At 68.4% G+C, this 53,937-nt stretch carries 54 protein-coding genes (1 of these 54 only partly in view); 19 read left to right on the top strand and 35 right to left on the bottom strand.

The window, feature by feature from the left end; all coding sequences use genetic code 11:
- Positions 1 to 46: 46 nt before the first annotated feature.
- Positions 47 to 805 carry a polyphenol oxidase family protein gene (locus DSX2_RS10920; protein ID WP_020881096.1) on the bottom strand — a complete coding sequence of 253 codons (759 nt, stop codon included), beginning with the start codon at positions 803 to 805 and terminating at the stop codon, positions 47 to 49.
- Complete coding sequence (locus DSX2_RS10925; protein ID WP_035041923.1) at positions 802 to 1,410, bottom strand: 5-formyltetrahydrofolate cyclo-ligase; 609 nt, start codon at positions 1,408 to 1,410, stop codon at positions 802 to 804. The genes DSX2_RS10920 and DSX2_RS10925 overlap by 4 nt, the downstream gene beginning before the upstream one ends.
- Positions 1,411 to 1,501: 91 nt before the next feature.
- On the opposite strand from DSX2_RS10925, the gene DSX2_RS10930 reads away from it, so the two are divergent.
- From DSX2_RS10930 to DSX2_RS10940, 3 genes are all read left to right on the top strand, one after another.
- Complete coding sequence (locus tag DSX2_RS10930; RefSeq protein ID WP_020881098.1) at positions 1,502 to 2,179, top strand: metallophosphoesterase; 678 nt, start codon at positions 1,502 to 1,504, stop codon at positions 2,177 to 2,179.
- On the top strand, positions 2,176 to 2,940 hold the full coding sequence (locus DSX2_RS10935; RefSeq protein ID WP_020881099.1) for an exodeoxyribonuclease III: 765 nt from the start codon (positions 2,176 to 2,178) through the stop codon (positions 2,938 to 2,940). The genes DSX2_RS10930 and DSX2_RS10935 overlap by 4 nt, the downstream gene beginning before the upstream one ends.
- A gap of 224 nt (positions 2,941 to 3,164) precedes the next feature.
- Positions 3,165 to 4,094 carry a zinc-binding dehydrogenase gene (locus DSX2_RS10940; RefSeq protein WP_020881100.1) on the top strand — a complete coding sequence of 310 codons (930 nt, stop codon included), beginning with the start codon at positions 3,165 to 3,167 and terminating at the stop codon, positions 4,092 to 4,094.
- A 100-nt stretch (positions 4,095 to 4,194) separates the two neighbouring features.
- On the opposite strand, the gene DSX2_RS17615 is transcribed toward DSX2_RS10940, so the two are convergent.
- Both DSX2_RS17615 and DSX2_RS10950 read right to left on the bottom strand, forming a co-directional pair.
- Positions 4,195 to 6,342, bottom strand: a complete 2,148-nt coding sequence (locus DSX2_RS17615) for a small ribosomal subunit Rsm22 family protein (RefSeq protein WP_020881101.1) — start codon at positions 6,340 to 6,342, stop codon at positions 4,195 to 4,197.
- The gene (locus DSX2_RS10950; RefSeq protein ID WP_236615109.1) at positions 6,332 to 7,831 is read right to left on the bottom strand and encodes an ASKHA domain-containing protein; all 1,500 of its coding nucleotides are present in this window, start codon (positions 7,829 to 7,831) and stop codon (positions 6,332 to 6,334) included. Before DSX2_RS10950 ends, DSX2_RS17615 begins: the two co-directional genes overlap by 11 nt.
- A 205-nt stretch (positions 7,832 to 8,036) precedes the next feature.
- Here DSX2_RS10950 and DSX2_RS10955 point away from each other — a divergent pair, with 205 nt between their 5' ends.
- Both DSX2_RS10955 and DSX2_RS10960 read left to right on the top strand, forming a co-directional pair.
- The gene (locus DSX2_RS10955) at positions 8,037 to 8,282 is read left to right on the top strand and encodes a hypothetical protein (RefSeq protein WP_035041962.1); all 246 of its coding nucleotides are present in this window, start codon (positions 8,037 to 8,039) and stop codon (positions 8,280 to 8,282) included.
- A 178-nt stretch (positions 8,283 to 8,460) separates the two neighbouring features.
- Positions 8,461 to 9,849, top strand: coding sequence for a WG repeat-containing protein (locus DSX2_RS10960; protein ID WP_020881104.1), 1,389 nt, complete (start codon positions 8,461 to 8,463; stop codon positions 9,847 to 9,849).
- A 128-nt stretch (positions 9,850 to 9,977) separates the two neighbouring features.
- On the opposite strand, the gene DSX2_RS10965 is transcribed toward DSX2_RS10960, so the two are convergent.
- Positions 9,978 to 11,309 carry a peptidoglycan DD-metalloendopeptidase family protein gene (locus DSX2_RS10965; RefSeq protein WP_020881105.1) on the bottom strand — a complete coding sequence of 444 codons (1,332 nt, stop codon included), beginning with the start codon at positions 11,307 to 11,309 and terminating at the stop codon, positions 9,978 to 9,980.
- A gap of 304 nt (positions 11,310 to 11,613) precedes the next feature.
- On the opposite strand from DSX2_RS10965, the gene DSX2_RS10970 reads away from it, so the two are divergent.
- Positions 11,614 to 12,504: a flagellin gene (locus DSX2_RS10970; protein WP_020881106.1), complete on the top strand. Its 891-nt coding sequence runs from the start codon at positions 11,614 to 11,616 to the stop codon at positions 12,502 to 12,504.
- 89 nt (positions 12,505 to 12,593) lie between these two features.
- Here the strand turns inward: DSX2_RS10970 and DSX2_RS10975 are convergent, their stop codons facing one another.
- Both DSX2_RS10975 and DSX2_RS10980 read right to left on the bottom strand, forming a co-directional pair.
- Entirely contained in the window at positions 12,594 to 13,508 is a 915-nt protein-coding gene (locus DSX2_RS10975; RefSeq protein WP_020881107.1) for a DMT family transporter, read from the bottom strand.
- Positions 13,509 to 13,713: 205 nt separating this feature from the next.
- Positions 13,714 to 15,018: an NAD(P)/FAD-dependent oxidoreductase gene (locus tag DSX2_RS10980; RefSeq protein WP_020881108.1), complete on the bottom strand. Its 1,305-nt coding sequence runs from the start codon at positions 15,016 to 15,018 to the stop codon at positions 13,714 to 13,716.
- Between the two features lie 216 nt (positions 15,019 to 15,234).
- Between DSX2_RS10980 and DSX2_RS10985 the strand changes: the two genes are divergently transcribed.
- Complete coding sequence (locus tag DSX2_RS10985) at positions 15,235 to 16,929, top strand: glutamine--tRNA ligase/YqeY domain fusion protein (protein WP_020881109.1); 1,695 nt, start codon at positions 15,235 to 15,237, stop codon at positions 16,927 to 16,929.
- An 80-nt stretch (positions 16,930 to 17,009) separates the two neighbouring features.
- On the opposite strand, the gene DSX2_RS10990 is transcribed toward DSX2_RS10985, so the two are convergent.
- The 4 genes from DSX2_RS10990 to DSX2_RS11005 all read right to left on the bottom strand — a co-directional run bounded on the left by DSX2_RS10990 (position 17,010) and on the right by DSX2_RS11005 (position 19,668).
- Positions 17,010 to 17,591 carry a YbhB/YbcL family Raf kinase inhibitor-like protein gene (locus DSX2_RS10990; RefSeq protein ID WP_020881110.1) on the bottom strand — a complete coding sequence of 194 codons (582 nt, stop codon included), beginning with the start codon at positions 17,589 to 17,591 and terminating at the stop codon, positions 17,010 to 17,012.
- Positions 17,592 to 17,663: 72 nt separating this feature from the next.
- Positions 17,664 to 18,539: a helix-turn-helix transcriptional regulator gene (locus DSX2_RS17620; protein ID WP_172640024.1), complete on the bottom strand. Its 876-nt coding sequence runs from the start codon at positions 18,537 to 18,539 to the stop codon at positions 17,664 to 17,666.
- Positions 18,540 to 18,730: 191 nt separating this feature from the next.
- Positions 18,731 to 19,165 carry a hypothetical protein gene (locus DSX2_RS11000; protein ID WP_020881112.1) on the bottom strand — a complete coding sequence of 145 codons (435 nt, stop codon included), beginning with the start codon at positions 19,163 to 19,165 and terminating at the stop codon, positions 18,731 to 18,733.
- Positions 19,166 to 19,167: 2 nt separating this feature from the next.
- Positions 19,168 to 19,668 carry a peroxiredoxin gene (locus DSX2_RS11005; RefSeq protein ID WP_020881113.1) on the bottom strand — a complete coding sequence of 167 codons (501 nt, stop codon included), beginning with the start codon at positions 19,666 to 19,668 and terminating at the stop codon, positions 19,168 to 19,170.
- Between the two features lie 311 nt (positions 19,669 to 19,979).
- On the opposite strand from DSX2_RS11005, the gene DSX2_RS11010 reads away from it, so the two are divergent.
- The gene (locus tag DSX2_RS11010; RefSeq protein ID WP_020881114.1) at positions 19,980 to 21,560 is read left to right on the top strand and encodes a DUF438 domain-containing protein; all 1,581 of its coding nucleotides are present in this window, start codon (positions 19,980 to 19,982) and stop codon (positions 21,558 to 21,560) included.
- Positions 21,561 to 21,642: 82 nt separating this feature from the next.
- Here the strand turns inward: DSX2_RS11010 and DSX2_RS11015 are convergent, their stop codons facing one another.
- Genes DSX2_RS11015 through DSX2_RS11035 form a run of 5 tightly spaced genes read right to left on the bottom strand, consistent with a single transcriptional unit; the run spans position 21,643 to position 26,317 of the window.
- A complete protein-coding gene (locus DSX2_RS11015; RefSeq protein WP_020881115.1) occupies positions 21,643 to 22,200 on the bottom strand; it encodes a Fe-S-containing hydro-lyase in 558 nt (185 codons plus the stop codon).
- A complete protein-coding gene (locus tag DSX2_RS11020; RefSeq protein ID WP_020881116.1) occupies positions 22,200 to 23,039 on the bottom strand; it encodes a fumarate hydratase in 840 nt (279 codons plus the stop codon). The genes DSX2_RS11015 and DSX2_RS11020 overlap by 1 nt, the downstream gene beginning before the upstream one ends.
- 19 nt (positions 23,040 to 23,058) lie before the next feature.
- Entirely contained in the window at positions 23,059 to 23,799 is a 741-nt protein-coding gene (locus DSX2_RS11025) for a fumarate reductase iron-sulfur subunit (protein WP_020881117.1), read from the bottom strand.
- Positions 23,800 to 23,811: 12 nt separating this feature from the next.
- Complete coding sequence (locus tag DSX2_RS11030; RefSeq protein WP_020881118.1) at positions 23,812 to 25,653, bottom strand: fumarate reductase flavoprotein subunit; 1,842 nt, start codon at positions 25,651 to 25,653, stop codon at positions 23,812 to 23,814.
- Positions 25,654 to 25,666: 13 nt separating this feature from the next.
- Positions 25,667 to 26,317, bottom strand: coding sequence for a hypothetical protein (locus DSX2_RS11035; protein WP_020881119.1), 651 nt, complete (start codon positions 26,315 to 26,317; stop codon positions 25,667 to 25,669).
- A gap of 196 nt (positions 26,318 to 26,513) precedes the next feature.
- Here DSX2_RS11035 and lipB point away from each other — a divergent pair, with 196 nt between their 5' ends.
- The 8 genes from lipB (at position 26,514) to DSX2_RS11080 (ending at position 31,267) form a co-directional block, all read left to right on the top strand.
- Positions 26,514 to 27,152, top strand: coding sequence for a lipoyl(octanoyl) transferase LipB (gene lipB / locus DSX2_RS11040; RefSeq protein WP_020881120.1), 639 nt, complete (start codon positions 26,514 to 26,516; stop codon positions 27,150 to 27,152).
- A complete protein-coding gene (lipA, locus tag DSX2_RS11045; RefSeq protein WP_020881121.1) occupies positions 27,112 to 27,999 on the top strand; it encodes a lipoyl synthase in 888 nt (295 codons plus the stop codon). The genes lipB and lipA overlap by 41 nt, the downstream gene beginning before the upstream one ends.
- A gap of 222 nt (positions 28,000 to 28,221) precedes the next feature.
- On the top strand, positions 28,222 to 28,512 hold the full coding sequence (locus DSX2_RS11050; RefSeq protein ID WP_020881122.1) for a YqjD family protein: 291 nt from the start codon (positions 28,222 to 28,224) through the stop codon (positions 28,510 to 28,512).
- Position 28,513: 1 nt separating this feature from the next.
- Positions 28,514 to 28,903, top strand: coding sequence for a phage holin family protein (locus DSX2_RS11055; protein WP_020881123.1), 390 nt, complete (start codon positions 28,514 to 28,516; stop codon positions 28,901 to 28,903).
- On the top strand, positions 28,882 to 29,094 hold the full coding sequence (locus DSX2_RS11060) for a hypothetical protein (RefSeq protein WP_020881124.1): 213 nt from the start codon (positions 28,882 to 28,884) through the stop codon (positions 29,092 to 29,094). The genes DSX2_RS11055 and DSX2_RS11060 overlap by 22 nt, the downstream gene beginning before the upstream one ends.
- A 48-nt stretch (positions 29,095 to 29,142) precedes the next feature.
- Positions 29,143 to 29,529: a hypothetical protein gene (locus DSX2_RS11065; protein WP_236615110.1), complete on the top strand. Its 387-nt coding sequence runs from the start codon at positions 29,143 to 29,145 to the stop codon at positions 29,527 to 29,529.
- Positions 29,530 to 29,681: 152 nt separating this feature from the next.
- Positions 29,682 to 30,242: a hypothetical protein gene (locus DSX2_RS17625; RefSeq protein ID WP_020881126.1), complete on the top strand. Its 561-nt coding sequence runs from the start codon at positions 29,682 to 29,684 to the stop codon at positions 30,240 to 30,242.
- Positions 30,243 to 30,316: 74 nt separating this feature from the next.
- Positions 30,317 to 31,267 (top strand): DNA-3-methyladenine glycosylase, encoded by a 951-nt coding sequence (locus tag DSX2_RS11080; RefSeq protein ID WP_052014757.1) that lies wholly within the window; start codon positions 30,317 to 30,319, stop codon positions 31,265 to 31,267.
- Between the two features lie 42 nt (positions 31,268 to 31,309).
- Here the strand turns inward: DSX2_RS11080 and DSX2_RS11085 are convergent, their stop codons facing one another.
- From DSX2_RS11085 to DSX2_RS11125, 9 genes are all read right to left on the bottom strand, one after another.
- A complete protein-coding gene (locus DSX2_RS11085; protein ID WP_152512925.1) occupies positions 31,310 to 32,578 on the bottom strand; it encodes an AI-2E family transporter in 1,269 nt (422 codons plus the stop codon).
- Between the two features lie 70 nt (positions 32,579 to 32,648).
- On the bottom strand, positions 32,649 to 34,358 hold the full coding sequence (recJ, locus tag DSX2_RS11090) for a single-stranded-DNA-specific exonuclease RecJ (RefSeq protein WP_020881129.1): 1,710 nt from the start codon (positions 34,356 to 34,358) through the stop codon (positions 32,649 to 32,651).
- A 1-nt stretch (position 34,359) separates the two neighbouring features.
- A complete protein-coding gene (locus DSX2_RS11095; protein WP_020881130.1) occupies positions 34,360 to 35,223 on the bottom strand; it encodes an HDOD domain-containing protein in 864 nt (287 codons plus the stop codon).
- 19 nt (positions 35,224 to 35,242) lie between these two features.
- Positions 35,243 to 36,241 (bottom strand): lipopolysaccharide assembly protein LapB, encoded by a 999-nt coding sequence (locus DSX2_RS11100; protein WP_020881131.1) that lies wholly within the window; start codon positions 36,239 to 36,241, stop codon positions 35,243 to 35,245.
- A gap of 30 nt (positions 36,242 to 36,271) precedes the next feature.
- The gene (gene pyrF, locus DSX2_RS11105) at positions 36,272 to 36,991 is read right to left on the bottom strand and encodes an orotidine-5'-phosphate decarboxylase (protein ID WP_020881132.1); all 720 of its coding nucleotides are present in this window, start codon (positions 36,989 to 36,991) and stop codon (positions 36,272 to 36,274) included.
- Positions 36,988 to 37,611 (bottom strand): guanylate kinase, encoded by a 624-nt coding sequence (gene gmk / locus DSX2_RS11110; protein WP_020881133.1) that lies wholly within the window; start codon positions 37,609 to 37,611, stop codon positions 36,988 to 36,990. The genes pyrF and gmk overlap by 4 nt, the downstream gene beginning before the upstream one ends.
- Positions 37,608 to 37,868, bottom strand: coding sequence for a DUF370 domain-containing protein (locus DSX2_RS11115; RefSeq protein WP_020881134.1), 261 nt, complete (start codon positions 37,866 to 37,868; stop codon positions 37,608 to 37,610). The genes gmk and DSX2_RS11115 overlap by 4 nt, the downstream gene beginning before the upstream one ends.
- Before the next feature lie 29 nt (positions 37,869 to 37,897).
- Entirely contained in the window at positions 37,898 to 38,779 is an 882-nt protein-coding gene (locus tag DSX2_RS11120) for a YicC/YloC family endoribonuclease (RefSeq protein WP_020881135.1), read from the bottom strand.
- Between the two features lie 98 nt (positions 38,780 to 38,877).
- Positions 38,878 to 40,239, bottom strand: a complete 1,362-nt coding sequence (locus DSX2_RS11125; protein WP_020881136.1) for a MiaB/RimO family radical SAM methylthiotransferase — start codon at positions 40,237 to 40,239, stop codon at positions 38,878 to 38,880.
- Positions 40,240 to 40,360: 121 nt separating this feature from the next.
- Here DSX2_RS11125 and DSX2_RS18710 point away from each other — a divergent pair, with 121 nt between their 5' ends.
- Positions 40,361 to 40,852 carry a tetratricopeptide repeat protein gene (locus tag DSX2_RS18710; RefSeq protein ID WP_201764410.1) on the top strand — a complete coding sequence of 164 codons (492 nt, stop codon included), beginning with the start codon at positions 40,361 to 40,363 and terminating at the stop codon, positions 40,850 to 40,852.
- Between the two features lie 182 nt (positions 40,853 to 41,034).
- Entirely contained in the window at positions 41,035 to 41,559 is a 525-nt protein-coding gene (locus tag DSX2_RS11135; RefSeq protein WP_020881138.1) for a M48 family metallopeptidase, read from the top strand.
- 2 nt (positions 41,560 to 41,561) lie between these two features.
- On the opposite strand, the gene DSX2_RS11140 is transcribed toward DSX2_RS11135, so the two are convergent.
- From DSX2_RS11140 to hrcA, 8 genes are all read right to left on the bottom strand, one after another.
- Positions 41,562 to 41,942, bottom strand: coding sequence for a hypothetical protein (locus DSX2_RS11140; RefSeq protein ID WP_020881139.1), 381 nt, complete (start codon positions 41,940 to 41,942; stop codon positions 41,562 to 41,564).
- A gap of 22 nt (positions 41,943 to 41,964) precedes the next feature.
- The gene (gene mnmA / locus DSX2_RS11145) at positions 41,965 to 43,044 is read right to left on the bottom strand and encodes a tRNA 2-thiouridine(34) synthase MnmA (protein ID WP_020881140.1); all 1,080 of its coding nucleotides are present in this window, start codon (positions 43,042 to 43,044) and stop codon (positions 41,965 to 41,967) included.
- Positions 43,045 to 43,165: 121 nt separating this feature from the next.
- Entirely contained in the window at positions 43,166 to 44,635 is a 1,470-nt protein-coding gene (gatA, locus tag DSX2_RS11150; RefSeq protein WP_020881141.1) for an Asp-tRNA(Asn)/Glu-tRNA(Gln) amidotransferase subunit GatA, read from the bottom strand.
- A 55-nt stretch (positions 44,636 to 44,690) separates the two neighbouring features.
- On the bottom strand, positions 44,691 to 44,975 hold the full coding sequence (gene gatC / locus DSX2_RS11155) for an Asp-tRNA(Asn)/Glu-tRNA(Gln) amidotransferase subunit GatC (protein ID WP_020881142.1): 285 nt from the start codon (positions 44,973 to 44,975) through the stop codon (positions 44,691 to 44,693).
- A gap of 47 nt (positions 44,976 to 45,022) precedes the next feature.
- Positions 45,023 to 47,023, bottom strand: coding sequence for a penicillin-binding protein activator (locus DSX2_RS11160; RefSeq protein WP_236615111.1), 2,001 nt, complete (start codon positions 47,021 to 47,023; stop codon positions 45,023 to 45,025).
- 171 nt (positions 47,024 to 47,194) lie between these two features.
- The gene (gene dnaK / locus DSX2_RS11165; RefSeq protein ID WP_020881144.1) at positions 47,195 to 49,108 is read right to left on the bottom strand and encodes a molecular chaperone DnaK; all 1,914 of its coding nucleotides are present in this window, start codon (positions 49,106 to 49,108) and stop codon (positions 47,195 to 47,197) included.
- A 107-nt stretch (positions 49,109 to 49,215) separates the two neighbouring features.
- On the bottom strand, positions 49,216 to 49,803 hold the full coding sequence (grpE, locus tag DSX2_RS11170; protein ID WP_328285329.1) for a nucleotide exchange factor GrpE: 588 nt from the start codon (positions 49,801 to 49,803) through the stop codon (positions 49,216 to 49,218).
- Between the two features lie 10 nt (positions 49,804 to 49,813).
- On the bottom strand, positions 49,814 to 50,902 hold the full coding sequence (gene hrcA / locus DSX2_RS11175) for a heat-inducible transcriptional repressor HrcA (RefSeq protein ID WP_020881146.1): 1,089 nt from the start codon (positions 50,900 to 50,902) through the stop codon (positions 49,814 to 49,816).
- Between the two features lie 154 nt (positions 50,903 to 51,056).
- On the opposite strand from hrcA, the gene DSX2_RS11180 reads away from it, so the two are divergent.
- Positions 51,057 to 52,844: a sodium:proton antiporter gene (locus tag DSX2_RS11180; RefSeq protein ID WP_035041952.1), complete on the top strand. Its 1,788-nt coding sequence runs from the start codon at positions 51,057 to 51,059 to the stop codon at positions 52,842 to 52,844.
- Here DSX2_RS11180 and rfbD read toward each other — a convergent pair.
- Together rfbD and rfbB are read right to left on the bottom strand one after the other, a co-directional pair.
- Complete coding sequence (gene rfbD / locus DSX2_RS11185) at positions 52,841 to 53,722, bottom strand: dTDP-4-dehydrorhamnose reductase (protein ID WP_035041955.1); 882 nt, start codon at positions 53,720 to 53,722, stop codon at positions 52,841 to 52,843. The two genes, DSX2_RS11180 and rfbD, sit on opposite strands and share 4 nt — an antisense overlap.
- Positions 53,719 to 53,937 carry the final stretch of a dTDP-glucose 4,6-dehydratase gene (gene rfbB / locus DSX2_RS11190; protein ID WP_020881149.1) on the bottom strand. Its footprint extends 804 nt past the window's final position, so the window shows 219 of its 1,023 coding nt (coding positions 805–1,023); the start codon falls outside the window, past its right edge; it ends in the stop codon at positions 53,719 to 53,721. Before rfbB ends, rfbD begins: the two co-directional genes overlap by 4 nt.

A 53,937-nucleotide genomic window follows, 5' to 3' on the forward strand; every position in this document is an offset into this window, starting at 1 on the left:
CCCGCCGGGCCGTTTCGTTTGTGGGACTTGGGCCTACGTCAGCCCGCTAGCCCCTGATCCAGACGATGCTCGCCTGCCTGCCGGTCTTTTCCCGGCGGCGGTAGGAGAAGAAGGCGTCGGCCAGGGAGTGGGTGCACAGATCCAGGCCGAAGATGTTGCCGGGCCTGAGCCCCGCCTCGCGCAGCTGCAGGCGCGTGAGCCGCCAGAGGTCCACGGTCTTCTTCGCCTCGTCGTGAAACGCCTTGAAGTCGTCGCCGAACTCGTCCGCGAAGTTCACGAACTCGCTCGCCGCCGGGCCGAGGGAGGGGCCGCGCACGGCCAGTACGTCGGCCGGATCGAGGCCGTAGTGCGCGCAGAAGGCGGCCACTCCGCGGCCGGGGAAGTTCTGCACGTTGCCCCGCCAGCCCACGTGCAGCGCGGCCACGTACTTGCCCGAGGCGTGTGCCAGGAGGATCGGCTGGCAGTCCGCGGTCTTTATGACCAGGGCCTGACCGGGGAGGGAGGTGGCCAGGCCGTCGCCCTCGCCCGTGGGGCCGTCGCCGATGTCGCGCGGCTCGGGATCGAAGACCATGTCCGTGCCGTGCACCTGGCGCAGCTCCTGCCAGAAGGTGAAGCCCTGCTCCTGCTTGATGGCCTGGCGGTTGGAGCGGACCTTGGCCGGGTCGTCGCCCACGTCCAGGGAGACGTTGGCCTTGTCGAAGGGGCTGCCGGAGTAGCCCCCGATGCGCGTGCCGAAGACGCAACGCACGCCGGGCACGCCGGGGAACGCGAAGGGGATGCAGAACGGAGTGGGGATGTTCTTCATAAAGCCACCTCGATGGTTTCGTTTTCGCTGATGACGATGTGCATGGGGCAATCCCACGGCTCGCGAGGCAGTTTCGTGACGATCTGAAAATCGTAGGCCAGCCCGAGGCGCAGGCAGTGCTCCATGCCGGGCGCGGCCAGGAGGCGGTCGTAGTAGCCCGCGCCCATGCCCAGGCGCATGCCCGAGCGGTCGAAGGCCACGCCGGGGATGATGGCGAGGTCCGGCCGCACGCCGCCTTGCAGGTCTTCGAGCGGCGGGCAGCGCGCGGGATCGGGCTCGAGGATGCCGAAGCTCCCGGGCCGCAGGTCCGCGGCGCACGAGACGCAGGCCAGGTCCATGCAGCCCGGCTCCTCCGGGCGGCAGCGCGGCAGCAGCACCGTGGCCCCGCGCGCCCACAAGGCGTCTATCAGGGCCTCGGTGGCCGTCTCGCCGCGCACGGGGGAGTAGAGCAGGACCACGGCGGCCTCGGCGAAGGCGGGCAGGGCCATGATCCTCGCCTGGGCGCGGGCCGAGAGGGAGGCGCGCAGCGTGGGGGAGAGTTCCCTGCGCCTCGCCGTCATGCGGCTTCGTATCGCGCCCTTGTCGTCGTACGGAATGGTTTTCATACGTATTATCATAGTATATCCAAGACCGAGGCGAAAACCAAGCGAGGCGCGCATCGCGCCCGCATGCGACCAGCATGGTGACGGAGGAGAGATGGACGAGAAGATATACGTGGGCTTCGGGGACGTGCACGGCCAGACGGCCAACGCGGCGCGCATCCCCGGGATTGCGGAGGCGGCCGGGGTCATCGTCTCGGGCGACCTCTCGAACCTCGGCGGCAAAGCCGAGGCAGAGGCCGTGCTGGCCGCCGTCAGGGCTGCGAATCCCACGGTCTACGCCCAGATCGGCAACATGGACCGCGCGGCCGCGGACGAGGCGCTATCGGCCGCGGGAGCGAACATCCACAGGAAGGCCGTGGAGCTTCCCGGCGGCGCGTGGCTCATGGGCGCGGGCTGGTCCACGACCACGCCTTTCGGCACGCCGTCCGAGATCGACGACGCCACGCTGGGCGCCTGGCTCGAGGAGACCTGGGCCAAGGTGGGCGATCCCTCGCGCCTCATCCTCGTCTGCCATACGCCACCGCTCGATACCGCGGTGGACGTGGTGGGCTCGGGCGCGCACGTGGGAAGCGCGGCCGTGCGCGACTTCATCCTGCGCCGCGAGCCCGCGGTCTGTCTCACCGGCCACATCCACGAATCCGCGGCCGAGGACAGCCTCGGCAGGACGCGGGTGGTCAACCCCGGCATGCTCGCCGACGGCGGCTACGCGCTCATCCGCGTGCGTCCGGAGTCCATCGTCATCGAACACAGACGCATCGGGCAGGGCGCATGATCCTCTACTCCTGGAACGTGAACGGATTTCGCGCCGCGGCCAAGAAGGGCTTCTGGGACTGGTTTTCCGAGCGCAGGGCCGACGTGGTCTGCCTGCAGGAGACCAAGGCCTCGCCCGAGCAGCTGGCGCCCACGGACCTCGATCCCGAGGGCTACGTGGGCTTCTGGAACTCGGCCACGATGAAGAAGGGCTATTCCGGCACGGCCTGCCTGTGCCGCGTCCCGCCCCTGAACCACCGCCTGGACATGCCTTGGGACGAGTGGCGGGGCGAAGGGCGGCTCGTGCACGTCGAATACCCGGCCTTCCACCTGCTCAACTGCTACTTCCCCAATTCCGGCCAGGGCCCGGTGCGCCTGGCCTACAAGCTCGGCTTCTACCAGGCCTTCCTGGACTACTGCGAGGAGCTGCGGACCAAGAAGCCCGTGGTCTTCTGCGGTGACGTGAACACGGCGCACAGGCCCATCGACCTGCACGACCCGGTGGGCAACGCCAAGTCCTCCGGCTTCCTGCCCGAGGAGCGGGAATGGGTCGACCGCTTCGTGGCCGCAGGATACGTGGACACCTTCCGTCTCTTCACCGAGGACGGGGGCCACTACACCTGGTGGGACTACCGCACCCGCGCCCGGCCGAAGAACATCGGCTGGCGCATCGACTACTTCTTCGTCAGCGAGGAGCTGAGGGACAAGGTCGCGCGGGCCTGGATAGAGCCCGAGGTCATGGGCTCGGACCACTGCCCCGTGGGCCTCGAGCTGTCCGTGTAGCCGCGAACGCTTCTGCGTTTCTGGAAAAGCCCCCGGTCCACGCGGATCGAGGGCTTTTCTGCGTTCGGGAGCAGGGATTTTCCTCCCCGCCCATGACAGGACGCCGCGTCTGGAGTACATGGAGAAGTGCCGGAAATCCTCTGGCCGGTCCGCGCGGTACGGGCGGTGCGGCAGGCCTGGTCCGGCTCCTCGGCCGACGGCGCCCGTTCGCAAGGGAGGACACCATGCGCTACGTTCATGCGGATTCCGAGACCCCCGGGACATTCTCGCTGCGCGAGGCGAGCGAGCCGCTGGCCGGACCGTCCGCCGCCCTGGTGGCGGTCAAGGTCTTTTCCCTCAACCCCGGGGAGATACGCCATGCCCAGGCAGGCGCCTTGCCCAGGCCAGGCTGGGATCTGGCAGGCGAGGTCATCATGCCCGCCGGGGACGGATCGAGCCCCGAGATCGGCACCAGAGTTGTCGGCTTCCTGCCTTCCGGCTCCTGGGCCGAGCGAGTCAGCGTGCCCGGCCGCTCCCTGGCCGCCATCCCGGACGGCGTGTCCCTGGAAGAGGCCGCCTGCCTGCCAGTGGCCGGACTGACCGCCCTCAACATGCTGCACAGGGCCGGTCAGATCGTCGGGGCCAGGGTGCTGGTCAACGGGGCCTCGGGCAGCGTGGGCTACTTCTCCTGCGCCCTGGCCAGGCTCTCGGGCGCGCATGTGGTCGGCGCCCTGCGCAACGCGGACCGCGTCGACTTCGCCCGCCAAGCCGGGGCGCACGAGGTCGTGGTCAGCGAGGACCTGTCCGAGACCGCGGCCCGCGGGCCGTACGACGTGATCGTGGACACCGTGGGGGGCAAGGGCATGGAGCGGGCCGTGCAGCAGCTTGCCGCGGAAGGGCTCTACATCAGCTGCATGACACGCGGGGCGGTGACGCTCGACGATCCCGGCTACCTGCTCGCGCACAATGCCCGCATCGAGATCTACGGCGGGCTGCGCGAGACGCGGCGGACCCCTCCGGGCGACGGCCTGGCCCGGCTACTGGCCTGCGTGGCCGACAAGCGGCTCGAGGTGCCGATCGAGGAGCGCTACGGGTGGGAGTCGGTGGTCATGGCCTGCGAGCGGCTCATGGCGCGCAAGGTGCGCGGCAAGATCGTGCTGACCATAGGCTCCTGAGGCCGCCGTCGCGGCCGGAGCCCCAGGGCCGCCCGCGCGAACGACATGCGAAGGCCCCCGTTTCCGGGGGCCTTCGTCGTTGCCGCGTCTTGCGGAGATCCTATTCGTCGTCCTTGGGGCCCGCTGCCTCCGGCGAGCCCTGAGAACGCTTGCGCCGGAACTTGCCGACGAGCTTGCCGCCCGCCTTGGCCCCCTGCGCTCCTCGCGGAGCATTGCGCTCGGCCTCGGGCGTGTGCTGGGGCTTCTGCGGTGCGTGCGCGGCGCGCTCCGGGGCGTCCTGCCGGGGCTTATGAGCCTTCTCGGGCGCGGGCTTTGCAGAAGAGGGCTTGCCGGTCATGGGCCTGCCGGTTCGGGGCTTGTCGCCCCGCGTCTTGTCCGCGCGCGGCTTGCCCTCGTGCTTCCTGTCCTGGCCGGTCCGCTGGGCGTCGTCCCTGGAGAACGGTTTCGCGCCCGGGTTCTTGTCCTGCCTCCAGCCCTGCCTGTTCTCCTGCGCGGCACCGGCCGCCTGTCCGCCCTTGCCTTTGCAAGGCTTGCCGTGGGCGGGCTTGCCCGCGCGGTCGCGCTGCGTGTCGGCGTTGTTGCGGGCAGGCTTGTCCTTGAACGTCTTCCCGGACTTGCCTTCCCACTTCGCACCGCCCTGTCCCCGGTCCTGTCCGCTCTCCTGGCGGGGCTTGAATCCGCCAGGTTTCTTGCCGCGGGACGCGTCGTTCATCTCGCGGTCCCAGGGTTTGCCGGAGGTCTTCTTGCGGTCGGAAGAGCGGTCCTGAAAACGGTCCGTTCCCCGCTCGAAAGACCGGGGCTGCTCGTCGCGGCGTTTTTCACGGCGATCCCCGAACCGTTCGTCCCGGCGCTCGCGCTTCGGCTCTCCGGAGCGTTCGCCGAAAGGCTTCCCGCCCTCGGGGCGCGACTGGGAGCGCTTGTCGGAGTGTTGTCCGGGGCGCTTCTCCTGGCGGCCCATGCGTTCGTGCCCGCCCTGTTTGGGCGCGCCTCGTCCGGACTGCTCCCGTATCGGCCCCCGCTCCTGACTGCGTTCCTGTCTGCGCTCCTGGCCGCCGCGTTCGTCCCTGCCGCCGCGTTCCGCGCGCGGTGCGCTCGATCCGCGGGCCGGGCCCTTGCGCGTGGCAGGCACGTATTCCGCCATCAGCGCGCCGGACTTGGGGTCGCGCTGCTCGGGCTCCATCCAGGCGGGCTTTATCAGCGCGCCGGAGGGCAGGGGGAAGCCCTCCAGCACGACCAGGGCCAGGCCGCGCGCCGTGCAGCAGTACTGGCCCCTGCGGTCGCCGGGCAGGGCGAAGGCGTCGGAGATGACTCGCGCCCTCGTCTCGTCGGGCTTTTGCAGGCTGCGCCCGGCGTGCACGAAAGAGAGGCTCAGGCGGTTCTTGATCAGGCTCGCGGCCTGGGCCAGATGGGTCAGCCAGAGGGGAGCGCCGTGCGTGCTGAAGGTGAAATGGCACCACGGCAAGCGACCGGTGCCGGGCATGGGACAGGACGTCTGGTGAGGGCAGGGGGAGGCCACGGTCAGCCCCCTCTCCTCGATCAGCACGTGTCTGAGCGCGATGAGGCGGCGGGCGGCCAGGCGCGTGCCCGGCTCCACCAGGAGCAGGGAGCCCGTGTCCGCGAGATGGGAGCAGAGCCGTCCGGCCAGCTCTTCCAGATCCGGTTCCCGCTGGGCGGCATTCCCCTCGGCCAGCTCGTTCAGCACGTTGGCCGCGGTGATCAGGTCGTAGCGGCCGTGCGGCATCTTGAAGAGGTGCTCGTCAAGGAGCTGGATGCGCCAGGGCGAATCAGGGGCCAGGCGGCGGAAAAGGTCCATGCCGTAGCGCAGGGACTTGCCTGCCCGGTCGATGCAGGTGAACTCGATGCGCCGCGTGCGCAGGTCCGGCCGCGCCATCCACAGCGCCTGGACCACTGTCAGCGGCCCTGCGCCCAGGTCCACCACGCGCGCGCCTTCGGGCAGGTCGAGGGGCAGCGTGGCCAACAGCCGCGTCAGGCGGTAGAGGTTCCAGGGATGGAAATAGTGCAGATAGGCCGAGAGCGTGCCGGGCCGGGTCATGTAGTCCGGGGCGAAGGCCTCGGCGCGCTCGTCCGTGAGGCTCGCGGACAGTTCGCGGACCTCGAACGGCAGGTTGCGGGCGTACTTGGGCTTGAGCGGCATGGCTTCCTTGAGGAAGGCGCCGTATTCGCCGAGGAGCCGGATCGCGTCGTCCGGCATGGGAAAGAAGAGCGCGGAGGGAGTCTCAGGGGACATAGTCGAAGTGCATCCTTTCAATGTAGCGACGGCCGAAGTCCGCTTCGGCGGCCATGTCCAGCACGTGCGAGCGGCCGGGCAGCAGGGCCGCGCTCGCCAGGGCCTCGTCGTTCACGGCCAGGAGGCGGGCTCCGGCCAGCGAGGTGTTGCCCGCGGCCACTGCCTTGGCGGCCAGGGAAGCGGGGATGAAGCCGAGCTCCGCCAGGTCTTCCGGCCGCACGTGGCTGCCGAGGGCTCCGGCCAGATAGAGGGTGGAAACATCTCCGGGGGCCAGTCCGGCCTCGGCAAGCAGGGCCGAGACGGCGGCGTTGCAGGCCGCCTTGACCTTCAGCACCTCCTCGACGTCCGAGGCGCGCATGGCGAGGTGGCCCGGCAATCCCAGCACGGCCTCGCCGTGCTCCTCGCGCAGTCCGGCGAGCAGACGCGCGGCCAGGGGCGAGGTCCCTGACACGAAGTGCCCCCTCGCGTCAAGCGCCCCGGCGCGCCGAAGCTGCGCCAGCAGCGAGAGGGCGCCCGTGCCGGTCATGCCGCGAAGCCTTGCACCTTCCCACGGTCCCTCGGCGGTGGGCAGGACCTCGGGCGTGAGCCCCCTCGGGCCGAGGCCGAAGCCCGCGGCCGCTCCGGGGCCCGCAAGGCAGCCGCCGGACAGGCCCACGCCCTCGAGCGCCGGGCCCATGGGCACGCTCGCCAGGAGGAGCCGTCCGCCGGGCAGGGCCAGGGCGAACTCGCCGTTGGTTCCGAAGTCCGCCAGCAGCCAGGGCGCGGGCGGGGCGACCTCGGCCTCCAGGTGGAGGATGCCCGCGGACACGTCGCCGCCCACGAAGGGACCGAGCTGGGGCGGGATGACGCACTCGGGCAGGTCCTCGGCAAGGAGCTCCTTTTGTCCGCCCGCGTATTCCAGGCGATACGGCGCGCAGGAGAGCCCTTCCACCGACCGGCCGAGGAAGAGGCAGGTCATGGAGGGGTTGGCGGCCACGACGAGTCTGTCGGGCGAGCCCGCGGCGCGGTGCAGGGTGCGCAGCCTCTCGACCACCAGCCTGCGCAGGTGGTCGGCGTGGCCGGACATGGCGAAGGCCAGGCGGGACATGATCTCGCTGCCCGCGCCGAGCTGGGGGTTGGGCTCCGAGGCCTCGGCCAGGACGCGGCCTTGTTCGTCCAGGGCCGCCCAATGGATGCTCGTTGTGCCGAGGTCCACGGCCAGGGCCGCGGCCTTGGTCTCGGGGAGGAGGGCCGCGGCGCCTCCGGCCCTGGGCCAGGATTCGACCGCCATGCCCGGCACGGCCTGGTGGCGGCAGGCCAGGCGGATGCCGTCCGCCAGTTCCTCGGCCGACAGGAGCCGCTCCTCGGTGGCGTCGGCCGCCGGGAGTCCGGCCAGAAAGCGCGTCCTGCAGCGGCCGCAGCGCCCCACCCCCCCGCACAGCGGCTTGACAGGACCGCCGTCGTAAAGGAACATGAGCTGCGCCACGGTGAGCCCGTGTCCTGGGTCCACGGCACGCTCGCCGGCCTGTGCATCCACGAAAAGGAAAGAGTCGCCCGTTTTGTCCATCACCTCGATGATGGAGCGGGCGGCGGTTTTTTGCAATCTTTGGGAGCGGAAAATACGCACTTTTCCCCGCCCGAGGGTTGACGCCGCCTGCCCAGGACTTAGGTCAGTGCAGACGAACAACGCTTACGAAAGCCACAAGGAGAAGGCCATGTCCACATATCCCGACAGGTATTGCCCGCACTGCGGCGAGAAACTCTGCGAGTGGGAAGCTCCCCCGGAAACGTGGTGGGGCATCATCCTGGTCTGCAACAACAACGAGTGCAGCTACTTCAAGGGATCGCCCGAACAGATCCAGGGCAAGCGCGACGATTCGAACCTCGGCACCCGCTACGCCGAGGACCCGGCGCTCAACTTCGCGCCCTTCAACCTCCTTTCCTGGTGCCCGCCGGTCTAGCAGCTTCCGGCCGGCCCGCCCGCGCGACTCCACGCGATTTCGAGAGGCCCCCGCACGGGGCCTCTCTTTTTACCCTCGCTCCGGGCATGGCCCCGGATACATTGACAAGTCGGCCACCCGGCTCGATACTGTGGGTCATGCCCCGCCTGAACGCGTCCGCAACGCCCGGGATCGTCTGATGTCCGGCCATGCCATCGGCGTCGTCGCCGTCGTCTTCATCGTCGGCGTGGTCGGGCTGGTGGCCATCTTCTTTCTGCTGAACACCGCGGAAACCCTCTCCAAGCTCCTCGCCCACGTGCTCCATCGTCTGGCCCGCAACCCCGTGCAGCGGGCCTCGACGACCACGCACGTGGACCGCTCGCAGACCGTCATCCAGCATTTCCACGGCTCCGGACCGGCCCCGCAGGCGGCAGTGCCGGGAGCGGAGCGGACGTATCGCGTCTCTCTGGCAGCTCCGGACGGCCCGCCCGCGCTCGAGCCCGAGGACGAGCCCCTGACCCTGCCGCCCGGCCAGGAGGCCTTCCTCGTGCCCGTTGAGATGGAGCCGGACGCCTACGGCTACATCACCCGCACCGGCAGGCAGGTCATCGAGCCGCGCTTCGAGTACGCCGAGCCCTTCAGCGAGGGGCTGGCCGTCATCGGCCGGGACGGGCATTACGGCTACATCGACGCCGCGGGCAGCGAGGTCATCTCCGCCGTGTTCGACGACGCGGGCGAGTTCGCCGAGGGGCTGGCCCCGGTCATGCGCGGCGGCAGATACGGCTTCATCGACGCCTCGGGCACCTTCGTCATAGCGCCCGCCTACGACGGCGCGGCCTCGTTCGGCCAGGGACTGGCCGCCGTGCTGGTCGCCGGAAGGTACGGCTATGTGGACACGCGCGGCGAAATGGCCATCCCGCCGCGCTTCGACTACGCCGGGCGTTTCCGCGCAGGCAAGGCGGCGGTCATGCTCGACGGCGAGTGCGGCTTCCTTTCTCTTGCGGGCGAGTGCGGCATGCTGCCGCCGCATACCTGTCCGGGCGGCTTTTCCGAGGCGCTGGTGCCCGTGCTGCGAAACGGCGCCTGGGGCTATGCGCTGCAGAACGGCAAGATGCACATCCAGCCGCGCTTCGAGGCTGCGGAGCCGTTCAGCGAGGGGCTGGCCGCCGTCTGCGAGAACGGTCGATGGGGCTACATCGACATGTACGGCCGCTCTGTGGTTTCGCCTCGGCTGGAGCGCGCGGGCGCCTTCAGCGAGGGGCTGGCCCCGGCCTGCGAGAAGGGGCTGTGGGGATTTCTTCTGCCTGACGGCGAATGGGCCGTGGAGCCCGTGTGGCAGATGGCCCATCCCTTTTCCGACGGCCTGTCCCGCGTACGCGTGGACGGCCGCTGGGGCTACGTCAGGCCGGATGGATCGTTCGCCCTGGAGGCGGTCTTCGAGGAAGCCGGGGATTTCCGCCACGACCTCGCCCTGGTGCGCAGGGACGGCCGCGACATGTATCTCGATTCGAGCGGCAGCGTGATCTGCCTGCTGCCCGCGGCGGACGGGGCCGGGCGGGGACGCGGCCGCTTTGCGCCGAAAGGATAGGACTGGAACGGACGGAGGAATGTTCCTCCGGGCGAACTGCCCTGATTTTTGGGAGAGGTCCGGAGCCGGAAACGACAGCGGCCCCGTGAGGGGCCGCCGATGGTTTCGGAAGGGTCGGGTCGGGCAGGCTAGAGCTTGCGCACCTCGGGGGGAGTCTTGTCCTCGACCTTGGCCTGCAGCGGCTCCTTCTCGTCGAGCACTGCCGTGTATTCCTTCACCTCTTTGCTGAAATCCGCCATGTTCTTCCGGGAGACGTTGTTCGCCGGAGGCGTCTTCACGGCCAACGGATTGATGTACTTGCCGCCGAGCCGCATGCGGAAGTCGAGGTGCGGGCCCGTGGCCAGTCCGCTCGATCCCACGTAGCCGATGATCTGCCCTTGCGAGACGCTGGTGCCGGTGCGGATGCCGCGGGCGTAGCCGTGCAGGTGAGAGTACCAGGTCTCGTAGCCGTTGCGGTGCCTGACCTTGATCATGCGTCCCGCGCCGCCGTTCACGCCCACGAAGGTCACCACTCCGTCGCCGATGGTGCGCACCGGCGTTCCGACCGGCGCGGCGTAGTCGATGGCGGGATGCGCCCTGAACTCGTGCAGGATGGGGTGGAAGCGCTTCCAGGAGAAGCTCGAGCTGATGCGGGTGAACTTGAGCGGGGCCTTGAGGAAGGCCTTGCGCATGGAGTGGCCGTCGCTGCTGTAGTAGGAGGGGCGATAGGCGCCGTCGGTGTACAGGAAGGCGTAGTAGCTGTCGCCCTGGTTGTCGAAGCGGGCGGCCAGGATCTTGCCGTAGCCCGCGAAGTTGCCGTCCAGGTAGCGCTTCTCCACGACCACGCGGAACGAGTCGCCTTCGCGCAGGTCGCGGGCGAAGTCCACGTCCCATTCGAAGATGTTGCCCAGGGCGAAGGCCAGGGCGTCGTGCTCCCCGGCGTCTTCCACGGCCTGGAACAGGCTGTCCGTAATGGTGCCTTTGACCATGACGGTGGAGACGTCATAGTCGATGGGCACACGGTTCACCTCGAAGCCGTTGTCGTCGAGGTTGACCACGAGGCGCTCGTCGCTGTCGATGTCGTAGACGAACTGGCGCAGGGAGTTGTCCTCCGCGACGATGGAGTAGTCGCGGCCCGCGTTGATGCGCGAGAGGGGGAAGACCGAGGCGCATTTCTGGGCCAGGGTGTGGATGTCGGCCGTGGATATGTACTGTCCGAGTATGTCGGAGACCGTATCACCGGGCTTGACCGTTCCCTTGATGACGGACGTGGCGGGCTCGGCCGGGGCGGCCGTACAGTTCTCGGCAGTCTGCTCCGGCTGCTGCACCTGGGCCGGCGCCGGTGCGTCGTCCTTTTTGCTGTGCATCAGCGGGGTGACGAGCACGGCCGCCAGGATCAGGACACAGAACAGAAAGGCCAAACGAACCGGGCGGATTCGTTTGGCCTTTGCAATAATATTGTAGCTGTTCGTTTTACGCATGGTCTCTTCGTAATTTCTTCGATTTCCTGTCTTAGTGTACAAAGGCGATCAGTTTCTGGCTTGCTACACTATTCGAAAAGCCCTGTCCAGAACGTAGAAACGTCTTTTTACTTCAATGTAGTTGATGTCATGCAGTCCGGGGCTCTCAGCCCGCTCCGGAAGCCGATTCCGGGGTGGGGCTCAAAAAATTAAGTATCCGGGGAAGGGGACGATAAGGCGAGTGACTGTGCCTCATAGCGTTATAGGTTTTCACTAGTTACGGTATCCGGCAAGGACGCCGGGAAGGAATCCAAGGAGGAATACCATGTCGCTCGTCATCAACCACAACATGATGGCCATGACCGCGTCCCGCAACCTGACCTCGGCCTACGACAGTCTGAGCACCTCGGTGAACAGGCTCTCTTCCGGCCTGCGCATCAACAGTTCCGCGGACGACGCCGCGGGGCTGGCGATCCGCGAGCTCATGCGCTCGGACATCTCGGCGCTGAACCAGGGTGTGCGCAACGCCAACGACGCCATCTCGCTCATCCAGACTGCGGACGGCGCGCTGCAGGTGGTGGACGAAAAGCTGATCCGCATGAAGGAGCTGGCCGAGCAGGCGGCCACCGGCACCTACAACTCCGACCAGCGCCTGATCATCGACTCCGAGTACCAGGCCATGGCTTCGGAAATCACCCGTATCGCCAGCGCCACGGACTTCAACGGCATCTACCTGCTGAACGGCAACCTCTCGTCCGAGACGCACAGCGGCGCGGGGCTCAATTCCACCGGGAAGCTGAAGGTCCACTTCGGCCCGGGCAACGACTCGTCCGAGGACTACTACTACGTCCAGGTCGGCACCTCCACGGCCTCCGCCCTGGGCGTGGGCCTGGGCGCCACCACCACGGCCGGGCGCTCCATCTCCACGCAGGAGCTGGCCCAGACCGCCCTGGACCAGATCAACAAGGCCATCGTCTCCAAGGACAAGATCCGCGCCAACCTGGGCGCCCTGCAGAACCGCCTGGAGAACACGGTGACCAACCTGCAGATCCAGGCCGAGAACCTGCAGGCTTCCGAGTCGCGCATCTCCGACGTGGACGTGGCCACCGAGATGACCGAGTACACCCGCGACCAGATCCTGTCGCAGTCCGCCGTGGCCATGCTCTCGCAGGCCAACAGCCTGCCGAAGATGGCCCTGAACCTCATCCAGGGCTAGCCTCGGTTCGCCCGAACCGGGCTTCGCAACGAAAGGGGCCCTCCGCGAGGAGGGCCCCTTTTTGTTTCGCAGCGGGAGCGGGAATCGGCTCAGGCCGAGGGGGCCAGGCCCTGCCGTCCCTTGCGCGGGCGCGACTGGCTCAGGAAGACGCCGAGAAAGACGAGGAGCGAGGCGAGGTACTGTTGGGTGCTGAAGCGGTCGCCGAGCAGCAGGCTGCCCAGGATCAGCGTGACCACCGGGATCAGGTTGACGAAGGCCGTCGCCTGGCCCGCGGGCAGGCGGCTCATGCCGAAGTTGTAGAAGCCGTAGGCCCCGATGCTGATGAAGAGCCCGAGGTAGACCACGCACAGGGCGGGCAGGAGGGGGAGCGCCGCGGGCAGGCTTACGCCGGTGACGGCCATGGCGGGCACGAAGAAGACCGCGCCCACGAGCGCCTGCATGAAGGTCAGAAACCAGGAGTTGTAGCGAGTCGTGAGCTTCTTCAGGAGCAGCATGTAGCCGGTGGCGCAGCACATGGCCAGGAACTCCAGGAAGTTGCCGAGCAGGGGATCGGGCGCATTCTCCGTGGTCGCTGCCACTCCGGTGAGCCAGACCACGCCCGCGATGGACAGGAGGAAGCCGCAGTACGTGCGCAGGGAGGTGCGCTCCTGCAGGAAGATGCGCGCGCCCACTGCCGTGAGCAGCGGCAGGATGGCCGTGATCATGCCCGCTTGCGAGGCCGCGGTGTAGCGCAGGGCGTAGGCCTCGCAGACGAAGTAGAGGCAGGGCTCGCACAGCGCCATGAGCACGATCCACTTCCAGTCGCCCGGCCGGTAGTCGGCCCGAAAGCGCCTGAGGAAGACGGCGAAGGCCAGGGCCGCGATGGCCATGCGGCTGAAGACCACGAGCATGGGGTGGAAGGCGCCTACGGCCACCTTCATGGCGATGAAGGAGCTGCCCCACAGGACCACGGCCGCGATCAGGGCCAGGGTCGGGAGCGTGGCTTCGTTGCTGCGCAGGTGCATCGTTTTCTCCATATGAAAACGCGCCGGCGGACCAGGGGTCCACCGGCGCGCGGCCGTTCCTGATCGATGGGGTATCGCCGAGGTCAGCGTGCCGTCCGCACGGCGCGGGCGGTCGTCCTTCGCCAGGCGCGCCGCGCGCCGTGGCGCCCGTTTTTGTGGTGCGTCGTGCGGGTCGCTTGCATGGATGCTTTCGTGTCCTGTCGCGCTAGCTGTTCAGGACGCCGGTGTGGCGGCCGACCTTTTCCCGGGCCATGTGGGCGTCGAAATCCTCTGCAGGCCAGTCCAGCGGCGAGGCCTCGCCCTTGAGCAGCAGTTCCCTGACCTCCGAGGAGACGGGATGCCCCTCGCGGATGAAGCCGGTGTAGATGCCCGCGTGGTCCACGTCGCCGATGAGGATGCAGCCGACCAGGCGGTCGCCCTCGGCGTCCTTCTTGAAGACGAGCTTGCGGTAGCGCATGGCCGCCTCGTCGCAGCGCACCACGACTTCGTAGCCCGCGTCCGCGGGCGGGTTGCTGAGCCCCACGGAGATGGTACCCAGGCCGAAGAAGGGGATGGAGTTCATGGCCAGGCCGCCCGCATAGGGGGTGTCGGCGCCCGCCATGTTGGCGCCGGCGTTGGCGCCCTGGTTGTAGGCGCTCGGCCAGATGGGGGTCACGGCGCGCGTGCCGCTCTGCATGTCCAGCGCCTCGGCCACGTCGCCCGCGGCGAAGATGTCCGCGTCACTCGTGCGCATGTGGTCGTCGCAGACGATGCCCTTGTTGCACGTCACATTCGCGCTTCTGGCCAGCTCCAGGCGCGGGAAGACGCCCGTGGCCATGATCACGCAGTCCGCGGGCAGGTCGCCGTCCTCGGTGCTCACGCCCGTCACGCGGCCGGAGGCGTCCGTGAGCACGGCCTTGGGCGCGGCGTTCTTGAACTTGAGCCCTTTCGTCTCCAGATGGCGGCGCACCAGTGCGCCCGCCTCCTCGTCGAAATAGACGCGCATGATGCGCGAGCGCACCACCAGGGTCACGTCCTTGCCGAGCAGGGTCAGTCCCTCCGCGGCCTTGAGCGCGATGAGGCCCGCGCCGATGACCACGAAGCGCTTGGCCTCGGCCGCGATGCCCTTCATCTCCTGCGCGTGCGCCCAGGTGGTGAAGGTGTGCACGCCCGTCGCGTCCTTGCCCGGGATGTTCGCCACGCCCGCGGCGCCGCCCGTGGCCAGGAGCAGCTTCTCGTAGGGCACGCGCTCGCCGTTAGCGAGGACCACGGCCTTCTTTCCGGCGTCCACGGAGGCCACCTCGCAGCCGAGGCGCACGGTCACGTGGTTGTCGGCGTAGAAGGACTCCGGACGCAGGGCCATGTCGTCCGCCTTGACCTTGCCCGCGAGGTAGTAGGAGATCAGGGGACGGCCGTAGGTGGCCCGCTCCTCCTCGCTGAGCACGAGGATGCCGCCGGTCTTGTCGTGGGCGCGGATACCCTCTATGGCGCCGATGCTGGCCACGCCGTTGCCGATGATGACGTATTTCATGGGATGCCCCTGCGAACGAATTGGTGAAAAAAGGTGCAAGGAATCTAGCCAAAGGGGCGCGGCGCGTAAAGGCTTTTCGGCCCCCGTATTGACACGCCGGAGCATCCGTTTCATTGAAGGTCCTGCGCGCGCCCGCGCGCCGTGCCGGGGGCTTGCCGGAAGGCCGCCGCCCGGTACGGATATCCGAGAGACACCGAGACCATGCAGGAAGGTTCCATGAGCAGCGAGACCGAAAAGCCCGCGATGCCGAGCAACTTCATCAAGGCCATCATCGAAGAGGACATGCGTACCGACAAGTGGGGCGGCCGCGTGCACACGCGCTTCCCGCCGGAGCCCAACGGCTACCTGCACATCGGCCACGCCAAGTCCATCTGCCTGAACTTCGGCCTGGCGCGCGAGTACGGCGGGCAATGCAACCTGCGCTTCGACGACACGAACCCGACCAAGGAGGACGTGGAGTACGTCGACTCCATCAAGGCGGACGTGCACTGGCTCGGCTTCGACTGGGAGGACCGCTGCTTCTACGCCTCGGACTACTTCGAGCGCCTCTTCGAGTGCGCCGTCAGGCTCATAAAGCTCGGCAAGGCCTACGTGGACTCGCTCTCGGCCGACGAGATCCGCGAGCACCGGGGCACCCTGACCAGGCCCGGCACCGAGAGCCCGTACAGGAACCGCACCGCCGAGGAGAACCTCGACCTCTTCATGCGCATGCGCGCGGGCGAGTTCCCCGACGGTGCCCACGTGCTGCGCGCCAAGATCGACATGACGCACCCGAACATCGTCATGCGCGACCCGACGCTCTACCGCATCCGCCACGCGCACCACCACCGCACAGGCGACCAGTGGTGCATCTATCCCATGTACGACTTCACGCACTGCCTCTCGGACTCCTTCGAGGGCGTGACGCATTCGCTGTGCACCCTGGAGTTCGAGAACAACCGCGAGCTCTACGACTGGGTGCTGGACACGCTGGAGATGTACCATCCGCGCCAGTACGAGTTCGCGCGGCTGAACATGACCCACGTGGTGCTCTCCAAACGCAAGCTCATCAAGCTCGTGTCGGAAGGCGCGGTGGACGGCTGGGACGACCCGCGCATGCCCACCATCAGCGGCTTCCGCCGCCGCGGCTACACGCCCGAGGCCATCCGCGACTTCTGCGAGCGCATCGGCGTGGCGCGCAGCGGCAACAGCGTGGTGGACTACGGCCTGCTCGAGCACTGCCTGCGCGAGGACCTGAACGACTGCGCGCCGCGCGTCATGGGCGTGCTGCGCCCGCTGAAGCTGACCATCGTCAACTACCCCGACGACAAGGTGGACGAGTTCGAGTTCCCGTTCCATCCCGAGAAGCCGGAGATGGGCTCGCGCAAGCTGCCGTTCACGAAGGAGCTGTGGATCGAGCGCACGGACTTCATGGAGAACGCGCCGAAGAAGTGGTTCCGCCTGGCCCCGGGCCAGGAGGTGCGGCTGCGCTACGCCTACTACGTGCGCTGCGTGGACGTGGTGCGCGACGCTTCGGGCGAGGTCGTGGAGCTCAAGTGCGAGTACGATCCGGCCACCAAGGGCGGCTGGTCCAATGACGGCCGCAAGGTCAAGGGGACGCTGCACTGGCTCTCCGCGCGCCATGCGGTGCCTGCCGAGTTCCGTCTCTTCGACCACCTCTTCCGCGAGGGCGGCCCGGCCGACGTGACCGATCCGGACTCCCTGGCCGCGAGCCTGAACCCGGATTCCATGGAAGTGCTCAAGGGCTTCGTGGAGCCCGGCCTGGCCGACACCGAGCCCGGCTGGCACTGCCAGTTCGAGCGCACCGGCTACTTCTGCGCCGATGCGCGCCTGACCCAGCCCGGCGCCCCGGTCTTCAACCGCACCACAGGCCTTCGCGACACCTTCGCCAAGGAGCTGCAGAAGGGCTAGGGACAGGGCGGCTTCCTCAACGCGACGAAGCGGGCGGACGCATGGGCGTCCGCCCGCTTTTTTTTGCCGCGCGGCCGGAATCAGCGGCCGTAGGTCACGGTCAGGGTCGCCTTGCCCAGGCGATGGCTGTTGAGCACGAAGCCGACCATGGCGGCCGAGGCGTCCGTGGGCAGGCCGAGGTGTTCCACGTCAAGGGCGTTGAGGGTGAAGACGTAGCGGTGGGGCCGGTCGCCCGCGGGCGGACAGCCGCCTCCGTAGCCCGGCGCTCCGAAGTCGGTGCGCGACTGCACGGCCGCCGCCGGGAGCCCCGCGCCGTCCGGCCTCACGCCCGGCGGCAGCGACGTGGCCGAGGCCGGGATGTCGAAGACGACCCAGTGCCACCAGCCGCTTCCCGTGGGCGCGTCCGGGTCGTACATGGTCAGGACGAAGCTTTTCGTCCCGGCGGGCGGCGCGCTCCAGGAGAGGGCCGGGGAGCGGTTCTCCCCGGAGCAGCCGAAGGCGTCGTTCAGCTGGGCCGTGGGAAGCGTGCCGCCGTCCTTCATGTCCGGGCTGGACAGGCTGAAGCGCGCGGCGTGCGCCCGGCCGCCCGGCATGGCCAGGAACAGCGGGACCAGAAGCAGCAGGGCCGAAAACACGGTGAGGCGTGAAACGGTGATGCGCATGGCGGACCTCCCGGTCGGGTTTCGCCATGCTCTAGCAGGCAGGGAGACGGCTGTTCGGCCCGAACCGGCCAATCATTGCCCGCAAACGGCATTGCAGCGCAGGACGTCGCTCGGGCTGGCCCCGAAATGCTCGCGGAACACCGCGGCGAAGCGTGAGGCCGAATCGTAGCCGCAGCGCGCCGCGGCCTCGCCCACGCTGGTGCGGCCTCCCTGCAGAAGGTTCAATGCGGCGTTGAGGCGGACCGTGCGCAGGACCGTGCGCACGGCGGTCCCTTCCGCGGCCAGCATGCGGCGCAGCGTGCGCTCGCTGGTCCCGAGCCTGCGTGCCATCTCCAGCGCCGTCCAGGAGCGGCCGGGGTCCACGGCCACCAGGCGGGCGCAGCGCACGGCCCAGGTGGTTGCCGCGTGCCACACGAAGGGCAGGCTGGCGGTCCGTTCCGCGGCGAGCAGAAGGACCTCGTCCAGGCAGATGGACAGCAGGCGGTCGTGGGCGGGGCAGGTGGCGGCCATGTCCAGCAGGTGGCCGAGGGCGAGGCGCAGGGGCTCGTCCACGGCCACGCGCAGGGCCTCGAGGCAGAACGCGGCAGGGGCGGGCGCCGCTCTTCCGGCCGAGGCGAGCCTGGCGAGCGTGCTTTCGTCGAGGGACAGGCAGAGGGAGAGGAAGCGTCCGCTGTCCGGGGCCGGAATGTTCTCGATGGCGATCTCGAAGCCGCCCGGGAGGAGGAACATCCCCCCGCGCGGCACGGTGAGGCTCTGCCCGTCGTGCAGCAGGAGCTTGCTGCCGTCGAGGATGACCACGGCGATCGGGCAGGCCGCGCTGACGTTGTGCAGTTTGCTGCGGGCAAGGTTGCAGACGGCCCCGACGCAGGGAAGGGAGGATATCCCTTCCTCGGCGGGCCGGGCCAGGGCCTTGTCCAGCTTGCGGGCCAGATCGCGCACTGTCGTCATGCGCGGCATGCTAGGCCAAAATGCCTTGCAGGGCCAGTCGTTCAAGGGCGTCGGAGGGGCTGCCGCGCGCCGTGTCTTCAGGGGAGTGGAAAGACGAAAACGCCGCGTCCGGATGCCGGGCGCGGCGTTTTCGTGTGCGGCCGACGGGGATGGACAGGACCGTCCCCGGGCCGTGCGGGCGGAGCGGGGAGCTAGTCCGGCAGCATCCAGCCCTTGGTGCCCTTGATGAACTCGTGCTTGCCCTCGATGGTGCAGACCGAGCCGGGGGCGAAGTTGCCGCACTTGGCCTGCAGGGAGACGAGGTCCGGGAGCGCGGAGAAGGCGCCGAAGGTCTTGCCGGAGCCCATGCGGCTGGCGAACTCCTCGGGCGTGACCTTGAAGGCCACGGTGGACTTGTCCAGCACCACCCACTTGTCTCCGTCCTTGTAGGCGTTGGAGATGGTGTAGTCCTTCACCTCGAGCACGCCCTTGTGCTCCATCTGCCCCCAGAGCAGGGGCTCCAGGTCGCTCGCCGAGGGGCCACCGTCGCCGCAGGCCACGGACAGGGCCAGGATGATGGCCACGCCCAGGAGCAGGGCCTTGAAGCCCGGGGTGCGGTCGCTGCAACTGCGCAGCGGATGTTTCATGATCATGCCTCCTTGGTGTTCTCGCGCAACTCGCGCAGCGCCTCCAGGACCTCCTGCGCGTGCCCGGCGGCCTTGGCCACCTTGGGCCAGGCGCGCGCCACGCGGCCGTCCGGGCCGATGAGGAAGGTGGAGCGCACCACGCCGAGCGATACCTTGCCGTAGAGCGTCTTTTCGCGCCACGCGCCGTAGGACTCGATGGCCAGCTTACCCACGTCCGAGAGCAGGGGGATGGTCAGCTGCTGCTTCGCGATGAACTTGGCGTGGCTGCCGAGCGAATCGCGGCTCACGCCCACGACGCTTGCGCCGAGCTTCTCGAACTCCGGCACCAGGGCCGAGAACTCCACGGCCTCGGTGGTGCAGCCGGACGTGCTGTCCTTGGGATAGAAGTAGACCACCAGCCACTTGCCCGTGAAATCCTTCGGACCCAGCAGCCGCCCGTCGCTCGCGGGCAGGGAGAAGGCCGGGGCGAGATCGCCCTCGACCGGAATGTATGGATCGCTCATGCATGCCTCCAGATTCGCGTTTCCCCCTCGCTGCGACAGCAGTCCTTATAATCCCTCGCCGCGAAATGTGAAGCCCGCGAAGGGGCAAAAATCGTGCCGTGGGGCCTGCTTGCGGGAGGCTTCCGACCGCGGGCGGCTGAGCGCGGCAGGGCGCAGGGGGGACAGGGAAGCGCATTCGGCCCGATTTTATTTGCCCGCACGCGCGCGGGGGTGCTAGTGTCGTCGCCGAATCCGTCCCGTTCTCCGTCCCGGTCCGCGCACGGCTCTCCAGGTCCCGGAGGGCCGGACCGGGCAAAGCGCAAGGAGCTTTCATGGAACTGTCCGCCAAGACCAGGCTCGGCCCTCTTCTCGACAAGTATCCCTTCCTCCTCGACTTTCTCCTCGCCAAGTCGCCCGTCTATTCCAAGCTGAAGAACCCGCTCCTGCGCAAGACGCTGGCCAAGGTCGCGCCGCTGTCGCAGGCTGCGGCCATGGGCGGATTCGAGGAGACCGCGCTGCTTTTCGAGATCGCGGCCGAGATCTTCCGCAGGACCGGCGAGCCCGTGACCGTGGCCAACGCGGGTGGAGAGCCGCGGGCGGAGCCGCCCGAAGCGGCGGGAGCAGCGCGGGACGCGGCGGTCGAGTCCCTGGGCGAAGGGCAGTCGCGCGCGGAGCGGGTGCGCGTGCTCAAGGACATCGTCATGCGTCTGCACAGAGGCGAGCAGCTTGCGGACGTGCGCGCCGAGTTCCACGAGCTGCTGCACGACGTCTCCCCGGCCGAGATCGGGGCCATGGAGCAGGAGCTGGTGGCGGACGGCGTGCCGGAATCCGAGATCAAGCGGCTGTGCGAGCTGCACGTGGAACTCTTCACCGCCGGGACCGAGGCGCCCGAGCTGCCGCCCGTCCTGCCCGGCCACCCGCTGCACACCTACCGGGCCGAGAACCGCGAGGCAGAGGCCAAGGCGGCGAAGCTGCAGGAGGCTGCGGGCCAGGCGCGCGATCCCCTCACCTTCGAGGCGGCCAGGGCAGGGCTTCTGGAGGGCGTGCGCAGCCTCGCGCGCATCGTGCGCCACTACGAGCGCAAGGAGAACCAGCTCTTCCCGGTCATGGAGCAGCACGGGCTGACCGCTCCGCCGCAGGTCATGTGGGAAATCCACGACGACATCCGCGCCCGCTTCCGCAAGGCCCTGGCCCTGCTCGAGGAGGACGCCCCGGAAGCGGGGCCTTACGTGGCCGAACTCTGCGTGGCCGTGCGCGACATGGTCTTCAAGGAGGAGCGCGTGCTCTTCCCCATGGTCTGGGCGGCCTTCTCGGACGCGGACTGGGCGCGCGTGCGCCGGGGCGAGGAGGAGATCGGCTACGCCTGGATCACGCCGGGCGACGAATGGCACCCCGAGGCCCTGCCCGAGACGGCAGCCGGGAGGGGGGCGGCGCTGGGGGCAGCGATGGGGGCAGAGCTGGGGACTGACCAGGGGACAGGGGCACAGGCCGCTTCCGGGGCGGGAGGGCGAGTGATCGATCTGGATGCCGGGCAGCTGCGGCCCGAGGTCCTGAACGCCATCCTCAAGACCCTGCCCGTGGACCTCACCTTCGTGGACGCAAACGACCGCGTGGCCTACTTCTCCCAGACAGAGGAGCGCATCTTCCCGCGCAGTCCGGGCATCATCGGCCGCGAGGTCTCCAAGTGCCACCCGCCCAAGAGCGTGCACATGGTGGAGGCCATCCTGCGCGCCTTCCACGCGGGCGAGCGCGACACCGCCGAGTTCTGGATCCCCCTCGGCGGCCGCTTCATCCACATCCGCTACTTCGCCGTGCGCCGGGACGGCACCTACCTCGGCTGCCTCGAAGTCAGCCAGGACGTCACCGCCATCCGTGCGCTGACGGGGCAGAAGCGATTGTTGGAGTGGGAATAGCGTCCGCTGCCCTCCTCCGACGCAAAAGGCCGCGCCCTCTCGGACGCGGCCTTTTCATTCGCTGCAGCAGTATGAGGTCGGTTTATTCCAACCCTGCCGCCTTCAAATCCGGCTTGGCGTAGAGTTCCCCGCCCGCGGAGTCGTTGATGACCAGGAGGGGGAAGTCCTCCACGGTCAGTTCGCGGATGGCCTCGGGGCCGAGTTCGTCGAAGGCGATGACCTTGGCCTTCTTGATGCGCTGGGAGAGGAGGGCGCCCGCGCCGCCCGTGGCGCCGAAGTAGACGCCGATGTAATCCTTCAGCGCCTGCTTCACGGCGTCGTTGCGCTTGCCCTTGCCCACCGAGGCCTTGAGGCCCAGGGAGTGCAGGCGGGGCGCGTAGGCGTCCATGCGGTAGCTGGTGGTCGGACCGGCGGAGCCGATGGGGCGGCCCTCCGGGGCCGGGCTCGGGCCCACGTAGTAGACCACCGCGCCCTTCAGCTCGAAGGGCAGCTTCTCGCCCTTGTCCAGCAGGTCCACGAGGCGCTTGTGGGCCGCGTCGCGGGCCGTGTAGATGGTCCCGGTCAGCTTGACCACGTCGCCCGCGCGCAGCTTGGCCACGGCCTCGTCGGTCAGCGGTGTCGTAAGCGAGTACTCGGCCATCAGAGCTCCACCTCCTCGTGCCGCGAGGAATGGCACTGGATGTTCACGGCCAGGGGAAGGCTGGCGATGTGGCAGGGGTGCACGGCGATCTTCACGGCGAGGCTCGTGGTCTTTCCGCCGAGCCCCATGGGGCCGATGCCGAGCTTGTTGATGGTCTCCAAGAGCTCCTTCTCCAGGGCCGCGATCTTCGGGTCCGGGTGGACGTCGTCGAGCTTTCTGGCCAGGGCCTTCTTGGCCAGGATGGCGGAGAGCTCGAAGTCGCCGCCGATGCCGACGCCGACGATGGTCGGCGGGCAGGGGTTCGGCCCGGCCTCGGCCACGCGCTGCACCACGAACTTCTTGATGCCCTCCCAGCCCTGGGCCGGGGCGAGCATGGTCACGCGGGACATGTTCTCCGCGCCGCCGCCTTTGGCCATGAGCAGGATCTTCAGCTTGTCGCCGGGCACGATGTCGTAGTGGATGATGGCCGGGGTGTTGTCGCCGGTGTTGGCCCGGGTGAACGGGTCGCAGGCGGACTTGCGCAGGTAGCCTTCCTTGTAGCCCTTGCGCACGCCCTCGTTGATGGCCTCGCGGATGTTCATGCCCGTGACCCGCGCCTCCTCGCCGATCTCCACGAAGAGCACGGCCAGGCCCGTGTCCTGGCAGAGCGGCAGGTGGGTCTCGGCGGACAGCTCGTAGTTCTCGGTGAGCTGCCGGAATATCTCCTTGGCCGCCGGTCCGTCCTCGGAGGCCGCGCACTCGGCGAAGGCCTTTTTCACGTCCTCGGGCAGGTAGCGGTTGGAGTGCATGCACAGCTCGGCCACCGCGTCGATGACCTTCTGCGCCTGTATTTCGCGCATCGTCGTCTCCTTTGTCCCGTTACTTCCGGGAGAAGATGTTCTTGATGGCGGTGATGCCCATCTTGCGCCGCAGGAAACCGAGCTGGTTCTGCAGGGGCAGGTTCTTCGGGCAGACGTCCTCGCAGGCGAGAAGCCCCATGCAGCCGAAGATGCCGTTGTCGTTGCCGATGATCTCGAAGTACTCCTTGTCCGTGCGCTCGTCGCGCGGGTCGACCACGAAGCGGGCCACGCGGTTCAGGGCCGCGGCGCCCATGAAGTCGTCGCGCATGCGCGCCGTGCCGCAGGCGGCCACGCAGCAGCCGCACTCCACGCAGCGCTCGAGCTCGTAGATCTGCTCGGCCACGGCGTTGTCCATGCGCTCCTCCACGGCGGAGGGGTCGAAGACCTTCTTGGTATGCACCCAGGATTCGGTCTTCTGGTACATCTCGCGGAACCACACGCCCGTGTCCACGGAGATGTCGCCGATGAGCTTGTAGACCGGCAGGGGCAGCAGGGTGATGTCCTGCGGCAGGTCGGCCGTCTTGGTCTGGCAGGCCAGGCCGGGGCGGCCGTTGACCACCATGGCGCACGAGCCGCAGATGCCCGCGCGGCAGCAGAAGTCGAATATCAGGGAGGGGTCCTGCTCCTCGCGCAGACGGTTCAGCGCGATGAACAGGGTCATGTTCGCGGTCTCCTCCAGGATGAACTCCTGCATGTGGGGCGTGGAGTTCTCGTCCTGCGGATTGTAGCGGAAGATGTTGAACTTGAGCAGTCGAGCCATGGGAGCGCCTCCTTAGTCGGCCTTGCCGGGCAGTTTTTCAGCCGGGATGATCGTTCCGCCGCCGTAGCCGCGATCGCCGGGAGGGATGTCCCAGGCCGTGCTGGCGGGCTCGTACTTGAGCTCCGGCATGTCCTTGCCCTCGGGCCAGTAGGCCAGGGTGCGCGAGAGCCAGTCGCGGTCGTTGCGCTCGGGGAAGTCCTCGCGCGTGTGCGAGCCGCGGGACTCCGTGCGCGCCAGGGCGGCCGCCGCGATGCACAGCGCCAGCTTCACCTGGCCCCGGATCTTCAGCGCCGCGGCCAGCTCGTGGTTGGCGCCCTTGCCGTTCGACTTGAGGCTCACGCGGCCGGAGCGCTCGTAGACTTCCTGCAGCGTCCGCACGCAGGCCTCGAGGTCCTTGCCGTTGCGGAAGACGAAGCAGCCGTCCATGAGCGCGTCCTGCATGGCTTCGCGGACCTTGTAGACGTTCTCGCCGCCGTTCTTGCCCTCGATCAGGTCCCTGATGCGCTCCTCCTGCTGCTGCACGGCCTGGCGCACCAGGGCGGTGGGGAAGGAGACGTCCGTGCCCTGGAGGAACTCGGCGATCTTCTTGCCCACGATGCCGCCCGCGACCACGGTCTCGGCCAGGGAGTTGCCGCCCAGGCGGTTGAAGCCGTGCATGTCCCAGCAGGAGGCCTCGCCCGCGGAGAAGAGGCCGGCGAGCCCGTAGGCGGCGCCGTCCCTGTTCGTGCGGATGCCGGACATGGTGTAGTGCTGGGTGGGGCGCACCGGGATGAGCTGGGTGCGCGGGTCGATGCCCAGGAAGTGCTTGCAGATCTCGTCCACCTCGCGGAGCTTGGTGGAGATGTGCTTGTCGCCCAGGTGGCGGATGTCGAGCCAGAGGTGTTCGCCGTAGGGCGACTTCACGCCCTTGCCCTGGCGCATGTGGTGGGTCATCCAGCGGGAGACCACGTCGCGCGAGGCCAGTTCGGCCTTGTCGGGCTCGTAGATGTTCATGAAGCGCTCCTGGTTCACGTCCAGGAGCGTGCCGCCGTCGCCGCGGCAGCCCTCGGTGACCAGGATGTCCGTGGGCACGATGCCCGTGGGGTGGAACTGGATGGCCTCGGGGTTGCCCAGCGGCACCACGCCGGTGTCCATGGCGATGCTGTGGCCGCCGCCGTCGCAGATGACCGCGTTGGTGGTGGCCTTGTAGATGCGGCCGAAGCCGCCGGTGCAGATGGCCGTGGCCTTGGCGAGGTAGGCCGAGAGCTCGCCGGTGCGCAGGCAGCGCACGATGGCGCCCAGGCAGCGCTCGCCGTCGTGGATCAGCGCGATGGCCTCGGTGCGGTCGCGCACGTCGATGCCGAGCTCGGCGCAGCGGTTGTCCATGGTGCACATGACCGCGTGGCCCGTGCCGTCCGAGGTGTAGCAGGTGCGCCACTTGGCCGTGCCGCCGAAGGAGCGGGCCGTGATCAGGCCCTCCTTCTCGGGCTCTTCGTACTTCTCGAACTTTTCGCCGCCCTTGAAGTAGAAGGACTTGCCCGGCACCACGCGGTTCCAGGGCACGCCCCAGTGCGCCAGGCGGCGCATCTCGATGGGCGCGGTGTCCGCGAAGAGGCGGGCGACCTCCTGGTCGCAGCCCCAGTCGGAGCCTTTCACGGTGTCGAGGAAGTGCACGTCCGGGCTGTCGCCTTTGCCCATGGCGCAGTTGCCGAGCGCGGCCTGCATGCCGCCCTGGGCGGCCGAGGAGTGGGAGCGGCGGGCCGGGACGATGGAGAGCACAATGACGGAGAAGCCGGCCGCGGCCGACTCCACGGCGATGCGCTCGCCGGACAGGCCGGCGCCGATGACGAGAAGGTCGGAATAGAAGGTCTGCATTGATTCGCCCCCTTTACACGGCCAAGGTCAGGAAACGCAGCAGGGTGATCAGGCCGATGGACACGAAGATGATGAACAGCAGGTTCTCGGCCCGCTTGGCCCGGGGACGGGTATCGGTCTTGATGAAGCCCCACTTGACCCCGATGCGGTAGAAGCCGATGGAGACGTGCAGCTCGATGAGGGGCAGCAGGACGAGATAGAAGACGAACCAGAAGCCGCCCTGGATGCGCGCGGCGGACTTGGCCGCGGTGATGGGCAGGCTGGTGAGCACGACCCACATGTGGATCGAGCCCATGATCAGGATGATCATGGCCGTGACCACCTGGACCATCCACAGCCAGGTGTCGCGGTGGTGCAGCATCTTGGAGTGTTCCCAGATGGTCTTCTGCTGCTCGGCGCGGAAGGGGACCTTGCGCGCCGCGAGGACGAAGTGCAGGAGGAAGGCGAGGAAGATGAGCGGGCCGCCGACCTGGGCCATGTACGTGGCCTCGAAGAAGTGGGCGAGCGCGTTCATCGCGCCCTGTCCGAGTATCACCGAGGACACCAGGATCATGTGCGACCACATGAAGAGAATGAGCAGCGCGCCGGTCAGCATCTGGATCCAATCCAGATACGCGTCCCTACGCGATGGTCTGACGACGTGCATGGTTGCTTCCACTGACATGCCTGCCTCCAGCAAGGGTTGGGTTGTGAAAAAAGAACGACGCGACACCAGGAGCCCCGTCCCGCCGGCAGGGGGCGATTGTGTGGTTGACCAACCAATATTCCTGGCGTTAAGCGGACGGATCATCATTCTTTCGGGGTTTTTTGTCAAACAGGACCATGCCGCGAGGCTGTGGAAAACGGTGCCGGAGTAAGGCATGCGCATCATCGATCTCGGGCTCGTCGCCTATTCCGATGCCGAAGCGATCCAGCGCGAGCGGCTCGACCGCGTGGCCGCCGGGGAGGAGGACACCCTCTACCTGCTGGAACACCCCCCGGTCATCACGCTCGGCCGCCACGGCGGCGGTGAGCACCTGCTGGCCGCGCCCGCCTATCTGGCCGAGCGGGGCATAACGCTCGCGCACTCCGCGCGCGGCGGCAAGATCACCTGCCATTTCCCCGGCCAGCTCGTGGCCTATCCCGTCTTCCACGTGGCCAGGCGTCCCGGCGGCCTCAGGCGGTTCTTCGCGGACCTCGAAGGGGCGGTGGTGGAGACGGCGGCGGCGTTCGGCGTCGCGGCCGAGAGCAGGGCGGGCTTTCCCGGCGTGTGGACCGAGCGCGGCAAGCTCTGCTCCATAGGCGTGGCCGTGCGCCGCTGGACCACCTGGCACGGCCTGGCGCTGAACGTGGGCCGCGACCTCTCCCTGTTTGACCTGATCACGCTTTGCGGGATAGAAGGCGCCCGACCCACCTCGCTGCAGATCGAGCGCGGGGAAGAATCCCCGAGTGTGGCCGAGGTCAAGGACGTACTCGCCGATGCCATCCGAAAACGTTTTGCGCATTCCCCCCTGGCTTAGGGTCAAGCTGCCCTCGTCCGGCCGCTGCGGCGGCACGGCGAAGCTGCTCGCGGACCTGCGCCTGAACACGGTCTGCCAGTCCGCGCGCTGTCCCAACAAGTTCGAGTGCTTCTCCGCCTCGGTGGCCACCTTCCTGATCATGGGCCGGGTCTGCACGCGCGGCTGCGCCTTCTGCAACATCGCTCCCGGTCGGCCCGAGCCGCTCGAGCCAGACGAGCCCGAGCGCATCGCCGAGGCCGTGCGGCGCCTGGGGCTCAAGCACGTCGTGGTCACCTCCGTCACGCGCGACGACCTGCCGGACGGCGGGGCAGGCCATTTCGCGGCCGTGCTGCGCGCCCTTCACGCCGCCCACCCCGGATTGACGACCGAGGTCCTGACGCCCGACTTCGGGGGGGACGAGGAGGCGCTCGCCGCGGTGCTGGCCGAGCGGCCCGACGTCTTCAACCACAATCTGGAGACCGTGCCGCGCCTCTACGCCGCCGTGCGGCCCAGGGCCGGATACCGCCAGAGCCTGGACGTCCTTTCCGCGGCCAAGCGGCTCTTCCCGGGCGTGCGCGTGAAGTCCGGCATCATGGTCGGACTGGGCGAGACGGACGAGGAGGTGCGCGGGGTCATCCGCGACCTGCACGCCGCCTCCTGCGACATCGTCACCGTGGGCCAGTACATGCGACCGAGCCTGGCCCACCCGGCCGTGCAGCGCTACGTCCATCCGGACGTCTTCGAGGAATACGCCGCCTACGGCCGTTCTCTCGGCGTGCCGCACATGTTCTGCGCGCCGCTCGTGCGCTCCAGCTACAACGCCGCGCTCTTCGCCGGAAAATCCGGCGGGAATTGCGCACCGGCCTGATCCCTCCCTCCGTTCCCTGGCCTTTCCTTCTCCGCCTTCCCGCCGCAGGGCCTCTGTGCCGCGCGCCCCAGTCATCTTCCTTCCGTTCCTCCGGCGAGAGGCGGAAAATTTTCCGCCCGCGCTCGACAGATTCGTTTTTTTGGCGTTATGGTGACGGGAAGATCCGAAATCTGACCGACGGTCGACGTTCTGCCGCCGACCGCACGACAAGGAGGATTCCCCATGGCGACGACCATTCCCAAGAGCATGAGCAGGGAGTTCAGAAGCATCATCACCCATGCCCAGGCCCTCGTGGACGCCACGACGGACGAGGTGGACGATCGCGTCAAGTCGGCCAGGGACGAACTGGCCAAACGGCTCGACGACGCCAAGGAAGAGTACGGGGTGCTCAAGGAGCACCTGCGCGAGGACGTCAGGGCCGCCGACGAACTCATCCACGCGAAGCCGTACTACGCAATCGGCGGGACCTTCGTCGCCGGTCTGCTCCTGGGCTGGCTCATGTCCAGGAAATGAGATGGGCAGACTGTCCCGGGCCTTTGACGGAGTGACGGACACGGCGGGCCGGTTCGGGGAGATGAGCCTCGATATCCTCCAGGACCGGCTCGCCCTCCTGTCCCTGGAGTTGCGCGAGGCCAAGATACGCTTCTTCCAGGCGCTGTTTCTGGCGAGCCTGGGCGTGGTCGCCTGCGTGCTCGGCCTTCTGCTGCTGATTCTCGCCGGGGTCTTTTTCCTGCCCCCGGAGTGGCGCCTCTTCGGGCTCCTTGCCATGGGGATAGCGGCGGTGCTCGCGGGCGTCCTCGCATTCGTCTCGCTCGGCCGCCGCCTGGACCGCAACCCCCTGGCATTTGCCCAGACCTTGGAAGAGCTGAAGAAGGACGCGGCATGTTTCTCGACCGAAAATTGAGGCGCATCCAGGAGGAGAAGGGCCGCCTGGCCTTGTGCTGCGAGTTGCGGCGGCGCCTGTGCGTTCTGAATGTCCGCGAGTTCCTGGGCGGCCTCAGGAACGGCTGCCGCCTGCTGGACAGAGGGGTCGCCCTGGCCGAGTTCGCCTTCGGCCTGCTGCGCGAATTCAGGACGGAGCGCCGTCGAAACTAGACGGTGCCGGACGTGGCGCGCCCACGGGATATGTCGTATGTCTCGCGCATGAGCGATGCGAACGGGAGTCCGCTTCAGGCCCGCGCCACGGATTCGGCCTGCGACGCAGCGAACGGAGAGGTCTGCGCCATCTGCGGCCGCCAGGCTCCGCTCACGCGCCACCATCTCGTGCCGCGCGCCCTGCACAAGAGGCTCAAACGGCGGGCGGCCTTTGCCGGGCGCGACCTGAGCGCTACCATAGGGCTCTGCCGCGCCTGCCATTCCACGCTGCACCAGACCTTCAGCGAGAAGGAGCTGGCCGTCTCCTACGACAGTCTCGAGAGCATCCTGGCCGACGGGTGTATCGCACGCTGGCGCGAATGGCTGGCCGCGAAGCCGGACGGTTTCGCGCCCAGGCTCAGAAGCTGGACCAAGGCCCCGCACCGGGCCCGCTGATGTCGCGCCGGAGCCTCTCGGCCTGTCCGGGATGAACCTGAGCCAGATCGGATCAAAGGGCAGAGCTGCGGAGGGTAAAGTTTCGGCTGATCTTTACCGATAGTATGCATAGAGGATTTCATGTTGCGATTTCTTCCTCGGAAGGACCAGAGATGAACGCAGCCAGCCTGAACTCCAGTCCCAACTCCAGCCTGATCGGCAGCGTCGGTATGGTGGTCCGCTCCGCAATACCCCGCTCGGATGCTCTTGATGCCGTGAAGCGGATGGGGGCTGCGCGGGGCGCCGGAGACGAGCTTTCCTTCGGCCGCTCCGCCTCGGACTCGAGATCCTCGGCATCCGGGCTGATGAGCGGGCTGATCATTCCCGCCGCCGGGGCGGGGCAATCGAGATATGTGGCCGCCACCCTGCAGTCGTTCTCCATCACGCGGCAATTGAAGACGTCCATGGTCAGCCGGTATTACAGCATGCTCGACAAGTCAGGCGGCCTGGATCAGGACGGGGCGTCCGACCCCGCGGCGAAATCTCGTGAGGATCAGGGTGACAACGGACAGGCCGCACAGGGAGCCGACGCAAATTCGCAGACTGCGGAGGCTGGGGCCCCTGTGGAAAGCGCCGCCGCGGCCTCGGAGGCGCAGCCCGGACAGGCGGACGATGCAGGCAGCCGACAGGCCGCGGACGCGATCGGCTCCGTTTCGATCAACCTGATGATCTAGTCTTTCGCACACTGCCGCGATTTGCTGGGCAGGAACCGGGGTGCAAAAAAAACGTCCTTGCCGCATGGTGTGCCATGCCCGAACACGCCGTCCACTCCACGATCCAGCCGCTGACCTGCTCGCTCGCTTTCTCCGGATTTTTTCGGCCAGGAGACATCTTGGCCTTCCATCGCCGTGATCCGCAGGCCGTGGCTGAGCGGGTCGAAGAGCACTCGCTGCGCAAGGGCCTGCTTTGGAGCGGCGTCCCCGGGCTGCTCTTCATCGACCTGCTGCCCGGCCGCGCCGAGGCGCGGCTCGACCTCGACGGTCCGGCGGCGGAGAAGGAGCGTCCCTCTTTCGAGGCCATGGTCCGGCGCATGCTCGGCCTGGGCCAGCCCGTGGAGGAGTTCGAGCGGCGTTTCGCCGACCATCCCCAACTCGGCGTCCTGATCGCGCGGCAACGAGGGCTCCGCGTGCCCGCCGCGGCCACGCCCTTCGAGGCCCTGGCCTGGGCCGTGACCGGGCAGCAGATCAGCGTTCACGCGGCCATCTCCATGCGCAGGAAGCTCATCCAAGCCGCAGACATCCGCCACTCCTCAGGCCTCTTCTGCCACCCGGACGCCGCATGCGTCGCAGGGCTCGGCAGCGAAACCCTGCGCAAGGCCGGCTACTCCGTGGCCAAGGCGCGGACGCTGCTCGAACTCGCCCGCATGACGGCGGGCGGCGAACTGCCCCTGGACGCATGGGAGGATTCCTGGCTGCATGGACGGCTCGACGCCCAGACCGCGGAGGGTATCCGCGAGCGTCTCCTGGACGTGCGCGGCATAGGTCCGTGGACCGTGAACTACGTCCTGCTGCGCGGTTTCGGCTGGCTCGACGGGGATCTCTCCGGCGACGTGGCCGTGCGGCGCGGGCTCGGCAGGCTGCTCGGTTCCGAGGAGAAGGTCGATGCGGCGTACACCAGGGAGTGGCTCGCGCAGTTCTCCCCCTGGCGGGCCCTTGTGGCCGCCCATCTATGGGCTTCGTTGTCGGCAGCGTCGTACTGATTCTTCGGCTGGATACGGCCCCGGGCCGTGGGCGAAGAGGGATCAGGAATCGGAGGACGGCCCCTTGGCGGAAGTGTCGGAATCGTTTTCGCCTCCGCTCTTCTTGGCCGCTTCTTCCCAGGATATCTTCTCCTCGGTCGGCCTCGATCCAGGGTCCTGCAGCGGCGAGTGCACGTTGTGCTCGGACTCGCAGGCCATGGAGCGCAGGCGTTCGTCGCTGGACAGCACGTGGGCGTACTCCTGGCCGTAGATGCGGATCATGGCCGTCGCGAAGCTCAGGATCAGCGGGCCGTAGAGGATGCCGCGCGGACCGTAGGCGTTCACGCCGCCGATGACGGCCAGGAAGATGAAGAGCACGGGCATCTGGCTCGAACCCCTCATGAAGTAGGGGCGCAGGAAGGTGTCGATGTGCGTGACCAGGATCAGGTACCAGGCGGAGAGGAAGACGCAGGCTTCCCAGCGGCCGATGAGCAGCAGCCAGATGGCCATGGGCACCCAGATGAGACCGGTTCCGACCACCGGGATGAGCGAGGAGAACGCCACCATGGTGCCCCAGAAGAGGCCGGGCACGCCCACCAGGGCCAGGCCCACGCCCCCCACCAATCCCTGCAGCAGGGCCACGAGCAGGCCGCCCACGAGCACCGCCTTTCCGACCTTGCGCAGGCGCAGAAACACGGCTTCCACCTGCTCGTTGCGCATGGGCACCAGGGAGACGAGCTTGTCGAGCCAGGCCCGCCCGTCCTTCAGCAGGTAGAAGAGGAAGAAGATCATCAGGGCGAAGTGGATCAGGAAGACCACCGCGTTGCCCAGGAACATCGTGCTCAGCGAGAGGAGCCGCTGCCCGAAGGCCTGGGTGATGCCGAGCAGACGGGCGGGGATGTCGTACTGGGAGAGGTCCACGAAGGGGACGGCGGCCTGGAGGCGGGCCAGCCAGGCCGAGGCGGCCTCGTTCTGGATGAGCGTCTTCAGGTCGTGCGTCTTGAGCCAGGTGGTGATCTCGGTCACGGCCTCCCTGCCCTGGCCGATCATGCCGCCGAAGAAGACCACGGCCGGGACGAGGATGCAGACCGCGATGAGCAGGGCCACGAGCAGGGCGGCGATGGTCTCGCGGCCGCCCAGGCGGGGCAGGACCCTGTTGTACAGCGGCTTGAAGATTGCCGCGAGCACGATGGCGAAGATGATGGTGTCCAGGAAGGGCGAGAAGATGCCGTAGATGAGCCACAGGCCGACCAGCAGCAGGATGAGCGGGAACCAAGCGTAGAAGGCCTCGGCCTTCTTGCTTTTGACCAGCAGCTCTCGCAGCCGTTTCATGTCCGATTCCTTTCGCATGGGGTCTCGTATTCCTTTCCTATCCCGTTCGAATCCGCGGAGCAAGGCGCGATCAATCCGGGCGGAGGTCCTTCAGGTGCACCTCGATGGTCGGTACGCCGCTCCAGGTGTCGATGCGCGGCACGAAGGCCACGCGCACTTCCTTGCCCGAGATGCTGCGCGGCAGGATCGGCGCCATGCGCCAGGCCTTGGCCCGCATGGCAAGACCGGACGTGGGCTCGCGCAGGAGCAGCTTCACGTGGGAGCGGTCGCGGCCGAAAAGATCGTAGCCCTCGACGACCACGCGCTCGGAGGCGAAGACCGGTTCTGGATTCCCCGGACCGAGCGGTTCGAGCATCGCCAGCTCGCGCAGGAGGGTGTGCGTGATCTCGGAGAAGGGGAGCATGGCGTCCAGCGTGAGGCCGGGCTGCAGCGGGGCGGTACCTATCTGGCCGACGACGGCGGCGTCGAAGGCGTCGCGCAGGGCGTCCAGGCGTTCCATGGGCAGGTGCAGCCCGGCGGCCTGGCGGTGTCCGCCGAAATGCGAGAGCAGCTCCGCGCAGTCGGAGAGCCCGCGGTGCAGGTCGAATTCCTGGATGCTCCGGCCCGAGCCCTTGAAGGCGTCATCCTCGCGCGTCAGGACCAGGGTGGGCTTGTAGAAGCGGTCCGCCAGGCGGGAGGCGACGATGCCGATGACCCCGGGGTGCCAGTCCTCGCCCGCGACAACCAGGGCGGGCCTGTGCGCCAAGCCTCCGGCCTGGGCGTAGGCGGCCTCGAAGATGTCCTCCTCCTCGCTCCTCCGCTCGCGGTTCATGACGTCCAGCTTCTGGGCCAATGGCCGGGCCTCGGCCTTGTCGCGGGCCAGGAGCAGGGCCAGGGCGTCCCCGGCCTGTCCCAGGCGTCCGGCGGCGTTGATGCGCGGCGCGAGCCCGAAGACCACCTGGCCCGCGTCGAGCGTTGCCGTGGGGTTGAAGCCCGCGGCCTCCTTGAGGGCGAAGATGCCGGGACGCTTGGCGTCCTTGAGCACGAGCAGGCCGTTTTTCACCAGGATGCGGTTCTGCGGCGAGAGCTCGACGATGTCGGCCAGGGTGCCGAGCGCCACCAGGTCGAGCAGCTCCCGCATGTCCGCGGGCTCGCCCGGCAGGAGGCGGTTCAGCGCCGCCATGAGCAGGAAGGCCACGCCCACGCCCGCGAGATGGGCGCAGGGGCAGTCGCAGAGCCTCGGATCGCAGACCGCGTCCGCCTCGGGCAGCGTCTCGGGCGGCAGGTGGTGGTCGCTGACCACCACCGTCATGCCGAGTTCGCGCGCCCTGGCCACCTCGGCTTCGGCCGAGATGCCGCAGTCCACGGTCAGGAGCAGCCCCACGCCCTCGGCCGCCAGGCGCTCGATGTTCTCCGTGTTCAGGCCGTAGCCCTCGGTCCTGCGATCCGGGATGTGGTGGCGGGCGGCTATGCCTCGTGCGCGCAGAAATTCGAGCACCAGCGCGGTGCTGGTCACGCCGTCCACGTCGTAGTCGCCCCAGACGCAGAGCGTCCTGCCCTCGCCGAGGCCCTGCGCCAGCACCTTCGCCGCCTCGGTCATGCCGGGGTAGGATTCCGGGGGGGACAGATGGCGCAGGCCGGGGTTGAGGAAGACGTCCATGGCGTCGGCCGTGGGCAGGCCCCTCGAGCGCAGCAGGCGCACCAGGAAGGGCGAGACGCCGAGCTGGGCGGCGACGGAAAGGTCCTCGGCAGGGGCGGGCGGGGGCGCATCCCTGAATTTCCAGCGCTTGGAGGGCAACATCTCAGTGCATGACCTCGGAGATGAACTGATCGATGCCCTCGTCTGCCGCGGCATCCCGCGCCAGCTCCTGTGAGCGGTCGAAGGGCAGGCCGAGGTGCTCGGACAGGGCGTCGGCGGCCTTCTCCGGCACCGGTTCGCCGCCGCTCTCGAGGTTGACCAGCATGTCCGCCAGACAGAGGAACAGGGCCTGCTGCCGGTAGTCCGGCGCAGCCAGGGGGGAGTGGTGCCAGTTGATCGGCTCGTGCAGATCGGGCGGCAGATCCCAGGACTTGAGCACGAGCGCTCCGACCACGCCGTGCTCGAGGCCCCAGTAGGCGTCCTCGGCCTTGCGGTAGGGGATGCCCCGTTCCTGGCGCAGCCGCTCGATTGCCAGCCAGTCACCCGGGGCGTGCATGGCCACGATCAACTTGCCCAGGTCGTGCAGCAGGCCAGCGGTGAAGAGGTTGTCCCTCTCCGGCCGTCCCGCCTCCGCGGCCAGCTGGAAGGCGGTCTGCCCCACGGTGAGCTGGTGCCGCCAGTAGGCCAGGAGGTCGAGCTCCTCGGGCAGGGTGTAGCCCTTGAGCATGCCGTGCACGCCCACGGCCATGACGATGTTGCGGATGTCCTTGATGCCCAGCACCGTGGCCGCGCGATGCACGGAGGTCACCTGGGACTGCAGGCCGTAGAAGGCGGAGTTGGCCACGGCCAGAAGGCGCGTGGTCAGTCCCTGGTCCGGGGCGATTGTCTCGGCGATGTCGTGCAGCGAGGCGGTGGATTCCTGGCCGGTCTGGGAAAAGAGACGCTGCAGGATCTTGGGGGAGAAGGGCAGGTCGTGGTGGACCCCCGCGAGCTGGCGCAGGAACTGCTGTCCGCGTTCGAGACTCATGGCGTGCCTCGCGGCCCTCCTAGAACTTGGGCAGGTTCAGGGTCATGCTTCCGGAGGCCTTGCCGCCGGACTCCGCCGTGTCCGCGCCGCTTTCGGCCGCGGGGCCGCCCTTGTCCATTGCCGCCTTGGGGCCGTCCGCCTTCGGAGCGGCCTTGGCCCGTCCGCGTCCCTTGTCCGCGCCTTTGTCGCGCGCGCGCTCCTTCACCTCGCCCGAGTCGGAGATGTATCCCCGGCGCACCAGGAAGTTCCAGAACTGCCTGGCGTCGTCGCTGCCGGGGTTCATCTCGAGCGCCCGGCGCAGATGGTCCGCGCAGCTCTTCATGTCGCCCTTCTCGTAATAGGCCCGGGCGATGTTGATCCAGAGATGGTCGTCCTCCTGCGTCAGCTCGATGGCGCGGCGGTAGTACTGCACCGCCTGGTCGTACATCTGGCTCTTGCGCAGGTTGATGCCGAAGTCGTTGAAAAGGTGCTTGTGCTCGCTGCCGAAGGCGGCGTCGAGCTTGACCAGGCGCTCGAAGATGTCGTTGGCCTTGTTCTTCTCGCCGCGGTCCATGTAGGTCAGGCCGAGGCCGAAGTTGGCGCGCACGTTCTCCTCGTCCACCTTGAGCGCGTGGCTGAACTCGAACTCCGCGCTGTAGAGCTCGCCGCTCTCACGGTGCTTCTCGCCGCGCGAGATGGTCCCGGAGAGTTCCTGCATCTTGGGAAAGACGGTGGAGACGTAGAACTCCGGCTCGGGAGAGAACTTCTGGAGGAACTCCTCCTTGGGCACCTGACGCTTGGGGCCCGAGGGGATGTAGTTCTTGTTGAGCGGCTGGACCTCGATGGAGTCGTCGTCCTGCTCCTGCACGAACCAGAAGGTCTTCTGGATGGTGCGGCGGCTGGTGGCCCCGGTGCCGAACTTGACCACGGACTGGGTGGAGAAGACGCCCTTGATCTCCTCGCGCCGCGAGGCGGCCTGCGGGGCCTTGTCCTCGGGGGCGGCGGAGCCGGTCGGGTCGGGTGAGTAGCGCATGTCCATGCAGTGTGCTCCTGGTCCGCTGCGTCGGCTTCAGCTCCCGGGGGAGGTGCGGCGCATGTCCTCGATGACCGCCGTCGCTGCGGCGGCCGGGTCCGCGGCCCTGGTTATGGGCCTGCCCACGACCAGGAAGTCCGCGCCCGCGGCCACGGCCTGGCCTGGCGTGGCCGTGCGGCGCTGGTCGTCGTTCGCCGCCGCGAGGCGGATGCCCGGGGTGAGGCAAAGAAAATTCGGGCCGTTCGCGGCCTTCACTGCGCCCGCCTCGTGCGGCGAGCAGACCACCCCGTCCATGCCATTGTCGAAGGCTTTCCCCGCGAGGTCAAGGGCCATGGCCGAGGGCGGCTTGACATATATCCCGTCCGTGTCCTCGGCGGCGAGGCTCGTGAGCATGGTCACGGCCATGAGCAGGGGGGCGTTCGCGCGCGGAAGCGTCGCGCGGGCCTCGGCCGCGGCCTGGAGCATGCGCGCGCCGCCCGAGGCGTGCAGGGTGACCATGTCCGCGCCGGTCGCGGCCACGGACAGCACCGCACCGCGCACGGTGTTCGGGATGTCGTGAAGCTTCAGGTCGCAGAAGACCTTGAAGCCCATCTCCTTGAAGCGCGCGATGATCCCGGGCCCCTCGGCCACGAAGAGTTCGAGCCCCACCTTGACCCAGGGGACCGTGCCCGCGAGGCTTTTCGCCAGCGCCACGGCCTCCTCGGCCTTCGGAAAGTCCAGGGCGACCACGAGCTCAGCGTTCGGGACGCGGCTCACGACGCCCCCTCCCATTGCGCCAGCAGGCGGGAAACCTGGCCGGGATCGGCGCTTGGGACCAGGGTGCGGGCAAGATACACGGCGCGCAGCGAGTCGTAGGCCTTCTCGAGGTCGTCGTTGACGATCCAGTAGTCGAACATGTCGGCGGCGGCCAGCTCGCCCGCGGCATTCCTCATGCGCTTGGCGATGGTCGCCTCGTCGTCCGTGCCGCGGCCGCGAAGGCGCGCCTCGAGCGAGGCCCGCGACGGCGGCAGGAGCATCGCGAAGCAGGCCCCGGGCAGGCTCTCCTTGAGCTGGCGGGCGCCCTGCACGTCGATGTCGAAGAGCACGTCGAAGCCCTGCTCGGCCAGGCCCCGCGTGAATTCGAGGGGAGTGCCGTAGCAGTTGCCGTGGACCTCGGCCCACTCGGCGAAGAATCCCTGGCCCGCAAGGCGCATGAACTCGTCCTTGTCGGTGAAGAAGTAGTCCTTGCCGTGCACCTCGCCCTCTCGCGGGGCGCGCGTGGTGTAGGAGACGGAGAAGCGGACGGAGGGGAATTCCCGGGTCAGGCGGCGCACCAGCGTGCTCTTGCCCGTTCCCGAGGGGGCGCACAGGACGTAGAACTGACCGATTCGGCTCACGCGTCCTCCTCCTCGGGCTGGCCGAAGCGCTGGCCCACGGTTTCCGCCTGGATGGCCGAGAGGACCACGTGGCCCGAGTCGGTGATGACTATGGAGCGCGTCTTGCGCCCCTGGGTGGCGTCGATGAGGCGCCCCTCGGTCTTCGCGTCCTCGCGCAGGCGTTTCATGGGGGAGGACGTCGGCGTGACGATGGCCACCACGCGCGAGGCGACCACGAAGTTGCCGAATCCGATGTTCAGCAGTCCCTGTTTCTGCATCACCAGCTCCTGATTCTATTCATCCGCCATCATTCGATATTCTGTATCTGCTCGCGGCATTTTTCAAGTTCGGCCTTGAAGTCGACCACGAGCTGCGAGATCTCGGCGTCCTGGGCCTTGTTGCCGCAGGTGTTGATCTCGCGGAACGACTCCTGGACCAGGAAATCGAGACGCTTGCCCATCTCTCCGCCCTTGGCCAGGACCTGGCCGATGCGTGTGAGGTGCGTGGCGAGCCTGGTCATCTCCTCGGAGACGTCGAGGCGGTCGGCGGCCACGGCGGCCTCCTGCAGCAGGCGGTCCTCGGACACGGCCGCGCCGCTGCCGTTCAGGAGCTGGGCCAGCCGTTCGCGCATCACGGCCATCTTCTCGGCGGGCAGGGCGGGCGTGCGCTCGGCGATGCGGTCGCGCAGCCCGCGAAGCGTCTCAAGGCGCGCGGTGATGTCCGCGCGCAGGGCTTCGCCCTCCTGGGCGCGGGTGCGATCCCAGGCGACGAGGGCCTCGCCCAGGGCCTTGGCCACGGTCCCGGCCAGGGCCTCGTCGGGCTCCTCCAGCGGCTCCTGCCACAGGGCCTGGACGGTCAGCAGGCGGCCGACGTCGGGCGTGAATTCCAGTCCGCGGGAGGCGGCGAACTCGGCCAGCCTGTCGAGCATGGCCCCGGCCTGGGGAGCGTTGAAGGCCAGGCCCGCGCTCGCGCCGCCCGTGAAGCGCACGTTGCAGTAGAGCTCGACCCGGCCGCGGCCGGCCACGCCGCGCAGGATCTTCTCCCATTCGCCTTCGAGGCTGCGCAGGAAGTTGGGGGCGCGCCACTTCATGTCCAGGAAGCGGCTGTTGACGCTCTTTATTTCCCAGGTCGCGGTGAAGGCCTCGGCGGAGATTTCCGCCCGCCCGAAGCCGGTCATGCTCTTGACCATGTCGTCTCCTTGTCGGGGCAATGCCGCCGCTGTGGCGCGGCGACGGGTCGGGCCTGTCTACGCCAAAGCGGCGCGGGCGTAAACACGCCCGCGCCCGCTCAGCCGAGCGGCTCGACTTCGATGAATCCCTGGCCGCCGCCCACCGGACGGCAGGCGACGATGGTCCGGCGTTCGACCTCGGGCGGCATCGCGGCGCCATCCTTCACGCGGCACTCCACGTAGTGCTGGCAGCGCCCCCGCCAGGGAGAGTCGTTCTCCAGCACCACGTCCAGCCGCTCCTGGGCGGCCAGGCGCTTGAGGAAGGTCCTGGCCTTGCGTCCGGCAAGGGCACGGAGTCGGGCCGCGCGGGCCTTCTTCTCGGGTTCGGGCACCTGGTCGGACATGGCGGCCGCGGCGGTTCCGGGCCTGCGCGAGTATGGAAAGACGTGGGCGTAGGTCAGGGGCAGGGCCGCCGCGGCCTCGAGTGTCCGTTCGGCGTCTCCCTCGCTCTCGCCCGGGAAGCCGCTGATGAAGTCCGCGCCCAGGCCGAACACGGGCCAGACCGCGCCCAAGCGGTCCAGGAAGCGGTGCACGTCCTCGGGACCGTAGTGGCCGCGGTGCATGCGGCCGAGCACGGCCGGGGCCAGGCTCTGCAGGGAAAGGTGCAGGTGCGGGCAGAGCATGCGGCTCTCGGACAGCGTCTCCAAGGCCTCGTCCGTGAGCTGGGCCGGGTCCAGGGAGGAGAGGCGCAGCCGCGCGCGGTCTCCCCACTCGGGGGCCAGGCGTTTCTCCAGGTGCCGCACGAGGCGCCAGAGGTTCATGCCCTTGCCGAGTCCCCGCCCGTAATGGCGTAGGTTCACGCCGCTGAGCGATATCTCCCGGACCCCGGCGGCCAGCAGGCGCTCGGCCTCGGCCAGGATGTCGGCCTCGGGCCGGGAGACGCTCGCGCCGCGCGTCAGGGGAACGATGCAGTAGGAGCAGCCGTGCGAACAGCCGTCCTGGATCTTGAGCACGGCTCGGGCGCGCGGATAGTCCGCGATGCGCAGCGCCGGGAAGCTTTTGGGCGCTGCCTGGCGCCCGTCTTCGTCCGTCGCCTCGCCCGGGGCCCCGTCGGAGGCGAAAGGCTTGAGACCGGCCAGGGCCGCCTTGGCCCGCTGCGGCAGGATCTCGGCCACGCCGGGAAGCTTGGCGATGGTCGCCCGGTCCTGCTCGGCCACGCAGCCCACGACGATGATCGCGGCCTCTGGATTCTCCCGGTTCGCTGCCCGGACAGAGGCGCGCACGTCGGCCACGGCCCTGGCCGTGACCGCGCAGGCGTTGATCACCACGAGGTCCGCATCGGCCGCTCCCGGCCGCTCGGCGAGCCCCCGCGCCAGCCACGCCTCGCGCAGCGCCTCGGTTTCGTACTGGTTGATCTTGCAGCCCAGGGTGACGATGCAGAAGCTTTCGGCCTCGGCCGTGATTTCCGTTTTGCTTTTCATTCGGATGCGCTATGAAGGGATAGGAGAAAAATTGTCCGTGCCGGAAAGCATACCCATGAATGCGCGCAATGCAATCCTGTTTTTCGTTTTCTGTCTGGGAGCGCTTTGCACGGGATGCCGTGTGGGAGTCTTCGCGGGCAGCGGTTCCACAGGCGTGGGCGTGGGCGGTGGCGGCAGCGTCGCCGTGGGCGGGAGCACGCGGCCCGTCACCCCGTATTCCTCGGATCGCGAGGCCATGCTGCTGCTCATCAGGAAGGGCGAGTACGAGACTGCGGCCAAGCGGCTGGAAGAGTTGCACGCGGCCGATCCCGACGACTGGCGCACACAGTTCTACCTGGGCCTCGCCTATGTGGGCCAGGAGCAGTTCGACAAGGGCTACGGCCTGATCAAGACCATCGTCATCCCCTTCGCCTTCCAGGAGAAGATGGAGATCAAGTGCACGGCCGAGTATGTGGAAGAGAAGAAGATGCCCGGACCCGAGGCCGTGAAGACGATGCTCGATTACTTCGCGATTTCCGAGCAGCGGCAGGATTATCGAGACAGGCCGCCGCCCTTCGGCGACCCGGACCTGATCTACGATTGCCCCCCGTTTCTGCGGGCGCCGCTCTTTTAGTGTGACGTCCGCAAAATACGCAAAGCCGTATTTTGCGGAAGATCGCTGCGCCGAAAACGTGGTTTTCGGCTTGCTCACGCCGCTGGCGGCGGAACCGTGCATTCGCCCGGTTCACGTGTCGCGTACGACTCCTGCGCAGCATATCGACTTTTTTCACGGACGCGACACTAGGAGGAGGTTTCATGGCGTTCACGACACCACGGACAGGACAATTCACCGCTTTCGGCCTTCTCGCGGCACTCCTGCTGCTCGCGGGATGCACGGACTATGCGCGGGGCAACTCCGCGCTGCGCCAGGACAAGCCCGGGGAGGCGGCGCAGGCCTACAGCCAGGTCCCTGCCGGGCAGCCGGACTACGATTCCGCGCGCGACCGCCTGGGGCTTGCCCTGCTCTGGGACGGCAAGCCCAAGGAGGCGGAGACCGTGCTGCGCGAGAACCTCTCGCGCGATCCCGAAGACTGGATGTCGAGCTATTATCTCGTCGGCACCCTGGCCTGCCAGGGGAAGAAGGACGAGGCCAGAAGGATGCTCGGCGACGTGCGCGCCACCTTCAAGCCCTTCATGACCATGGAGATGCGCCAGAACGTGGGGCAGCTCTTCGGCTTCGACCTCTCGTGTCCCGAGACGGCCAGCCGGCTGTGGGACATCCAGAAGACTGCCGAGGAGAACGAGTTCTGGCGCGAGGTGCGCGCTCGGGACAGCAACTGAGCTCAGAAGCTGACGTAGGCGGCGCCGTCGGCCCATTGCGCCAAAGAACAGCGCAGAGGGACGTCGAAACGCACGCCGCACTCGGCGTCCCGCGACCAGACGACCTCGGCGTTCTGTCCGCCCAGCAGCTCGCGCAGGGCGGAGGGGCACTGCGCGATGCGAAGCCGCGCGCCCGGGAACAAGGAGGATGCTGCACCCTCGTCGTCGCGCATCTCGAGGCGCATGCCCTCCGGGCCGACGTCGCGGATGCGGCAGGCGATGCGTCGCGCCGCCCCCGCCGCTGCGTCCGCGTTCGGAACCTCGGCGAGGACGATCTCGTCCAGCAGAATCGCGTTTCGGCCGCGGACCGTCTTGCGGGGCACGCGGCGGCGTTCGTTCTTCATGCGGCACCCCCGGAGAAAAGACTTAGAGCGCGGGAATGATCTCGTCAATGATCCCGCCCGCCAGGACGCGGCCCGTGTCGTCGGACAGGCAGGCTATCTGGCCCGGCGCGGGCAGGGAGCGGGGCGTGGGGAAGACGATGGTGAGGCGGTCGCCCTCAATGATCGCCTCGGCCTCGGCAGGGGCCTGGCGGTAGCGGGTCCGGGCGAGGACCTTCGCGGGCCATCGCGCGGGCGCGACAAGGAGGTTCAGGCGCGATGCGCGCACGCCCCTGCAGCGGGCCAGATCGGCCGTGCCGACGATGAGCGCGTTTCGCGCGGAATCCTTGGCCAGGACATAAAGGGGGTCGTGATGCGCCACGCCGATGCCCCGGCGCTGGCCCTCGGTGTGCCGCCACAGACCCTGGTGGCGGCCCACGACCTGCTCGCTTCCCGTGGCGTCCCGCAGGACGATGGGGCCCGGGCCGGGCAGGGGATGTCTGCGGCCCGCAAGGAATGTTTTGTAGTCGTCGCCGGGAACGAAGCAGACTTCCTGGCTCTCGCGCGGGAGCGGAGGCGGCAGGCCGCGCCGCGTGAGCTCCGCGAGCACGCGCTCCTTGCGCCAGCCGCCGAGCGGGAAGATGGCCCGTGCCAGGCGATCCTTCGGCACCAGGCAGAGAAAGTAGCTCTGGTCCTTTCCCTCGTCCGCCCCGGGCAGCAGGCGGATTTCCTCCTCTTCCCCGTCCCCTCGCATTTCGAGCCGCGCATAGTGCCCCGTGGCCACGCGCGACGCTCCCAAGCCCTGCGCGCGGTCGAGCAGCAGGCTGAACTTCACCTGCGCGTTGCACAGGCAGCAGGGATTGGGGGTGCGGCCTTCGGCGTAGGCCCGCGCGAAGGGTTCGACGACCAGCCGTGCGAACTCTTCCCGCAGGTCCAGGGAGTGGAACTCCACCCCGAGCGCTGCGCAGCGTTCGCCGAGCTCTGCTGCGAGCTCGTCGTGCGGCATGCGGCCCGGCGCATCGTCCAGGAAACGGCCGTGCACGCCGCAGACCTCGTGCCCCGCTTCCTTCAGCAGGACCAGGGCGAGCAGGCTGTCCCTTCCGCCGGACAGGGCCACGGCGATCATTGCGGTCACGTTCTTTTCGAATAGCAAAAAGTTTTGGAGGGAAGGGGAGAGGGGGCGGGAGAGGGGGAGGGAACCTTTTGGATAAGGTTCCCTCCCCCTCTCCCGATTCTCTTCATCTTTCTTACCTGAGCCCGGCGGGGTCGGGCAGGGGGGGGACGAGGGCTTCCAGGCCGTGGGCCACGGCGAGGAGGGCGTCTTCCTTGAAGTACTGCCCGAAGATCTGCAGCCCCACCGGCAGGCCGGATGTCTCGCCGAGGCCCGCGGGGATGCTCATGCCGGGCAGCCCAGCGAGGTTCAGGGAGATGGTGAAGATGTCCATGAGGTACATGGTCAGCGGATCGTCCACCACGCCGCCGATGGGGAAGGCGGGCACCGGGCAGGAGGGGCCGCAGATGACGTCGCATTTCTCGAACGCGTCCAGGAAGTCCTGGCGGATGAGGCGGCGGACCTGGGCGGCCTTGCGGTAGTAGGCGTCGTAGTAGCCCGAGGAGAGCACGTAGGTGCCGATGATGATGCGGCGCTGCACCTCGTCGCCGAAGCCCTGGGTGCGCGAGCGCTTGTACATGTCCAGCAGCTCTGCGGCGTCCTTGTCGCGGTGGCCGTAGCGCACGCCGTCGAAGCGGGCCAGGTTGGACGAGGCTTCGGCCATGGCCACGATGTAGTAGGTGGCGATGGCGTAGTCGGTATGCGGCAGGGAGACGTCCACGATCTCGGCGCCCGCGGCCACGGCGGCATCCACTGCCGCGCGGCAGCGCGCCAGTATTTCGCCCTCCACGCCCTGGCCCCAGTATTCCTTGGGCAGGCCGATGCGCACGCCCTTCAGGCTCTCGGCGCCCTTGAGCGCGGCCATGTAGTCGGGCACCGGGGACTTGACCGAGGTGGAGTCGCGCTCGTCGTGTCCGGCGATGACCTGGAGCACCTGGGCGGCGTCGGAGACGTTGCGGGCGAGCGGTCCGATCTGATCCAGGGAGGAGCCGTAGGCGACCATGCCATAGCGCGAGACGCGGCCGTAGGAGGGCTTGAGGCCCACGCAGCCGCAGAACGACGCGGGCAGGCGGATGGAGCCGCCGGTGTCCGTGCCGAGCGAGGCGAAGCACTGGCGCGCGGACACGGCCGCGCCCGAGCCGCCCGAGGAGCCGCCGGGCACTCGGGAGAGGTCCCAGGGGTTGCGCGTGACCTTGTAGGCCGAGTTCTCGGTGGAGGAGCCCATGGCGAACTCGTCCATGTTGGCCTTGCCGAGGATCACGGCGCCCGCGTCCTTGAGCCTCTTCACCGCCGTGGCGTCGAAGGGCGGGACGAAGCCCTCGAGGATCTTCGAGCCGCAGGTGGTGGGCGCGCCGCGCATGGCGAGCACGTCCTTGATGATCAAGGGCACGCCCCACAGGGGCTTGTCCGCGTCCGGGCCGTCCGCGTCCAGCTCGCGCGCGCGGGCGAGGGCCGCGTCGGCTTGCAGCGCGAGCAGGGCGTCCACCTTGGGTTCGGTTGCCGCGATGCGGTCCAGGCAGGCGCGTGTGGCGTCCTCGGCGGAGATTTCCTTGGTCAGGAGCATTCCGCGCAGTGCGAGCAGGCTCTTCGAAGTCAGGTCGCTCATGTCGCTTTTCTCGATCCTTGGTCTGGAAGTGAACGTCGGCAGGCGTCGGGCCGGATCAGACGATCTTCGGGACGATGAAGAACTGTCCGTCGTCCTCCGGCGCGTTGGCCAGGATTTCCTCGCGGGTGAACTCGCGGCGCACCTCGTCGGGCCTGAGCACGGTGACGTGCTCCACCGGCGTGTACATGGGCTCGACGTCCTCGGTGGGCACCTGGCCCAGCTTGTCCATGTATTCAAGGACCTGCCCGAGCTGCGGCGCGAAGAGCGCGGCCTTCTCCGGCGTCAGTTCCAGGCGGGCCAGGTGGGCTATCCTGGCCACGTCCTCGGCGGTGATCTTCATGTCGCTATCCTCTCGTCTCGTGTCGAATGCATGCCGACCGGCGCGGGCTAGTGGATCTGCCCGGCGGCCTTCTTGCGGTCGGCCTCATATTTTTCGCGCAGCGCCTTGATGCGTTCGTCGTGCTTGCCGCGCACGAATTCGAGCCGTTCCTTCAGGGCCTGGGGATCCGTGGGCGAGAGCCCTCCGTCCGCCGGAGTGAACAGGAAGAGATTCTCCCGCGCCTTGCCGGAATCGTCCCAGGCGATGGGCGCGAGGCTCCAGTCCATCTGCGCGGCGGACTGCATGCGGCGCGTCAGGCTCTGCGAGTTCCAGTCGCGTCCCAGGTTGCCCAGGCGGGCGCCGAAGCGGATGAAGTCGAAGCCGAGCGCGGTCCAGAAGTCGGGGCGCGGCAATCCCATGGAGTCCAGGTTCTGGCGCAGGGCCTGGGCGCCGGGGCTCGGGTTCTCCGGCCACCAGGAGCCGGGCGCGACCGACATGCCGAAGTAGTGCATGTCCGCGTCCGTGCCCGCTCCGATGGCCTGGCTCCAGAGCTCGGGGCCGAGGAACAGGAGCTGGTCCTGCTCGTAGAAGAAGAACTGCGGCACGATGAGCTGCGCCTGGGCCCAGCCGTCCGGAATGAAGACGGCCTGGAAGGAGGGTTCGGGCGGAGGCGGCCGGTCGCCGGTCACGGAGTCCTTGCCCGGCGCGTGCAGCATCTCGGCCACGGAACGGCCCCAGCGCTGCGGGTCTCCGGGGTAGTAGGTGCCGGTGGACGTCACGCTGCCGCCCTTGGCCGCGATCTCCTCCTGGAAGAGCTGCGCGGCCTTCATGCCGAAACGCTCCTGCGGGTAGAGCACCGCGAAGCGCTCGATGCCGAGGTCCTGCACGGAGATGCGCGCCAGGGCGCGGATCTGGTCCTCGAGGCTGTCGAAGAAGCGCCAGGCGTCGTGGCCTTCCTCGACGTCGCCGAGGGAGGGCATGAAGGCGAACACGGCGCGGCGGCCGAATTCGGAGGAGGCGGCGAGCTGCCGGAAGCGCTCCATCTCGAGCGGGCCGCCGACCACTGTGGCCTCGGCGGGCAGGGCGGAGAGCTGCGCCAGCCAGTCGCGGTCCTCGGTGTTGATCACGTGCACGGTGACCGGCACGCCCTGGCGGGAGAGCTGCCACTGCGCGGCACCGGCGCCGCGCAGGATGGACCAGCCCACCTGCTCGAAGCGGCCGGAGAGCGGCAGGAGCAGGGTCAGGTCGATGGTGGGCACGCCGCGCTTCTCCTCGAACTTGGCGAGGATGGCGGTCCAGGGGGCGGGCTTGGCGAAATGAAAGCGCCCCATCACGCCGCGCATGGTCTGCCAGGACCCGGCCCAGGCCTCGGATGAGGCATCGGCCTGGCGCGCCGCGAGCAGGAAGCGGACCTGCGGATAGGGGAAGCTCCATTCCTTTCCAGAGGGCGCGGCGGCGGCGAGGCTTTGGAGCTTGTCTGCGGAAAGCGGAGAGAGGGCGGAGAGCACCGTGTCCTCGAGGTCCGCCTTGTCCTGGACCGTGGGGGCCAGGGTATAGGCTGTGTTCAGGAGCGTCAGGGTGGAGGCGTCGGGCTCCTGCCGCAGACCGGTCTCGGCCGCGGCGCGCACCGCGGAGAAGCGGGTGCCCGCAGGGATGGACTTGTCCGCGGCGAAGGAGTCCAGCGCCTTGCGCAGGGAATCGGTTTCGCCCGTTGCGGCCAGTATCTCGATCTGCGCCGCGCGCCAGGCAGGCTTCTTGCGGACTTTGGGATCGGCCTGGGCCCAGGCGTCGAGCCCTTCGAGCGCTCCGCGCGCATGTCCCGCGCGCAGGGCCGAGAGGGTGTAGCGCTCGTGCCACTGCAGGCGCTGGGCAGGAGCGGCCTGACCGCGTTCGAGCATCTGGCCGTAGTAGAGCTCGCTCTTGTCCCAGTCCTGGTTGTCCCAGGCCTGGGCGGCTGCATCGTCCAAGGGGAGGCCCGGCGTCATGGCCGGGCGGGCACCTACGGGAGTCGCGGGCTGCTTCTGGCAGCCGGTCGCCGCCAGGGAGAGGAGCGCGACGAGGATGATCACTGTGCGTCGTGCGAACATCCGGTAAGTGTAGCCGGGAACCGGATGAAATAAAAGGCCCGGCACTCGGGATGGAGGCCTGAAAGACGGGAGGACGGGCAATAAAAAGGCCCGGCTCCTCGATCGAGGAGCCGGGCCGTGATCGTATTCTTTGTCCCGCGGGCGGGACGCGGCTTACTTGACCTCGGTGTAGTCGGCGTCGACCACGTCGTCGTCCGAGCCGCCGGATGCGCCGCCCTGGCCGGGCTGGGCGTCCGCACCGGCATGGGGCTGCTCGCCGCTCTGGGCCTTCTGGGCGTAGAGCTGCTCGGCCAGCTTGTGGGAGGCCTGGGCGAGCTCGTCGGAGGCCCGCTTGATGGCGTCGGCGTCGTCGGACTGCAGCGCGCTCTTCAGGGCGTTGACTTTGGACTCGATCTCGCCGCGAAGCGCCCCGTCCACCTTGTCGCCGAGGTCGCGCAGGGACTTCTCCGTGGTGTAGACCAGCTGGTCGGCCTGGTTGCGCGCCTCGATCAGGGCCTGCTTCTTCTTGTCCTCGTCGGAGTGCGACTCGGCTTCCTTGATCAGGCGCTGGATGTCGGTCTCGGAGAGGCCGGAGGAGGCGGTGATGCGGATCGACTGCTCCTTGCCGGTGCCCGTGTCCTTGGCCGAGACGTTGACGATGCCGTTGGCGTCGATGTCGAAGGTCACCTCGATCTGCGGCACGCCGCGCGGGGCGGGCACGATGCCGGTCAACTCGAAGCGGCCGAGCGTCATGTTGTCCGAGGCCATGGGGCGTTCGCCCTGGAGCACGTGGATGGAGACGGAGGGCTGGTTGTCCGCGGCCGTGGTGAAGACCTGGCTCTTGCGCGTGGGGATGGTCGTGTTGCGCTCGATGAGCTTGGTCATCACGCCGCCCATGGTCTCGATGCCGAGAGACAGCGGGGTGACGTCGAGGAGCAGCACGTCCTTCACGTCGCCGGCCAGGATGCCGCCCTGGATGGCCGCGCCCATGGCCACGACCTCGTCCGGGTTCACGGAGCGGTTGGGCTCCTTGCCGAAGAACTCGCCGACCTTCTTCTGCACCAGCGGCATGCGGGTCATGCCGCCGACGAGGATGACCTCGTCCACGTCCTTGGCCGAAAGGTTGGCGTCGGCCAGGGCCTTCTTGCAGGGGCCCATGGTGCGCTCGACCAGGTCCTCGACCAGGGCCTCGAGCTTGGAGCGGCTGATCTTCATCATCAGGTGCTTGGGACCGGAGGCGTCGGCGGTGACGAAGGGCAGGTTGACCTCCGTCTCCATGGCCGAGGAGAGCTCCTTCTTGGCCTTCTCCGCGGCCTCCTTCAGGCGCTGCAGGGCCATGCGGTCCTTGGAGAGGTCGATGCCGGACTCCTTGCGGAACTCCTCGACCAGGTAGTTCATGATGCGCTGGTCGAAGTCCTCGCCGCCGAGGAAGGTGTCGCCGTTGGTGGCGCGCACCTCGACGACGTTGTCGCCGACCTCGAGGATGGAGATGTCGAAGGTGCCGCCGCCCAGGTCGAAGACGGCGATCTTCTGGTTGTGCTTCTTGTCGAAGCCGTAGGCCAGGGAGGCGGCCGTGGGCTCGTTGATGATGCGCTTGACGTCGAGGCCGGCGATGCGACCGGCGTCCTTGGTGGCCTGGCGCTGCGAGTCGTTGAAGTAGGCGGGCACGGTGATGACCGCTTCGGTCACGGTCTCGCCCAGGTAGGCTTCGGCGTCGGCCTTGAGCTTCTGCAGGATCATGGCCGAGACCTCGGGCGGCGTGTACTTCTTGCCCATTACCTCGACCGCTGCCTCGCCGTTGGGACCGGAGACGATCTTGTAGGCGCAGTGCTTCAGCCACTCGCCGACCTGCGGCGTGTCGAAATTGCGGCCCATGAGCCTTTTCACTGCGTAGACGGTGCGGTCCGGGTTGGTGACGGACTGGCGCTTGGCGATCTCGCCGACCAGCCGCTCCTTGTCCGTGAAGGCCACGATGGAGGGGGTGGTGCGTCCGCCTTCAGGGTTGGTGACGCACTTGGGGTCCTTGCCCTCCATGACGTAGACGCAGGAGTTCGTGGTACCGAGGTCGATGCCGATGATTTTGCCCATTATTAATCCTCCAACAGATGGAATTTTTGCGTCGTGACGATGGAATTCGCGAGTCAACCACGAGGTATAACCACAATTCTCGCGGAGTAAAGGGCAAGACGGAAACTTTATGCGTTTTTCGCGATCATGACCTTGGCCGGACGGATGACCCGGCCGTTCAGCTTGTAACCGCGCTGCAAAATGGCGGCCACGTGGTTGTCCTCGAGTCCGGAATCCGCGGTGACGCCCACGGCCTCGGCCCAGGCGGGATCGAACTCGTCGCCGACCGCGCCGACCTGCTCCAGGCCGTGGCGGGCCAGGGAATCGAGGAAGAGCTTCACTGTCATCTCCACGCCGATCACGAGGTCCTTGCAGGCCTCGTTGCCGCGGCCGTGCGCCAGGGCCAGCTCGAGGTTGTCGAGCACTGGCACGAGATCGGAGAGCACGGTCTCAGTGGCGTACTTGCGGAACTCGTCCTTTTCGCGCTCCAGGCGGCGCTTGGCGTTCTCGAGCTCGGCCAGGGCGCGCAGCTTCTCGTCCTCGGCGCGGCGCAGGGCCTCGCGGAAGGCCTCCTCGGGGCTTTGGGCCTCGGCGTTCTCGGCGGATTCGGCAGTTTCGGGGGCCTCGGGGGCCATCTCCTTCTCATGTTCGGACATGCTCTTATGTACCTCCATACCTTTCATGCGGGTGCGGTGGGCCGGGCGGACGGGGCGCATGGGCGCCCCGCTAGAAACGCTTGCGCAGGATGTCGCTGATGGCGTCGGCGGTGCAGGAGACCACGGGCATGAGCCCGGCGTAGTTCATGCGCATGGGGCCCAGCAGGCCGATGACGCCGATGGCCTGTCCCTGGGCGCCGTAGGGGCGGGCGATGACCGAGAGGCCCGGGAAGGGCTCCCCGCCCATGAGGCCGTCGATGCCCTCCTGGCGGTCGGCGCTGTCGGGACGATCCAGGCGGTCGAGGCGGTCCAGGGAGACGAGCACGCCGCCCGACTCCATGACCCTGTCCAGGATGTCGAGCAGGCGGGTGCGCTCCTCGAGCATGGACAGCAGGCGGCGGATGCTCTCCGGACCGGCGAATTCGGGCTGCGAGATGACGTTCACCGCGCCTTCCACGAAGAGCTCGCGTTCGCTCTCGGCGGCGACGGTCTCGCTGGCCAGGCGCAGCGCCTGGGTGAAATATTCGGACAGGGCGCTCCTGGCGCGCTCCATCTCGCGCAGCAGGTGGGCGCGCACCTGGGAGACGGTCTTGTCCGTGAAGAGGTCGTTCAGATAGTTGGCGTAGCGCACGAGGTCGTCCGAGGTGACCGGCCGCTCGAGCTCCACGAGCTTCTTCTGGATGAGGCCGCCCTGGAGCACCAGGATGACCATCACCAGCGTGGGCTTGATGAGCGCAAACTCGATGCGCTTCCAGCAGACCTCGCCCTGCATGGGGGCCATGACCATGCAGACCTGCTTGGACAGGCCGGAAAGCAGGCGGCAGGCCTGGCGCAGCAGGTCCGAGATGTCGCCCGCGGCCTCGCCCAGGGAGGAGACGATGATGCGGCGCTCCGGCTCCGAGAGGAACGCGGGGCGCACGCCCTGCTCCAGGTAGAGCTCGAAGGCCAGGGCGGAGGGCACACGGCCGGCCGAGGTGTGGGGCTGCTCCAGGTAGCCCTTCTCGGTCAGGTCCGCCATGACGTTGCGGATCGAGGCAGGGGAGAGGCCGAGGCCGGACGCGCGAGAGACCGTGCGCGACCCCACCGGCTGTGCGGTTTCGATGTACAGCTCGATGATGGTGGTCAGCGTGCGCGTCTCGCGTTCGTTCAGGACCGGCATGGTCCGGCGTCTCCTTTGCCCTCGGGCATGGCTCGCTCCTATGGGAGTGCTCAATGCGGGTAACAACGGCCCCCCCACCTGTCAAGGGACGAGGCTTGGAACAAAAGGCCCTTCGCCCTTGCGCGAGGCCCCCGGAACAGGGATAGTGGCGTCCATGGAACTGCACGCCCTGGGATCGGTCAGCCTCGCCCTCGTGCTCGGCGTTACCGGCTATATCTTCGCCAAGCGCCTCTCCCTGCCCGCCATCCTCTTCTATCTCCTGGCCGGGCTCGCGGCGGGCCCCCTGGGCGCGGGCCTCGTGCGCAGCTCGGACCTCGGCGACGGACTCCTGCCGCTGGTCGAATTCGCCGTGGCCATCATCCTCTTCGAGGGCGGCCTCCTGCTCTCCACACGCGGCTTCCTGCAGGCGCCCAAGGCCATCGCCCGGCTGCTCAGCGTGACCATCGCGATCACCGCGGCCGGGGGCACGCTGCTGGCCCGGTTCGTGCTCGGCCTGTCCTGGGACATCGCGCTGCTCTTCGGCGTCATGGCCGTGGTCACCGGGCCGAGCGTCATCGGCCCGCTGCTCAAGAGCCTCTCCTTTCCCCCCCGGCTTCGCGCCCTGCTGCACTGGGAGTCCATCTGGGGCGACGTGATCGGCGTGGTCTTGAGCGCCGTGGCCCTCAAGTTCGCCTCCCTGGCCGACCCGGCCACGCAGGCAGGCGAGCTGGCGACGGGCTTCCTGCTCGCGCTGTGCGCGGGCGCCGCGCTCGGCGCGCTCGGCGGGCTCTTCCTTTCACGCATGGTCCTGCCGCTGGTGGAGACGCTGCACGACGAAGGGCTGCCGGGCGTGGCGGCCTTCGCCGTGGCCATGGGCACCTTCGTGCTCTCGGGCCATCTGGTGCCCAACTCCGGTCCCATCGCCGTGGCCGTGGCCGGGTTCTTCCTGGCGCACCAGAAGCCGCGCACCCTGGCCGCCATCCGCCACTTCAAGGACCAGCTCGCGGCGATCGTGGTGGGCACGCTCTTCGTCCTGCTCTCGGCCACGGTGGACCCGGGGCTGCTCGCGGCGCAGTGGCCGCGCATGCTCCTCGTGGCCGCCGGGCTCGGCATCGTGGTCCGCCCCGTGGCCGTGGCCGCGGCGCTCGCCGGGACCGAGGTGCCCGCGCGCGAGCGGCTCTACGCGGCCGTGGTCTCTCCGCGCGGCATCGTCTGCCTGGCCAGCGCCGCCTACGCCGGGCTGGTCATGCCTTCGCGCGGGCACGAGGCCGTGCTCATGCTCGACACCATCTTCATGGTGGTGCTCCTCTCCGGCAGCTGGGCCACGCTCATGGGCGGGCCGCTGGCCTCGCTCCTCAAGGTGCGGACCCCGCCCGAGACCTCGGGCATCATCCTGGTCGGCCTGAATCCCTTTTCGCGGGCCGTGGCGCGGGCGCTCGCGCATCACGTGCCCGTGGTCTTCGTGGACCCGCGGGCCGACCGCTGCGAAGAGGTCCGGACGCAGGGCGAGCGAGTCTTCTGCGCCGAGGTACTGGCCGAGGACATCTACGAGGAGGCCTTCAACGAGGGCTACGGACGGCTCTTGTGCCTCTCGCGCAACGACGCCCTGAACATGCTCGTGGCCGGACCGGCCGCGCGGCAGATGGGGGCCGGGCACGTCTGGCAGAGCCGGGCCGTGCGGCCGGAGAAGGCTTTCGCCCAGGAGGTCCAGGGGCTTCCCCTGGCCTTCCCCCCCGAACTCGTGATCGGCGAGGCGGCCGACGCCGTGTCAGAGGGGCGGGGACGGGTGGAGGAGCTGGGCTGCCCGCCGGGAGAGGCGCCCGGGGGGGCGAAGGTGGTGCCGCTCTTTCGCGTCACGCACGACGGCCGCGGCGTGCAGGTCGTGACCGACGCCGCGGACGTGGCAGGCACCGAGGGGCGCTGCCTGTGCTATCTGGAGGATGGGCAGGCCTTTTCCGGCTAGTCGTCGTGCTCGGTCAGACCGAGATCCCTGAAGACATAGTCGCGCAGCCCCTGCTCCCAGGGGCGCGGTGTCGCCCCGGTGGCGTGGGTGAACTTGTCCAGGTCGAGGACCGAGTATCTCGGCCGCTTGGCCTTGGCCGGCCATTCGGCGCTGGTGATGGGCTCCACGCGGCAGCGCAGCCCGGCCAGCTTGATGGCCTCCGCGGCCAGCTCGCACCATGTCGCCTTGCCGCTCGAGCAGAGGTGGAAGAGGCCGCTCGCGCCGGATTCGAGGAGCAGGACGGAGTTGACCGCGAGGTCCGGCGTGTAGGTCGGCGAGCCGGTCTGGTCCGCGACCACGCTGAGCTTGTCCCGCTCCTTGGCCAGGTGGAGGATCTTGGAGACGAAGTTCTCCTTGCCCGGGCCGAAGAGCCACGACGTGCGGATGACGAGCAGCCCCGGCGAGTCGATCTCGAAGAGCACCTGCTCCCCGGCGAGCTTGGTCTGGCCGTAGACCGACTCGGGCGAGGGCTTGTCCTCCGGGGTGTAGGGTGCGTCCTTCCTGCCGTCGAAGACGAAGTCCGTGGAGTAGTGCACGAGCGGGACGGCAAGCTCGCGCGCCGTGAGGCCGATGAGGCGGGGCAGATTGCGGTTCAGGCGGCAGGCCTCGTCGCGGTCGTCCTCGGCCTTGTCCACCGCGGTGTAGGCCACGGTGTTGAAGATGGCCGAGGCCTCGTGCTCGCGGCAGTGGTCGCGCAGCTTCCCCTGGTCGAAGGGGTCGAAGTCGGACCGTCCCACGGGCAGGGCCTCCCAGCCCGCTGCCGTGAGCGCCTCGCACAGGGCCCGGCCGAGCAGGCCGCTGCGCCCGCCGAGGACCACGGCACGTTTGCCTCCGCTCATCGGCGATCTCCGTACCAGGCGTCCATGAAATCCCGGTAGGCGCCGCTCTGCACGGATTCGAGCCAGGCCTCGTTGTCGCGGTACCAGGCCACGGTGGCGGCCAGGCCGTCGGCAAAGGATATCTCCGGCGTGAAGCCGAGCGCCTTGCGGGCGTACTCGAAGCCCATGGCGTAGCGCCGGTCGTGGCCGGGACGGTCGGTGACGTGGCGGATGAG

It is taken from the genome of Desulfovibrio sp. X2 (assembly GCF_000422205.1).
GTDB lineage: Bacteria > Desulfobacterota > Desulfovibrionia > Desulfovibrionales > Desulfovibrionaceae > Alkalidesulfovibrio.

Bases quoted from the DNA above. Each gene is read 5' to 3' on its own strand.
- DSX2_RS10985 (WP_020881109.1), top strand. From the start codon at position 15,235: ATGAGCAGCGAGACCGAAAAGCCCGCGATGCCGAGCAACTTCATCAAG.
- DSX2_RS10965 (WP_020881105.1), bottom strand. From the start codon at position 11,309: ATGCGTAAAACGAACAGCTACAATATTATTGCAAAGGCCAAACGAATC.
- DSX2_RS10975 (WP_020881107.1), bottom strand. From the start codon at position 13,508: ATGCACCTGCGCAGCAACGAAGCCACGCTCCCGACCCTGGCCCTGATC.
- gatC (WP_020881142.1), bottom strand. From the start codon at position 44,975: ATGAAGATCACCGCCGAGGACGTGGCCAGGATAGCCCACCTGGCCCGC.
- lipA (WP_020881121.1), top strand. From the start codon at position 27,112: ATGCCATCCGAAAACGTTTTGCGCATTCCCCCCTGGCTTAGGGTCAAG.
- DSX2_RS11010 (WP_020881114.1), top strand. From the start codon at position 19,980: ATGGAACTGTCCGCCAAGACCAGGCTCGGCCCTCTTCTCGACAAGTAT.
- DSX2_RS10970 (WP_020881106.1), top strand. From the start codon at position 11,614: ATGTCGCTCGTCATCAACCACAACATGATGGCCATGACCGCGTCCCGC.
- mnmA (WP_020881140.1), bottom strand. From the start codon at position 43,044: ATGATCGCCGTGGCCCTGTCCGGCGGAAGGGACAGCCTGCTCGCCCTG.
- DSX2_RS10980 (WP_020881108.1), bottom strand. From the start codon at position 15,018: ATGAAATACGTCATCATCGGCAACGGCGTGGCCAGCATCGGCGCCATA.
- DSX2_RS10955 (WP_035041962.1), top strand. From the start codon at position 8,037: ATGTCCACATATCCCGACAGGTATTGCCCGCACTGCGGCGAGAAACTC.
- DSX2_RS11140 (WP_020881139.1), bottom strand. From the start codon at position 41,942: ATGAAGAACGAACGCCGCCGCGTGCCCCGCAAGACGGTCCGCGGCCGA.
- DSX2_RS11000 (WP_020881112.1), bottom strand. From the start codon at position 19,165: ATGAAACATCCGCTGCGCAGTTGCAGCGACCGCACCCCGGGCTTCAAG.
- DSX2_RS10920 (WP_020881096.1), bottom strand. From the start codon at position 805: ATGAAGAACATCCCCACTCCGTTCTGCATCCCCTTCGCGTTCCCCGGC.
- recJ (WP_020881129.1), bottom strand. From the start codon at position 34,358: ATGTTGCCCTCCAAGCGCTGGAAATTCAGGGATGCGCCCCCGCCCGCC.
- DSX2_RS11095 (WP_020881130.1), bottom strand. From the start codon at position 35,223: ATGAGTCTCGAACGCGGACAGCAGTTCCTGCGCCAGCTCGCGGGGGTC.
- DSX2_RS10935 (WP_020881099.1), top strand. From the start codon at position 2,176: ATGATCCTCTACTCCTGGAACGTGAACGGATTTCGCGCCGCGGCCAAG.
- DSX2_RS11020 (WP_020881116.1), bottom strand. From the start codon at position 23,039: ATGCGCGAAATACAGGCGCAGAAGGTCATCGACGCGGTGGCCGAGCTG.
- DSX2_RS10990 (WP_020881110.1), bottom strand. From the start codon at position 17,591: ATGCGCATCACCGTTTCACGCCTCACCGTGTTTTCGGCCCTGCTGCTT.
- rfbD (WP_035041955.1), bottom strand. From the start codon at position 53,722: ATGAGCGGAGGCAAACGTGCCGTGGTCCTCGGCGGGCGCAGCGGCCTG.
- DSX2_RS11125 (WP_020881136.1), bottom strand. From the start codon at position 40,239: ATGAAAAGCAAAACGGAAATCACGGCCGAGGCCGAAAGCTTCTGCATC.
- dnaK (WP_020881144.1), bottom strand. From the start codon at position 49,108: ATGGGCAAAATCATCGGCATCGACCTCGGTACCACGAACTCCTGCGTC.
- DSX2_RS17620 (WP_172640024.1), bottom strand. From the start codon at position 18,539: ATGACGACAGTGCGCGATCTGGCCCGCAAGCTGGACAAGGCCCTGGCC.
- DSX2_RS11135 (WP_020881138.1), top strand. From the start codon at position 41,035: ATGGCGTTCACGACACCACGGACAGGACAATTCACCGCTTTCGGCCTT.
- DSX2_RS11100 (WP_020881131.1), bottom strand. From the start codon at position 36,241: ATGGACATGCGCTACTCACCCGACCCGACCGGCTCCGCCGCCCCCGAG.
- DSX2_RS11080 (WP_052014757.1), top strand. From the start codon at position 30,317: ATGCCCGAACACGCCGTCCACTCCACGATCCAGCCGCTGACCTGCTCG.
- lipB (WP_020881120.1), top strand. From the start codon at position 26,514: ATGCGCATCATCGATCTCGGGCTCGTCGCCTATTCCGATGCCGAAGCG.
- DSX2_RS11005 (WP_020881113.1), bottom strand. From the start codon at position 19,668: ATGAGCGATCCATACATTCCGGTCGAGGGCGATCTCGCCCCGGCCTTC.
- grpE (WP_328285329.1), bottom strand. From the start codon at position 49,803: ATGCGCCCCGTCCGCCCGGCCCACCGCACCCGCATGAAAGGTATGGAG.
- DSX2_RS10960 (WP_020881104.1), top strand. From the start codon at position 8,461: ATGTCCGGCCATGCCATCGGCGTCGTCGCCGTCGTCTTCATCGTCGGC.
- DSX2_RS11115 (WP_020881134.1), bottom strand. From the start codon at position 37,868: ATGCAGAAACAGGGACTGCTGAACATCGGATTCGGCAACTTCGTGGTC.
- DSX2_RS11085 (WP_152512925.1), bottom strand. From the start codon at position 32,578: ATGAAACGGCTGCGAGAGCTGCTGGTCAAAAGCAAGAAGGCCGAGGCC.
- DSX2_RS11025 (WP_020881117.1), bottom strand. From the start codon at position 23,799: ATGGCTCGACTGCTCAAGTTCAACATCTTCCGCTACAATCCGCAGGAC.
- DSX2_RS10940 (WP_020881100.1), top strand. From the start codon at position 3,165: ATGCGCTACGTTCATGCGGATTCCGAGACCCCCGGGACATTCTCGCTG.
- DSX2_RS11035 (WP_020881119.1), bottom strand. From the start codon at position 26,317: ATGTCAGTGGAAGCAACCATGCACGTCGTCAGACCATCGCGTAGGGAC.
- DSX2_RS17615 (WP_020881101.1), bottom strand. From the start codon at position 6,342: ATGTCCCCTGAGACTCCCTCCGCGCTCTTCTTTCCCATGCCGGACGAC.
- DSX2_RS11055 (WP_020881123.1), top strand. From the start codon at position 28,514: ATGGGCAGACTGTCCCGGGCCTTTGACGGAGTGACGGACACGGCGGGC.
- DSX2_RS11050 (WP_020881122.1), top strand. From the start codon at position 28,222: ATGGCGACGACCATTCCCAAGAGCATGAGCAGGGAGTTCAGAAGCATC.
- DSX2_RS11030 (WP_020881118.1), bottom strand. From the start codon at position 25,653: ATGCAGACCTTCTATTCCGACCTTCTCGTCATCGGCGCCGGCCTGTCC.
- hrcA (WP_020881146.1), bottom strand. From the start codon at position 50,902: ATGCCGGTCCTGAACGAACGCGAGACGCGCACGCTGACCACCATCATC.
- DSX2_RS11120 (WP_020881135.1), bottom strand. From the start codon at position 38,779: ATGGTCAAGAGCATGACCGGCTTCGGGCGGGCGGAAATCTCCGCCGAG.
- DSX2_RS10925 (WP_035041923.1), bottom strand. From the start codon at position 1,410: ATGAAAACCATTCCGTACGACGACAAGGGCGCGATACGAAGCCGCATG.
- DSX2_RS11065 (WP_236615110.1), top strand. From the start codon at position 29,143: ATGAGCGATGCGAACGGGAGTCCGCTTCAGGCCCGCGCCACGGATTCG.
- DSX2_RS10930 (WP_020881098.1), top strand. From the start codon at position 1,502: ATGGACGAGAAGATATACGTGGGCTTCGGGGACGTGCACGGCCAGACG.
- DSX2_RS11060 (WP_020881124.1), top strand. From the start codon at position 28,882: ATGTTTCTCGACCGAAAATTGAGGCGCATCCAGGAGGAGAAGGGCCGC.
- DSX2_RS11180 (WP_035041952.1), top strand. From the start codon at position 51,057: ATGGAACTGCACGCCCTGGGATCGGTCAGCCTCGCCCTCGTGCTCGGC.
- DSX2_RS17625 (WP_020881126.1), top strand. From the start codon at position 29,682: ATGAACGCAGCCAGCCTGAACTCCAGTCCCAACTCCAGCCTGATCGGC.
- DSX2_RS11015 (WP_020881115.1), bottom strand. From the start codon at position 22,200: ATGGCCGAGTACTCGCTTACGACACCGCTGACCGACGAGGCCGTGGCC.
- gatA (WP_020881141.1), bottom strand. From the start codon at position 44,635: ATGAGCGACCTGACTTCGAAGAGCCTGCTCGCACTGCGCGGAATGCTC.